50 protein-coding genes and 1 tRNA gene (2 of these 51 only partly in view) are annotated in these 57,671 nt (G+C 57.4%); 12 read left to right on the top strand and 39 right to left on the bottom strand.

All coding sequences use genetic code 11. The annotated features are described in order from the left end of the window. The 3 genes in view from D9N14_RS05885 to D9N14_RS05895 are tightly spaced (at most 59 nt apart) and all read right to left on the bottom strand, a layout consistent with a single transcriptional unit that may run on beyond the window. Nucleotides 1-582 carry the 5' portion of a hypothetical protein gene (locus tag D9N14_RS05885; RefSeq protein WP_290577944.1) on the bottom strand. Its footprint begins 108 nt before the window's first position, so the window shows 582 of its 690 coding nt (coding positions 1-582); the start codon lies at nucleotides 580-582; the stop codon falls past the left edge of the window. 59 nt (nucleotides 583-641) lie between these two features. Next, nucleotides 642-1,841: an acyl-CoA dehydrogenase family protein gene (locus D9N14_RS05890; protein WP_290577945.1), complete on the bottom strand. Its 1,200-nt coding sequence runs from the start codon at nucleotides 1,839-1,841 to the stop codon at nucleotides 642-644. Between the two features lie 39 nt (nucleotides 1,842-1,880). Further along, a complete protein-coding gene (locus D9N14_RS05895; RefSeq protein ID WP_290577947.1) occupies nucleotides 1,881-2,651 on the bottom strand; it encodes an SDR family NAD(P)-dependent oxidoreductase in 771 nt (256 codons plus the stop codon). Nucleotides 2,652-2,833: 182 nt separating this feature from the next. On the opposite strand from D9N14_RS05895, the gene rep reads away from it, so the two are divergent. Next, on the top strand, nucleotides 2,834-4,840 hold the full coding sequence (gene rep / locus D9N14_RS05900; protein ID WP_290577949.1) for a DNA helicase Rep: 2,007 nt from the start codon (nucleotides 2,834-2,836) through the stop codon (nucleotides 4,838-4,840). 84 nt (nucleotides 4,841-4,924) lie between these two features. On the opposite strand, the gene D9N14_RS05905 is transcribed toward rep, so the two are convergent. Both D9N14_RS05905 and D9N14_RS05910 read right to left on the bottom strand, forming a co-directional pair. Continuing rightward, entirely contained in the window at nucleotides 4,925-5,599 is a 675-nt protein-coding gene (locus D9N14_RS05905) for a TorF family putative porin (protein WP_290577951.1), read from the bottom strand. A 217-nt stretch (nucleotides 5,600-5,816) separates the two neighbouring features. Then, complete coding sequence (locus D9N14_RS05910; RefSeq protein WP_290577953.1) at nucleotides 5,817-7,001, bottom strand: hypothetical protein; 1,185 nt, start codon at nucleotides 6,999-7,001, stop codon at nucleotides 5,817-5,819. 116 nt (nucleotides 7,002-7,117) lie between these two features. Between D9N14_RS05910 and egtB the strand changes: the two genes are divergently transcribed. Continuing rightward, complete coding sequence (gene egtB, locus D9N14_RS05915; RefSeq protein ID WP_290577955.1) at nucleotides 7,118-8,368, top strand: ergothioneine biosynthesis protein EgtB; 1,251 nt, start codon at nucleotides 7,118-7,120, stop codon at nucleotides 8,366-8,368. Next, entirely contained in the window at nucleotides 8,361-9,347 is a 987-nt protein-coding gene (egtD, locus tag D9N14_RS05920) for an L-histidine N(alpha)-methyltransferase (RefSeq protein ID WP_290577957.1), read from the top strand. The genes egtB and egtD overlap by 8 nt, the downstream gene beginning before the upstream one ends. Nucleotides 9,348-9,483: 136 nt before the next feature. Here egtD and urtE read toward each other — a convergent pair whose 3' ends face one another. The 7 genes from urtE to D9N14_RS05955 form a co-directional block, all read right to left on the bottom strand. Continuing rightward, nucleotides 9,484-10,179: an urea ABC transporter ATP-binding subunit UrtE gene (gene urtE / locus D9N14_RS05925; RefSeq protein ID WP_290577959.1), complete on the bottom strand. Its 696-nt coding sequence runs from the start codon at nucleotides 10,177-10,179 to the stop codon at nucleotides 9,484-9,486. A gap of 15 nt (nucleotides 10,180-10,194) precedes the next feature. Beyond that, complete coding sequence (gene urtD, locus D9N14_RS05930) at nucleotides 10,195-10,956, bottom strand: urea ABC transporter ATP-binding protein UrtD (protein ID WP_290577961.1); 762 nt, start codon at nucleotides 10,954-10,956, stop codon at nucleotides 10,195-10,197. Further along, complete coding sequence (gene urtC, locus D9N14_RS05935) at nucleotides 10,953-12,041, bottom strand: urea ABC transporter permease subunit UrtC (RefSeq protein WP_411267921.1); 1,089 nt, start codon at nucleotides 12,039-12,041, stop codon at nucleotides 10,953-10,955. Before urtC ends, urtD begins: the two co-directional genes overlap by 4 nt. A gap of 60 nt (nucleotides 12,042-12,101) precedes the next feature. Beyond that, a complete protein-coding gene (gene urtB / locus D9N14_RS05940; protein WP_290577965.1) occupies nucleotides 12,102-13,751 on the bottom strand; it encodes an urea ABC transporter permease subunit UrtB in 1,650 nt (549 codons plus the stop codon). 106 nt (nucleotides 13,752-13,857) lie between these two features. Continuing rightward, a complete protein-coding gene (gene urtA, locus D9N14_RS05945) occupies nucleotides 13,858-15,129 on the bottom strand; it encodes an urea ABC transporter substrate-binding protein (RefSeq protein ID WP_290577967.1) in 1,272 nt (423 codons plus the stop codon). Between the two features lie 376 nt (nucleotides 15,130-15,505). Beyond that, nucleotides 15,506-16,114, bottom strand: a complete 609-nt coding sequence (gene ureG / locus D9N14_RS05950) for an urease accessory protein UreG (RefSeq protein WP_290577969.1) — start codon at nucleotides 16,112-16,114, stop codon at nucleotides 15,506-15,508. A gap of 42 nt (nucleotides 16,115-16,156) precedes the next feature. Continuing rightward, a complete protein-coding gene (locus tag D9N14_RS05955; RefSeq protein ID WP_290577971.1) occupies nucleotides 16,157-16,657 on the bottom strand; it encodes a DUF2244 domain-containing protein in 501 nt (166 codons plus the stop codon). Nucleotides 16,658-16,745: 88 nt separating this feature from the next. Here D9N14_RS05955 and D9N14_RS05960 point away from each other — a divergent pair, with 88 nt between their 5' ends. The 3 genes from D9N14_RS05960 to D9N14_RS05970 all read left to right on the top strand — a co-directional run bounded on the left by D9N14_RS05960 (nucleotide 16,746) and on the right by D9N14_RS05970 (nucleotide 21,541). Then, the gene (locus D9N14_RS05960) at nucleotides 16,746-17,459 is read left to right on the top strand and encodes a phospholipase D-like domain-containing protein (protein ID WP_290577973.1); all 714 of its coding nucleotides are present in this window, start codon (nucleotides 16,746-16,748) and stop codon (nucleotides 17,457-17,459) included. A 215-nt stretch (nucleotides 17,460-17,674) separates the two neighbouring features. Further along, nucleotides 17,675-20,143 (top strand): EAL domain-containing protein, encoded by a 2,469-nt coding sequence (locus D9N14_RS05965; protein WP_290577976.1) that lies wholly within the window; start codon nucleotides 17,675-17,677, stop codon nucleotides 20,141-20,143. Nucleotides 20,144-20,191: 48 nt separating this feature from the next. Then, nucleotides 20,192-21,541, top strand: a complete 1,350-nt coding sequence (locus D9N14_RS05970) for a sensor histidine kinase (RefSeq protein WP_290577978.1) — start codon at nucleotides 20,192-20,194, stop codon at nucleotides 21,539-21,541. Here D9N14_RS05970 and D9N14_RS05975 read toward each other — a convergent pair. Both D9N14_RS05975 and D9N14_RS05980 read right to left on the bottom strand, forming a co-directional pair. Continuing rightward, nucleotides 21,490-22,599, bottom strand: coding sequence for a lipase secretion chaperone (locus D9N14_RS05975; protein WP_290577980.1), 1,110 nt, complete (start codon nucleotides 22,597-22,599; stop codon nucleotides 21,490-21,492). The genes D9N14_RS05970 and D9N14_RS05975 overlap by 52 nt on opposite strands. A 9-nt stretch (nucleotides 22,600-22,608) precedes the next feature. Beyond that, the gene (locus tag D9N14_RS05980) at nucleotides 22,609-23,550 is read right to left on the bottom strand and encodes a lipase family alpha/beta hydrolase (RefSeq protein ID WP_290577982.1); all 942 of its coding nucleotides are present in this window, start codon (nucleotides 23,548-23,550) and stop codon (nucleotides 22,609-22,611) included. A gap of 241 nt (nucleotides 23,551-23,791) precedes the next feature. On the opposite strand from D9N14_RS05980, the gene stpA reads away from it, so the two are divergent. After that, nucleotides 23,792-25,048 carry a glucosylglycerol 3-phosphatase gene (gene stpA, locus D9N14_RS05985; RefSeq protein WP_290577984.1) on the top strand — a complete coding sequence of 419 codons (1,257 nt, stop codon included), beginning with the start codon at nucleotides 23,792-23,794 and terminating at the stop codon, nucleotides 25,046-25,048. A 3-nt stretch (nucleotides 25,049-25,051) separates the two neighbouring features. Here the strand turns inward: stpA and D9N14_RS05990 are convergent, their stop codons facing one another. Both D9N14_RS05990 and D9N14_RS05995 read right to left on the bottom strand, forming a co-directional pair. Continuing rightward, on the bottom strand, nucleotides 25,052-25,531 hold the full coding sequence (locus tag D9N14_RS05990) for a nuclear transport factor 2 family protein (protein WP_290577986.1): 480 nt from the start codon (nucleotides 25,529-25,531) through the stop codon (nucleotides 25,052-25,054). 39 nt (nucleotides 25,532-25,570) lie between these two features. Then, the gene (locus tag D9N14_RS05995) at nucleotides 25,571-26,563 is read right to left on the bottom strand and encodes an NADP-dependent oxidoreductase (RefSeq protein WP_290577988.1); all 993 of its coding nucleotides are present in this window, start codon (nucleotides 26,561-26,563) and stop codon (nucleotides 25,571-25,573) included. Nucleotides 26,564-26,788: 225 nt separating this feature from the next. Between D9N14_RS05995 and D9N14_RS06000 the strand changes: the two genes are divergently transcribed. From D9N14_RS06000 to D9N14_RS06010, 3 genes are all read left to right on the top strand, one after another. After that, entirely contained in the window at nucleotides 26,789-27,466 is a 678-nt protein-coding gene (locus tag D9N14_RS06000) for an ankyrin repeat domain-containing protein (protein WP_290577990.1), read from the top strand. Between the two features lie 47 nt (nucleotides 27,467-27,513). After that, nucleotides 27,514-28,104 (top strand): flavodoxin, encoded by a 591-nt coding sequence (locus tag D9N14_RS06005; RefSeq protein ID WP_290577992.1) that lies wholly within the window; start codon nucleotides 27,514-27,516, stop codon nucleotides 28,102-28,104. A 130-nt stretch (nucleotides 28,105-28,234) separates the two neighbouring features. Continuing rightward, nucleotides 28,235-29,065 carry an HDOD domain-containing protein gene (locus tag D9N14_RS06010; RefSeq protein WP_290577994.1) on the top strand — a complete coding sequence of 277 codons (831 nt, stop codon included), beginning with the start codon at nucleotides 28,235-28,237 and terminating at the stop codon, nucleotides 29,063-29,065. Between the two features lie 85 nt (nucleotides 29,066-29,150). On the opposite strand, the gene D9N14_RS06015 is transcribed toward D9N14_RS06010, so the two are convergent. From D9N14_RS06015 to D9N14_RS06065, 11 genes are all read right to left on the bottom strand, one after another. Further along, nucleotides 29,151-30,704 carry a cytochrome-c peroxidase gene (locus D9N14_RS06015; protein ID WP_290577996.1) on the bottom strand — a complete coding sequence of 518 codons (1,554 nt, stop codon included), beginning with the start codon at nucleotides 30,702-30,704 and terminating at the stop codon, nucleotides 29,151-29,153. Between the two features lie 284 nt (nucleotides 30,705-30,988). Then, nucleotides 30,989-31,732 (bottom strand): urease accessory protein UreF, encoded by a 744-nt coding sequence (locus tag D9N14_RS06020; protein ID WP_290577998.1) that lies wholly within the window; start codon nucleotides 31,730-31,732, stop codon nucleotides 30,989-30,991. Further along, the gene (ureE, locus tag D9N14_RS06025) at nucleotides 31,653-32,171 is read right to left on the bottom strand and encodes an urease accessory protein UreE (RefSeq protein ID WP_290578000.1); all 519 of its coding nucleotides are present in this window, start codon (nucleotides 32,169-32,171) and stop codon (nucleotides 31,653-31,655) included. Before ureE ends, D9N14_RS06020 begins: the two co-directional genes overlap by 80 nt. 165 nt (nucleotides 32,172-32,336) lie before the next feature. Further along, nucleotides 32,337-34,040 (bottom strand): urease subunit alpha, encoded by a 1,704-nt coding sequence (ureC, locus tag D9N14_RS06030; protein WP_290578002.1) that lies wholly within the window; start codon nucleotides 34,038-34,040, stop codon nucleotides 32,337-32,339. After that, nucleotides 34,040-34,345 (bottom strand): urease subunit beta, encoded by a 306-nt coding sequence (locus D9N14_RS06035; RefSeq protein ID WP_290578004.1) that lies wholly within the window; start codon nucleotides 34,343-34,345, stop codon nucleotides 34,040-34,042. Before D9N14_RS06035 ends, ureC begins: the two co-directional genes overlap by 1 nt. 42 nt (nucleotides 34,346-34,387) lie before the next feature. Continuing rightward, nucleotides 34,388-34,690, bottom strand: a complete 303-nt coding sequence (gene ureA, locus D9N14_RS06040) for an urease subunit gamma (RefSeq protein ID WP_290578006.1) — start codon at nucleotides 34,688-34,690, stop codon at nucleotides 34,388-34,390. Nucleotides 34,691-34,713: 23 nt separating this feature from the next. Further along, nucleotides 34,714-35,568, bottom strand: coding sequence for an urease accessory protein UreD (locus tag D9N14_RS06045; RefSeq protein ID WP_290578008.1), 855 nt, complete (start codon nucleotides 35,566-35,568; stop codon nucleotides 34,714-34,716). A gap of 219 nt (nucleotides 35,569-35,787) precedes the next feature. Next, nucleotides 35,788-37,104, bottom strand: coding sequence for a DUF1329 domain-containing protein (locus D9N14_RS06050; protein ID WP_290578010.1), 1,317 nt, complete (start codon nucleotides 37,102-37,104; stop codon nucleotides 35,788-35,790). Between the two features lie 17 nt (nucleotides 37,105-37,121). Continuing rightward, the gene (locus D9N14_RS06055; RefSeq protein WP_290578012.1) at nucleotides 37,122-39,356 is read right to left on the bottom strand and encodes an ATP-binding protein; all 2,235 of its coding nucleotides are present in this window, start codon (nucleotides 39,354-39,356) and stop codon (nucleotides 37,122-37,124) included. Between the two features lie 140 nt (nucleotides 39,357-39,496). Then, nucleotides 39,497-39,967: a c-type cytochrome gene (locus D9N14_RS06060; RefSeq protein WP_290578014.1), complete on the bottom strand. Its 471-nt coding sequence runs from the start codon at nucleotides 39,965-39,967 to the stop codon at nucleotides 39,497-39,499. A gap of 156 nt (nucleotides 39,968-40,123) precedes the next feature. Continuing rightward, nucleotides 40,124-40,654, bottom strand: a complete 531-nt coding sequence (locus D9N14_RS06065) for a DUF4136 domain-containing protein (protein WP_290578016.1) — start codon at nucleotides 40,652-40,654, stop codon at nucleotides 40,124-40,126. Nucleotides 40,655-40,885: 231 nt separating this feature from the next. Here D9N14_RS06065 and D9N14_RS06070 point away from each other — a divergent pair. Further along, nucleotides 40,886-40,962, top strand: a tRNA-Arg gene (locus D9N14_RS06070). 76 nt (nucleotides 40,963-41,038) lie between these two features. Here D9N14_RS06070 and D9N14_RS06075 read toward each other — a convergent pair. From D9N14_RS06075 to D9N14_RS06085, 3 genes are read right to left on the bottom strand one after another with little or no spacing between them, the layout of a single operon-like run. Next, nucleotides 41,039-41,335: a hypothetical protein gene (locus tag D9N14_RS06075; RefSeq protein ID WP_290578018.1), complete on the bottom strand. Its 297-nt coding sequence runs from the start codon at nucleotides 41,333-41,335 to the stop codon at nucleotides 41,039-41,041. Then, nucleotides 41,332-42,336 carry a hypothetical protein gene (locus D9N14_RS06080; protein WP_290578020.1) on the bottom strand — a complete coding sequence of 335 codons (1,005 nt, stop codon included), beginning with the start codon at nucleotides 42,334-42,336 and terminating at the stop codon, nucleotides 41,332-41,334. The genes D9N14_RS06075 and D9N14_RS06080 overlap by 4 nt, the downstream gene beginning before the upstream one ends. Before the next feature lie 17 nt (nucleotides 42,337-42,353). Next, nucleotides 42,354-43,049 carry a DUF6345 domain-containing protein gene (locus D9N14_RS06085; protein WP_290578022.1) on the bottom strand — a complete coding sequence of 232 codons (696 nt, stop codon included), beginning with the start codon at nucleotides 43,047-43,049 and terminating at the stop codon, nucleotides 42,354-42,356. A gap of 329 nt (nucleotides 43,050-43,378) precedes the next feature. On the opposite strand from D9N14_RS06085, the gene D9N14_RS06090 reads away from it, so the two are divergent. After that, a complete protein-coding gene (locus D9N14_RS06090; RefSeq protein WP_290578024.1) occupies nucleotides 43,379-45,070 on the top strand; it encodes an HAD family hydrolase in 1,692 nt (563 codons plus the stop codon). A 28-nt stretch (nucleotides 45,071-45,098) separates the two neighbouring features. On the opposite strand, the gene D9N14_RS06095 is transcribed toward D9N14_RS06090, so the two are convergent. From D9N14_RS06095 to D9N14_RS06135, 9 genes are all read right to left on the bottom strand, one after another. Next, nucleotides 45,099-46,031, bottom strand: coding sequence for a GGDEF domain-containing protein (locus D9N14_RS06095; RefSeq protein ID WP_290578026.1), 933 nt, complete (start codon nucleotides 46,029-46,031; stop codon nucleotides 45,099-45,101). Between the two features lie 185 nt (nucleotides 46,032-46,216). After that, entirely contained in the window at nucleotides 46,217-46,801 is a 585-nt protein-coding gene (locus D9N14_RS06100; RefSeq protein WP_290578028.1) for a response regulator transcription factor, read from the bottom strand. 39 nt (nucleotides 46,802-46,840) lie between these two features. Then, nucleotides 46,841-48,148 carry a sensor histidine kinase gene (locus D9N14_RS06105; RefSeq protein ID WP_290578031.1) on the bottom strand — a complete coding sequence of 436 codons (1,308 nt, stop codon included), beginning with the start codon at nucleotides 48,146-48,148 and terminating at the stop codon, nucleotides 46,841-46,843. Nucleotides 48,149-48,218: 70 nt separating this feature from the next. Then, complete coding sequence (locus tag D9N14_RS06110; RefSeq protein ID WP_290578033.1) at nucleotides 48,219-49,775, bottom strand: SulP family inorganic anion transporter; 1,557 nt, start codon at nucleotides 49,773-49,775, stop codon at nucleotides 48,219-48,221. A gap of 225 nt (nucleotides 49,776-50,000) precedes the next feature. Further along, nucleotides 50,001-51,515, bottom strand: a complete 1,515-nt coding sequence (locus D9N14_RS06115; RefSeq protein ID WP_290578035.1) for a carboxylesterase/lipase family protein — start codon at nucleotides 51,513-51,515, stop codon at nucleotides 50,001-50,003. Between the two features lie 187 nt (nucleotides 51,516-51,702). Beyond that, the gene (locus D9N14_RS06120) at nucleotides 51,703-52,626 is read right to left on the bottom strand and encodes a DNA-binding response regulator (RefSeq protein WP_290578037.1); all 924 of its coding nucleotides are present in this window, start codon (nucleotides 52,624-52,626) and stop codon (nucleotides 51,703-51,705) included. Beyond that, a complete protein-coding gene (locus D9N14_RS06125; protein ID WP_290578039.1) occupies nucleotides 52,623-55,991 on the bottom strand; it encodes an ATP-binding protein in 3,369 nt (1,122 codons plus the stop codon). Before D9N14_RS06125 ends, D9N14_RS06120 begins: the two co-directional genes overlap by 4 nt. 183 nt (nucleotides 55,992-56,174) lie before the next feature. Continuing rightward, nucleotides 56,175-57,275 (bottom strand): AAA family ATPase, encoded by a 1,101-nt coding sequence (locus D9N14_RS06130; protein WP_290578041.1) that lies wholly within the window; start codon nucleotides 57,273-57,275, stop codon nucleotides 56,175-56,177. 16 nt (nucleotides 57,276-57,291) lie between these two features. Next, nucleotides 57,292-57,671 carry the final stretch of an aliphatic amidase gene (locus D9N14_RS06135; RefSeq protein ID WP_290578043.1) on the bottom strand. 661 nt of this gene lie beyond the right edge of the window, so the window shows 380 of its 1,041 coding nt (coding positions 662-1,041); its start codon lies off the right edge, out of view; its stop codon occupies nucleotides 57,292-57,294.

The following is a 57,671-nucleotide window of genomic DNA, read 5'->3' on the forward strand; positions in this document are numbered from 1 at the left end:
CTGGCAGGTGGAGATGGCGCCGTCGGCAATCTTGCGTACCACAAACCCGTGCTTGAGCTTGTTGATGGCTTCCTTCATCAGGCCTTCCAGCAGAATATCCACGGTCATTGACATCAGCGCCATCAATTCACCCCGGTTTTCCTCAATCTGACCTGCCCGCACTGCGGCCACCACATTCTTCATGCGGGTAAAGGTGGCTTCATCCATTTCACAACCGGTGCAGGCCTTGCCGTTGGAGGACTGGTGATCCCGTACATAGATCTCGTCCACGAACTCGATCATGGGGGTCAGCTCCTCATTGCTGCGTTTTTTCAGCAACTGGGGCACCAGCATCTTCGCGGTTTTACCGATGATGTCCGCCGTGGAGTGGATGATCTTGGTGGCCATTTTGCTCAGCCCCAATGCATCCACGGTGTCCACCAGGAAGGCGCTCAGCATTTCCGGGATGAAGTAATCCATGGTGGATTCCATCAGCGGAATGTGGCTGTCCTTGGCGCCGTTGGCATGGCGTTCCAACAGTTCGATGGCCGCGCCTTCCAAATCCTTGGAAGAGGCGAAGGCCAGATAGTACTTGGTTGGCATGTTGTAGGTTCCTGTTTCTTGTTTTCTGCCCTGTGTGCGACGATCGGCTCAGGCCGCCGTTACACCCCCCATTTGAAGAAGTCGTGTTTTTCCGACAGATAGTATTTCGACAATACCATCTTGTGGATTTCTGAAGCACCGTCCACCAGGCGGGCCTGACGGGCATAGCGGTAGATCCACTCGATGATGGTGTCCTTAGAATAGCCGCGGGCGCCACAGAGTTGAATGGCAGTATCGGCGGCCTTGTGCAGCGTGTCAGCCACCTGGATCTTGGCGATGGAGATTTCCTTGCGGGCAAAATCCCCCTGATCCAGCTTCCAGGCCGCATTCATGGTAAGCAGGCGGCCGATGTGGATCTCTTTGGCCACGTCACCCATCATCCACTGCACGCCTTCATGGCCAGACAGGGTGGTGCCGAAGCTCATGCGGTTTTCCACGTAGCCACCGGCGATCTCCATACAGCGCTTGGCCAGACCCAACCAGCGCATGCAGTGGGTCAGGCGGGCGGTGCCCAGGCGGATCTGGGTGACTTTGAGGCCGTCGCCAATGTTCAGCAGGCGGTTCTCATCGGGGATTTCCAGGCCGTCGAATTTCAGTTCGCAGTGGCCGCCGTGCTCTTCCGGGCCCATGATGGGGATGCGGCGCACGATTTCCCAGCCGGGCTGATCCTTATCGAACAAAAAGGCGGTCAATCCCTTCCGTTCATCGTCGGAGGTCTTGGCGATCAGGATGAAAGTTTGCGCACCTTCAGCCCCGGTGATGAACCACTTACGGCCGTTGATGATCCATTTGTCGCCCACTTTTTCTGCGCGGGTGTAGGTGAGGCTGGGGTCGGAGCCACAACCGCCGTCCGGCTCGGTCATGGCGAAGGCGGAACGCACCTTGCCATCAATGATGGGCTGCAACCACTTATCCTTCTGCTCGTCGCTCAGGATCTTGTTGAGCACGATCATGTTGCCGTCGTCGGGGGGTGCACAGTTGAAGGCCACCGGGCCAAAGGGGGAACGGGCCGCTTCTTCGTACAGGGCCGCCATGCCCACCACGCCCAGCTCCCGGCCACCGCGTTCCTTGGGCAGTTGGAAACCCCACAGGCCCTGGGCCTTGGCTTTCTCCCGCAGTGTGGCCACCACGCTTTCCTTCAGGTTCTCATGCTCATCGAAGTTAGCCTGGTCGGATTCCAGGGGAATCACTTCTTTGGCGACAAAATCACGGACCTGCAGGCGCGTGCTTTCAATCTCATCTGATAATGTAAAGTCCATACAACCCTCTGCAAACAAAACTAAAAATAAAAACCAACACTAAATTTTGGTGACGGCATGACCACCGTCTATGGAAATAACCGATCCGGTCATGTAACGGGAAGCATCCGAAGCCAACAGCAGCAAGGGTCCCAACAGATCTTCGATCTTACCCAGCTGCTTCTGCGGAATGCGCTGAATCATACGCTTACCGCCCTCGGTCTCAAAGTAGTCCCGGTTGATGTCGGTGAGGATATAACCGGGTGCCAGGGCGTTAACCCGTATACCGTAGTCCGCCAGTTCCAGGGCCATGGCCTTGGTCAACTGGATCAGGCCCGCCTTGGAGGCGCTGTAATGGGACAGGTAACTGGTAACCCGCAGACCCAGCACCGACGCCACGTTGATGATGGAGCCGTGCTTGCCCTGGGCATTCATGCGGCGAGCCCCTTCCTGGGCCACCAGAAAAGCGCCTTTTAGGTTGGTATCCAGGACTTTGTCCCAGTCCTCTTCGGTGATCTTGAGGAACGGGGCGGACAGGCCGATGCCGGCGTTGTTCACCACCACATCCACGCAGCCGAAGGCGGCTTCCGCCTGGTCATAGGCTTCGACGATGGAGGCCCGATCCGCCACATCCATGGTCACCGCCAGACAGCGCCCGCCTTCATTCTCGATCTGCTCTTCCAGTGCCAGCAACGGGTCGCGACGGCGCGCCGCCACCACCAGTTTGGCCCCCTGGCGGGCCAGGAACGGCGCAAACATCTGGCCGAATCCGCTGGATGCACCGGTCACCAAAACCACTTTGCCTGCAAGGCTGAAATTCACATCAGTCATGAAAAATCCTTAATTTGTCTAGCCGGAAAGGCCCCCGAGCATACGTGAAAGGCGGTTTCAATCCAATTGACCCAGCAGACAGAATAGTAGCCGCAGGTGACAAACTGGCCTTGCCAGTATTCAGCCCTTGGGGTGAAGGTGTAAAATAACCGACCCGGTGATTTTCCAATCGAGTGCAGTCCGTGAGCCAGTTAAACCCCCGCCAATCCGAAGCCGTCCACCACATTGACGGCCCCCTGCTGGTACTGGCGGGGGCCGGTTCCGGCAAGACCAGCGTGATCACCCGCAAGATCGCCCACCTGATCCAGAAGTGCGAGATCCCCGCCCACCGCATCGTGGCGGTCACCTTCACCAACAAGGCCGCCCGGGAAATGAAAGAGCGGGTCAGCCAGCTGGTGAAAGGCAAACAGGCCCGGGGGCTTACCGTGTCCACCTTCCACAACCTGGGGCTGAACATCATCCGCAAGGAGCAGCAGCACCTGGGCCTGAAAAACGGCTTCTCCATCTTTGACGATCAGGACAGCCGCACCCTGCTGACCGAATTGCTGCACCGGGAAACGGAAGTGGGGGCCGATGACATCGACTACATCCGCCACACCATCAGCAACTGGAAGAACGATCTGGTGACGCCTTCCCAGGCCCTCTCCCGCGCCAACGACGAAGACGAGATGCGGGCCGCGCAGACCTACGCCCAGTACGACCGCATGCTGCGGGCCTATAACGCCGTGGATTTTGACGACCTGATCCTGCTGCCCACCTTGCTGTTCCGGGATAACGAAGAGATTCTGGAGCGCTGGCGCAACCGCATCTATTACATGCTGGTGGACGAATACCAGGACACCAACACCTCGCAATATTTGCTGGTGCGCCTGCTGGTGGGCAAACGCGCCCGCTTCACGGTGGTGGGGGATGACGACCAGTCCATTTACGCCTGGCGCGGTGCCCGTCCGGAAAACCTGGCCCAGCTGGCCCAGGATTACCCGTCGTTGAAGGTGATCAAGCTGGAGCAAAACTACCGTTCCTCCGGTCGTATCCTGAAATGCGCCAACCAGGTCATCGCCAACAATCCCCACGTGTTTGAAAAGAAATTGTGGAGCGAACACGGTTACGGCGACCCTATTCGGGTGATGCGCTGCCGTACGGAAGACCACGAAGCCGAAAAGATTGCCAGCGAGATTCTCAATCAGCACCTGCAGAAAAAACGCCCGTTCAAGGACTTCGCCGTGCTGTACCGGGGCAATCACCAGTCCCGCATCATCGAGCTGAAACTGCAGCAGTTCCAGGTGCCCTATAAAGTCAGCGGTGGCAGCTCCTTTTTTTCCAAGGCGGAAATCAAGGACATCATGGCCTACCTGCGCCTGATCATGAACAGCGACGACGACAACGCCTTCCTGCGCATTGTGAATACACCACGGCGGGAACTGGGGCCCAGCACCCTGGAGAAACTGGGGGAATACGCCCAGGGGCGGGAGCGCAGCCTGTTTTCTGTGAGCTGTGAAATGGGACTGGCGGAAACCCTCAAAGCCAAACAGTATTCCATGCTTAAACGCTTCCACGACTGGATTGAGGAAACCCGGGACAATATCCAGCGCGGCAATGCGGTGGCGGCCATCAAGCAGATGATCCGTGACATTGATTACGAAAACTGGTTAACGGAGCAGTCCTCCAGCCCCAAGATGGCCGAAAAGCGCATGGAGAACGTCTGGCAACTGGTGAGCTCCATCGAGCGCATGCTGGAAAAAGCCGACGACGAAAACGACGTACAAAGCGTGATCGGCAAGTTGATTTTGCTGGATATTCTGGAACAGCAGAAAGAGGAGGATGACTCCGACCGGGTGCAACTGATGACCCTGCACGCCTCCAAGGGACTGGAGTTCCCCTATGTGTTTTTAATGGGCATGGAAGAGGAACTGCTGCCCCATCGTTCCAGCATCGAGGAGGACAACATCGAGGAGGAGCGCCGCCTGATGTATGTGGGCATCACCCGGGCCAAGCGGGAGCTGACCATGAGCTATACTGCCAAGCGCAAACAGTACGGTGAGGAATTCGAGCCCACCCCCAGTCGTTTTCTGGATGAAATGCCGCAGGACGACCTGGCCTGGGAGGGGCGCGGCTTTGAGAAGTCGAAAGAGGAAAAGCAGGAAATCGGCAACGCCCATCTGGCGAACCTGAAGAATCTGTTTGATTGAGCCGGTGGGGTCAAACGAATGCCATAAAAAAGGGCCGGTGCAAGACCGGCCCAATTCGGAGAGAAAACTTTTTCGGTGGTGCGATCAGTCGCCCAGAGGCAGACTGTAAGAAACGACCACTTTGGGCTTGCCGTTATCCTGCTCTTGATCAACCTGCTGGCTCACAGTGAAAGACAGGTTGTCGTTGTATGCATAGGACAGATCCACGTGGGTCATATCGTCATCAGCGATATCATCGCTCCAGCCGAAGTCCCCACGAATGTCATGGTGACCCACCAAAATGGAGAACGCATCGTAACCGTAGCTGATGGTGTAGTAGGCGTTGCCGGAACCGCCAGCGATGTTGTCATAGCCAGTTACAGAGAAGCCAGCGAAGCCCAGAGACAGCACGGCGTCAGACAGTTCGCCTGGATCGTTAAAGGTTTCATAGTTGGCATAGGTGTAGGTCCAAACGCTCAGATCGACGGAAACGCCACCGAACTCTGCACCATAACCGGCATACAGGTCGTACTCTGAACCCCAGGCGCCATCACCTGAAGCAGCCCATACGCCCGTGTAGAATCCACTGCTGGAGTAGCTCAGATCACCGGATACTTGCGCATCACCAGTACCCAGATCGAAACCGCGCCACAAATACATGTTGGCAATGCCAACAGCAGCAGATACTTCCGCGTTAGCAGCAGGCGCAACGGTCATGGCTCCGGCAACGGCCAGAGAAAGAGCACTCAAACGAAGCATTTTGGATTGTTTATTCAACATAAAAAGTAACCCCCAGAGGTTAGACGATATAAGGTTTTAAAACCTTGGTTTACGAACTCCCGACAACAAAAGCAACGAGCGTGCCAACAAAATGCATGGGGCTCAGACAAGGCAATACTGGGATTTTCAAGCGGGGATCATGTCATAAAACTGCAATGCGCGCACTTTAAAAGTGCGCGCACCAAAAGCGGGCGCACCAAAATCGCCCAAGCCGCCGCTATTGCGCAGACGGAGAAGCGGACAAACTGTCTACCTGTTTATCCAGTGAGCTAACTTGCTTGTTCAATTGATCCAACTGGGATTGCATGGCCTTCAGGGATTGCTCCAACTTGGCGCCCAGCTCATCAATGCGGGACGCCTGTTGCTCCATGGCCTGCTGGATACTGGCTATGGATTGATCAACCGAACTCTGATTGGCGGTGCTGTTCAAATTGGCCTGCAGGGCAACCACCTGGGCTTCTACGGCAGCCACCGCCTGCTTGGCTGCGGCCTCGACCTGTTGCTTCTCCTGTGCCAGTTTCTGCACCATTTGATCCCGCAGGGCAGCCACCTGAGCCGACTGGGACTGGATCATGGTATCCATACGGTCCCGCAGGTCCTGCTGAATCAGAACCTGGCCTTTTACACCATCCCGGCCCGGCTTGCCGGGAACCCCCGGTTCTCCGGCCTCTCCTCCGGCCATCCATTTACGGTTACCGGTGAGGGTGCGCATGTTGATGTACTTGCCTTCAGTGCCAGCGCCACCGTCTCCACCGGCACCCGCTTCGCCTCCCTGACCACCACCGTTCTGCACACTGATCAGGGTTGCGACATCCCCTACTGCGCCTTTCTCACCCAGCACGCGGTAGGTCAGGGTGACCTGGCCACCATTGCCGCCGTCACCACCATCACCGCCAGCTCCCCCGGCACCTCCGGCGGGCGCGTTGCATTTATCAAACGGCCCGGCCGCCTGGCCCTGCCCTCCGGTACCACCCTGTCCCCCGGCACCACCACGGCTGTTGATGGTCAGGGAGCCCAGCCGGGCAATGCCCATCATCATTACCAGGGACACCCCTTTGCCCCCCTGGGTACCATGACCGGCATCGCCACCGCGCCTACCGGCTTTACACTCTTCCGCCTGCCCCGACCGGTCCTCGCCAGCGTTGCCGGGTTTGCCATCCGCACCCCGGGCCAGGATTTTCACATCCTTGCCGATTTCCGCCCAGGCCGCGTCCAGTTGCAGCTGCTCCAATGCGCCGGGCACCTGTAACACCGCACCGTCTTCCAGAATCAGCTTGTCGAAGAACACTGCAGACTGTTGTGGGGACAGCGTGTGGGTTTGCCCCGCCTTAACATGCAAGACATTTTCTGCGTGTACCATGGCGCTCATCAGCACCAAAAGGCCCATCAAAACTCGGCTCATTGGAATTCCTGTAAGTTACGATTAAAGACACTGCGTGGGCAGCCTGAAGCATTCATGTTAGAGTGACAGGCACCCGCTGTAACCATGATAACAACACCTGTGACGGGAGTTCATCCATGGAAATGGATAACCGGACCACTCAGTTACTGACCCGCTATCAGTCTACCCGAAAAATGTCCCGGGATATCGCCGAGCCGCTGCAACCGGAAGATCAGATGATCCAGTCCATGCCGGATGCCAGCCCCACCAAATGGCATCTGGCGCATACCAGCTGGTTCTTTGAGACCTTCGTGCTCAACCGCTATCTGCCCGGCTATCAACCTTATGCCCCCGAATTCGCCTATCTGTTCAATTCCTATTACAACCAGGTGGGGCCCCAATACCGGCGCCCGCAGCGGGGCCTGATTTCACGACCGACGGTGGCCGAGGTACACGCCTATCGCCAATACGTGGATGATCACCTGCAAGCACTGCTGAGGACCGGGTGGGCCGACCCGGCGGGCCTGCAGCTGATTGAGCTGGGTGTGCAGCACGAGCAACAGCACCAGGAGCTGATGCTGACCGACATCAAACACGGATTCTCATTCAACCCCCTGTACCCGGCCCTGGTGACCCGGGAGCCTGAGCGCGGTTCCGCCAGCACACAACACTGGTTAACTTATGCGGGTGGCCAATACAACCTGGGGTATGACGGCCCCGATTTCCACTTTGACAATGAAGGCCCCCGCCATCAGGTGTTGGTGCCGCCCTTCAAGCTGGCCCAGCGCCTGGTCACCAACGGGGAATACCTGGACTTTATGGCCGATGGTGGTTACCACAACCCCTTGTTGTGGCTATCGGATGGCTGGGCCTGGCGCCAGCAACAGCAGGTGGAGCAGCCGCTGTACTGGCAGCAGGCCGATGGTCAATGGCAGCACTACACACTGGCAGGCCTGCAGCCCATAGCGCTGACGGAACCGGTGTGCCACATCAGCTATTACGAAGCGGACGCCTTCGCACAATGGAGTGGGAAACGACTGCCCACAGAAGCGGAATGGGAAACCGCAGCCGGTTCCCTTCCCGTGGCCGGTGATTTTCTGGATCTGACCCGCCTGCACCCGGCCCCGGCACCCGCCGGAGACGGCCTGCAGCAACTTTACGGCACCTGCTGGCAATGGACCCGCAGCGCCTACAGCCCCTACCCCGGTTTCAAACCGGCCGCCGGTGCCGTGGGGGAATACAACGGCAAGTTCATGTGCAATCAGCTGGTGTTGAAAGGTGGCTCCTGTGTCACACCCCGGGGGCATGTCCGACCCAGCTACCGCAATTTTTTCCCCGCCCACGCCCAGTGGCAATTCACCGGCATAAGGATGGCCGACGATGCCTAACCAAGACACCAACACCGCCCTGGCGCTGATTGATGAAAGCCTGCCCCAGGACCAGGAATTTCTGCAGGACGTGTTGCACGGCCTGAGCCAACCCCGCAAGAGCCTGCCGTGCAAATACTTCTATGATGAGCAGGGCTCGCAGCTGTTCGAAGCCATCTGCGACACGCCAGAGTACTACATCACCCGCACAGAGCTGGGCATTCTCACCACCAACATGCAATCCATCGCCGCCCAGGTGGGGGCGGGCTGCGACATCCTGGAGTTCGGCTCCGGGGCCGGTATCAAAATACGGCTGTTGCTGGCGGGTCTGCAGCAACCCCGCAGCTACATTCCCATCGACATATCCATGGAAATCCTGGCGCAATCCGCCCGCCAGCTGTCGGCCGAGTTCCCCCAGGTTCATGTGCATCCTATTGTGGGCGACTATCACAAAGACATCGAACTGCCCGCTGCCTTTCGCCAGCCCGGCCAGCAGCGCAAGCTGGTGTTCTTTCCCGGTTCCACCATCAGCAATTTTACGCCACAGGAAGCCGGAGCGTTCTTGCAGCGCATCCGCGCCCTGCTGGCACCGGGGGATGGCCTGCTGATCGGGGTGGATTGCGTCAAGCCCACCCCCATCCTGAACGCCGCCTATAACGACGCAGCCGGTTACACCGCCGCCTTTAACCTGAATCTGCTGCAGCGCATTCAAGACACCTTTGCCACCAACCTGCGACCCCAGCACTTTTTTCACCATGCGTTTTTCAATGCTGAAGAGTCCCGCATTGAAATGCATCTGGTGAGCAAACGGGATCAGTTGATCGACATTGAGGGCAGGTGTTTCAGGTTCAGGAAGGGAGAAACCATCCACACGGAGAATTCCTACAAATACAGCGTGCCCGGGTTTGTCGCCATGGCCAGACAGGCCGGCTTCCACCCGACAGACCTGTGGCAGGACCCGCAACAACACTTCAGCCTGCATTACCTGACCGCCGGCTGATGCCATGTACAGCGCCACAACATAAGCCACAACGACAGGCCACAAAAAGGAAAGCCCGCTTACCAGACCGGATTAACATCCGGAATGATAAGCGGGCTCCCGCCTCCCAAGCTCTTATACTATAGACAAATCCGGCTCAGACTGCGATATAGCGTCGCACCACATCTTCTTCCATATCCTTGCCCAGACCGGACAGCACCACTTCACCCCGGTCCATTACCGCGTAATTGTCGGCCAGCTCACGGGCGAAGTCGAAGTACTGTTCCACCAACAGGATGGCCATCTCACCCCGGTCCCGCAGCAGGGAGATCACCTTTTGGATATCCTTGATGATGGAGGGTTGAATGCCTTCGGTGGGTTCATCCAGAATCAGCAGTTTGGGTTTGGTCACCAGCGCCCGGGCAATGGCCAGTTGTTGCTGCTGACCGCCGGACAGGTCACCACCGCGGCGCTTCAGCATCTGGTACAGCACCGGAAACAGCTCGTAAATTTCATCGGAAATTTTGCGCTGGTTACGGGGCAGCACCGAGAAGCCCGTTTTCAGGTTCTCCAGCACCGTCAGCTGGGAAAACACATCACGCCCCTGGGGGACATAGGCAATGCCATTCTTGGCCCGCTCAAACGGCGCCTGCTTGCTGATGTCCTGGCCATCCCACAGGATCTGGCCGCTTTTGATGGGGTGCTGCCCGGCCACCGCGCGCATGAGGGAGGTTTTGCCCACCCCGTTGCGCCCCATGACACAGGCCACCTGCCCTTTGTCTGCTTCGAAACTGACTTTTTTCAGCGCCTGGCTGGCGCCGTAATACAGATCGATGTTCTCTATTCTTAGCATATTGAATCTCTCTGCTCAGCGCCCCAGATACACTTCGATCACCTGCTCGTTGGCCTGCACCTGTTCCAGGGTGCCCTCCGCCAGCACATGACCTTCGTGCAAAACCGTCACCGGGCACGCCAGCGCCTTGATGAATTCCATATCGTGTTCCACCACCACCACCGAGCGTTCGCCGGCGATTTCCTTCAGCAGCTTGGCGGTCAACTCGGTTTCGTGGTCGGTCATGCCCGCGGCAGGTTCGTCCACCAACAGCAGGTCCGGCTCCTGGTTCAACAGCATGCCGATTTCCAGCCACTGCTTTTGACCGTGGGACAGATTGCCGCCGAGCCAATCCCGCTTCTCCGCCAGGCCCACCCGCTTGATCACCTCATCGATGCGCCGATACTGCTCGGCATCCAGTTTATGGAACAAGGCTTTGAACACACCCCGGTTACCGGTCAGGGCCAGCTCCAGGTTTTCAAATACGGTGAGACTCTCGATCACGGTGGGCTTCTGGAACTTGCGACCGATGCCCATGTTGGCAATGTCTGCTTCATCGTGCTTGGTGAGATCCACCATGTCACGAAAGAAAACATCCCCCACATCCGGTTTCAATTTACCGGTGATGATGTCCATCATGGTGGTCTTGCCGGCGCCATTGGGCCCGATGATGGCCCTCAGTTCGCCGGGTTTTACCGTGAACGACAAATCGTTGATTGCCTTGAAGCCGTCAAAGGTTTTGCTGACGCCGTTCAAATACAGGATGTGCTGGGGTATATGTTTGGTCATCAGCTTCATGATGCCACCTCCCCACTTGCACCCGCCTGCAGGGCTTTTTTCTCCGCCCGCTTATCCTTCCATTGCTGCACGATGCCCACCACACCCTGGGGCAGGAACAAGGTGGACACCACGAATAATCCCCCCAGCATGAACAGCCAGATTTCGGGGAACGCTCCGGTGAAGAAAGTTTTGCCGTAGTTCACCAGCACCGCGCCGATGATGGCACCGTAGAGGAAGCCACGGCCACCCACCGCCACCCAGATGATGATCTCGATGGAGTTGATGGGCGAGAACTCACCGGGGTTGATGATGCCCACCTGTGGCACATACAGCGCCCCGGCGACACCGGCCAACATGGCACTGAGTACAAACACGAACAACTTGTAGTGTTCCACCCGGTAACCGATAAAGCGGGTGCGGCTTTCCGCATCGCGAATGGACACCAGCACCCGCCCCAACTTGGAGGACACCACGTAACGACACAACAGATAACCCAGAATCAACGCCACCCCGGAACACACAAACAGTGCCACCTTGGTGGTGTCTTTCTGCAGGCTGAAGCCCAGCAGGTCTTTGAAATCCGTCAGCCCGTTATTGCCGCCAAATCCCATATCGTTGCGGAAGAAGGCCAGCATCAGTGCATAGGTCATGGCCTGGGTGATGATGGAGAGGTACACCCCGGTGACCCGGGAGCGAAACGCCAGCCAGCCGAAGACAAAGGCCAGGATGCCCGGCGCCAGCGCCACCATCACCATGGCAAAGAAAAAGTTGTCAAACCCGTACCAGTACCAGGGCAGTTCCTGCCAGTTGAGAAACACCATGAAGTCCGGCAGCAACGGGTTGCCATAAACACCCCGGTCACCGATCTGGCGCATCATGTACATGCCCATGGCGTAGCCCCCCAGGGCAAAAAAAGCGCCATGCCCCAGGCTGAGAATCCCGCAGTACCCCCAGATCAGGTCCACCGCCAACGCCAGCAGGGCGTAGCACAGGTACTTGCCCAGCAAGCCGATGGTGTAGGAGGAAACATGGAAGAAGGAGTCCTTCGGCACCCACAGGTTCAACACGGGCAGAATGATGATCACCGCCAGGATCAACGCCATCAGGCGCCGTCCGGCCACGTCGTTCATGAGCCAGGCCAATCTGGATTGCGATGTCATGGCTTAACCCTCCACAAAGCGACCCTTGATGGCAAACAGCCCTCGTGGTCGTCGTTGAATGAACAGGATGATGAACACCAGAATCAGGATTTTGGCGAGCACGGCGCCGGCCATGGGTTCCACAAATTTGTTGGCGATGCCCAGGCCCATGGCGGCCACAAAGGTGCCCCACAGATTGCCCACGCCGCCGAACACCACCACCAGGAACGAGTCGATGATGTAGGACTGGCCCAGGTTCGGCCCCACGTTGGTAAGCTGGCTCAATGCCACCCCGGCAATGCCGGCAATGCCGGAGCCCAGGCCGAAGGTCATGGCGTCCACCCAGCCGGTGCGGATGCCCATGGAACTGGCCATGGAGCGGTTCTGAGTCACTGCCCGCATCTGCAAGCCAAAGAAACTTTTCTTCAACAGCAGCATCAGGCCGAACAACACCATCAAGGCGAAGATAATGATGTAGAGCCGGTTGTAGGTCAGTGACAGAAAGCCATTCAGTTCCCAGGAACCACTCATCCAGTCCGGGGTAATCACCGAACGGTTAAGGGGCGAAAACACAGAGCGTACCAGTTGCTGCAGAATCAGGCTGATGCCGAAGGTGGCCAGCAGGGTTTCCAGGGGGCGGCCATATAAATGTCGAATGACGGTGCGCTCAATGATGACCCCCATCAAGCCGGACACCAGGAAAGCCGCCGGCACCGCCACAATCAGGGAAGCACCGATCTGGTTGGGCATGATCAACTGGATCACATAGGTGGTGTAGGCCCCCAGCATGATCATTTCACCGTGGGCCATATTGATGACCCCCATCACGCCAAAGGTAATGGCCAACCCCACGGCCGCCAGCAACAGCACCGACCCCAGGCTGAAGCCAAAGAACAGGTCTTCAACGAATTTGTACCAGGTTTCCATAGCCTTGAGGCCTTTCAAAACCGATGTGGCCTCTTCCCGCACCAGCTCACTGGATTCCACATAACTGCCGTCTTCATTCTGCTGCACCAGTGCGGTCAACATGGCCATGGTGTGCTTGTTGGCGAAACCGTCCATGTCTTTCACCGCCTGGATGCGGTCCACTTCGTTGTCGCTCTGCAGCAGAATCACGGCACGGGCCACTTTCAAGGCCTTCAGTACCGAGTTATCTTTTTCCTTTTTGATGGCCCCCTGCAGCACCTCAAGAAATTCCGGGCTGGGGGTCTTGATCAGGTCGTCTGCGGCTGCCAGCCGGATCTCGGCTTTCTTGCTCAGCAGCTTGTAGCCGGCAATCTGGGTACGCAACTGTTTGCGCAGCCGATTGTTGGTGGAGATTTTTTTCACCTCGCGCTTGCCCACTGCGCCCAGGTCTTCTGCCGTCAGTGCATCCGTAATTTGGTAGCCGGATTCTGCACTGGCGGTAAACACGATTTTGTCATCGGATTTTCGGTAGAACAGATCGCCCGCCAGCATGGCTTCCAGAACCGGCAACACCCGTTCATCGTCCAGTGCCGCAATGGCCTCTACCGCTTTGGCCTTTTTGTTAAAGCTGGATGAGGTCAACTCACTCAGCAGCGATTCCAGGCTGGCACCTGCTTCTGCATCTTCAGCCCACGCCGGCGACGCGTAAAGGCCGCTTAAAAGGCAGCTGAACAGTACCAGCAATACTCCCCAGTATTGTTTTATCATAGTGATTTGCTTCTTTAAAAAAGCCCCGCCAAGTATTGCTGTGCTCAACCGGGCGAGGCTTTTGGTGAATGTGTCTAGATCGTATTAGCGATTAGCGATTAGCGAATCAGTAATTCTGACCTGAACACTTCTTGGTTTCGGTGTTGTAGTTACCGCACATGATCTTGGGATCTTGCCAATCCGCTTCGATCTTGGCGCTTTCCGGCAGGAAGTCAGTCCAGGCGTCTCCGGGCACTTCACCTTCGGTTTGCCATACGGTTTCAAACTGGCCGTCTTCCTGGATCTCACCGATCAGAACCGGCTTGGTCAGGTGATGGTTCGGCAGCATCTTGGCGGTACCACCGGTCAGGTTGGGGGTTTCCAGGCCAATGATGTTTTTCAGCACGTCATCCACTTTGGTGGACTTGCCTTTCTCAACCGCTTTCACCCACAGATTGAAACCGATGTAAGTGGCTTCCATAGGATCGTTGGTGACACGCTTCTTGTCTTTGATGAAGGCATGCCATTTCTTGATGAACTCTTCGTTGACTTCGGAATCCGCACTCATGAAATAGTTCCAGGCAGCCAGGTGGCCCACCAACGGCTTGGTATCAAAGCCGGACAGTTCCTCTTCACCCACCGAGAAGGCAACCACCGGAATGTCTTCGGCGGATACGCCCTGGTTCGCCAATTCCTTGTAGAAAGGCACGTTGGCATCCCCGTTGATGGTGGACACAACTGCGGTTTTCTTGCCAGCGGAACCGAACTTTTTGATGTCGGAGACAATGGTCTGCCAGTCGGAATGACCGAACGGGGTGTAGTTGATCATGATGTCTTTTTCAGCCACGCCTTTCTGCTTCAGGTAAGACTCCAGGATCTTGTTGGTGGTACGGGGATAAACGTAGTCGGTACCGGCCAATACCCAACGCTTTACGCCCACTTCGTTCATCAGGTAATCCACCGCGGGGATCGCCTGCTGGTTCGGCGCAGCACCGGTATAGAATACGTTCTTGGAGGATTCTTCGCCTTCGTACTGAACCGGATAGAACAGGATGCCGTTCAGTTCTTCAATGACGGGCAGTACGGATTTACGGGATACGGAAGTCCAGCAGCCGAAAATAACGTCAACCTTTTCCTTTTCCAGCAGCTCTTTGGCCTTTTCTGCAAACAACGGCCAGTTGGAAGCCGGGTCTACCACAACGGCTTCCAGCTTCTTGCCCAGCAGGCCGCCTTTTTTGTTCTGCTCTTCCACCATCATCAACACGGTGTCTTTGAGCGTGGTTTCACTGATGGCCATGGTGCCGGACAGTGAATGCAATACCCCAACTTTAATGGTGTCTGCAGCCATGGCCACAGAGGACACCAGGGACATGGATGCAGCAACCGCCGCTCCAGTCATTGTTTTTATCCATTTGGACTTGGTTTTCTTCATGGGAACTCCCCCAGTGAGTTTATTGGTTTTTGTGAACGCACACCGGGAAAAGCATTTTCCATGCCACTGGCTCCCCACACCCGAAAGAGGTCACTATTTAACCTGTATTAATGGTTGAGCAACGCAGTCTGAATTCGCAACGGCACCATTATGGATCACCAACAACACGCAGGAACCATAATTGGGCACCAAATGTCGTATCGCACTCAAAAGATCCATTGAAGTGCATTTATGACGACGGACTGATCAGTTACTCCCAATTGCTTTCCACTTTCAAATCCTGAATAAAAAAGGGCGCCGACTGAGGCGCCCCGTTTTAATGCATATCGGCGGGATTTTTGAATTACTTCAGCATGCCGTGCTCACAAATAAACTGCATAATCTCGGGTAATCCCCGCTTTTCTTTCATATTGGCGAATATAAACGGCTTGTCTCCCCGCATTTTTCGGGCATCCCGATCCATCACGTCCAGGGACGCGCCCACCAACGGCGCCAGGTCGATTTTGTTGATCACCAGCAGATCCGATTTGGTGATGCCAGGCCCGCCTTTGCGGGGAATTTTGTCCCCCGCCGATACGTCAATCACATAAATGGTGAGATCCGACAGTTCCGGACTGAAAGTGGCGGCCAGGTTGTCACCCCCGCTTTCGATGATCACCAGATCCAGGTCCGCGTGGCGCTGATTGAGCTCCGCCACCGCCGCCAGGTTCATGGAGGCGTCCTCCCGAATGGCGGTGTGGGGACACCCTCCGGTTTCCACCCCCATGATGCGATCCGGCGACAACGCCTCATTGCGGGTGAGGAATTCGGCGTCCTCCCGGGTGTATATATCATTGGTCACCACGGCAATATTGAAATCATCCCGCATGGCTTCACACAGACGCAGAGTCAATGCGGTCTTGCCGGAGCCCACCGGCCCCCCTATTCCTACTCGAAGGGTTTGTTTGCTCATGTTGTCCTCTATGGTTTTTAAGTAATAGGTTGTCGGCGTGCGCTATCGGCTGTGCCACCAGCGTTCGTTGCACAGCATCAAACCGGAGGCCTGCAGGGCGTCCCGCGCTTTCAGCCGATCCCCCTGGTTGAGAAAGCTCCCCACTTCCAGGGATTGACGGCCATCCTGCAGCTGCAAGCCGATGGCATCCATGGGCGTAGCGGCCGCCAGCACATTAACGTGGGTATCCGGTCGGGGGAACCGCCATTTGCGCACCGGGTAGAACTCCCCTTCTTCCACTTCCACCGCCTCGGCGCCCACCCGAATGACCTGCATGCGATAGGTGGAGCGCGACACCCGCAGCGCCACATAGGTTAACACTGCAATTTCCAGTCCGGCAAAGGGCAACACCATCCAGGCCCCGAAAAATGTCCAGAACAGGGCCACCGACAAGGTCACTCCGGACACCAGCAGCAGGAACAACAGGGTCTGCCGCCGGGTGGCGGAGCGATTGGGCTCCAGGGTAATCAGGGTCTCCGCACCCTGCCGTTGACAGGTCACCACATTGCTCACCTCATTTGTTCTGTGTCATTTGTTCTGTGCAAGGGCTCATGGTTTAATGCGGGCCTGGCCACCCAACCCGTTCGAGAACATGCCTAACGATACCTTAGCACTGGAGCAGTCCTTACTGCAGTATTTGCAGGATGATCACCTGAGCAAGGCGGAATCCCGCGACCTGCGGGCGGCGCTGCAGGCTCACTCCCGGGAGGACCTGAATTTCCTGCGCAACCGGCTGTTTGAACTGGCACGGGACCGTCTTTCTGCATCTTCGGCCCAGGCGTCATCGCAGGGGCAGGACACCAGCCTCGCCATCATCGGCTGGCTGGACCGCTGCAGCAAGGCCATCCAACTGGAGTTGGGTGAGCGCCTGAACGAACATCGGGCCTACTTCTCCCCCGGGGAACAGTGCCTGGAGCAGATTCAGCAGCAACTGGGCAACGCCCGTTCCCGTATTGATATCTGCGTGTTCACCATTTCCGACAACCGCATATCCGATGCCATCCTGGCCGCGCACCAACGCCAGGTTCAGGTTCGCATCATCACCGACAATCACAAGCAACAGGATGCCGGCAGTGACGTGGAATGGTTGCTGCGCGCGGGCATTACCATCCGCTTTGACCGGACCCCGGATCACATGCACCACAAATTCTGCATCGTAGACGGACTCAACCTGATCAACGGCAGTTTTAACTGGACCCGCAGTGCCAGCGAGCGCAACCAGGAAAACATTGTCATCAGCCAGGATGCTGCGCTGGTCCGCCAGTTCCAGAACGAATTTGATGCCCTGTGGGACGCCTTTGCCTAAGTATTCTCATCTGGAATGCCGGGGCACCATGCCTTTTGGTAAGCACCGGACGGCTGCCCGTTGACCAAACGTTCTAACGAAAAAAGTGAGAACTTGGTCTAAAATTCACCTTATCCGCTTATACCGTTTTTTCGCGATCGCGCTGGACGCATAAAAACAAACCTAATTCTTTTCCGGTTGCGTATAACACTCGAACTTCAGGAAGAAGGCTACGCATGCACGAACAGAAAGTTCTAATCGTCGAAGACGAGAATATCGTCGCCATGGATCTCTCCCGCCGGCTGGCCAAACTGGGCTACACGGTCGTGGGCATGGCCTCCTCAGGCAATCGCGCCCTGGAACTGGTGGACACCCGGTCCCCGGACATCATTCTTATGGACATTCATATCCGGGGCACGGCAGACGGCATTGAAGTTGCCGACCAGATCAACGCCCAACACCAGATCCCGGTGATCTTTCTGACCGCCTATTCAGAAGACACCACCCTGGCCCGAGCCAAACAGACCCGCCCCTATGGCTATCTGTTAAAACCCTTTTCCGAACGGGAGCTGCACGTGGCCATCCAGGTTGCCCTGGAGCGACACCGGGAGGACCAGCAGCGCATTCAAAAACAAACCCATCTGCAACGGGCCCTGGATGCCGCCCACATGGGAACCTGGGAAATGACCGCCACAGCGGAGCCGGAGGCTGACACTGGCGCAGGCGCAGGGGCCACCATTTTGAGTTATTCCCCCACCGGCCACCTGACCCGGTTTGACGATTGGCGCCAGTTCATCGGCCATGTGGTAGTCCGGGACCGAAGCCAGGTGAGCCACACCCTGGAACAACTGCAGCAAAACACCAATGCGGAACTGAGCATCGAATTTGAAGCGAACCTGCCGCGCCAGGGCCATCGCTGGTTCAAACTCTGTGGCAAATCGTTCAGCTCCGGGGATCAGCAACGGGTCGTCGGGATACTGCAGGATGTCACCGAACATCATCACTCCGAGACCGCCCTCAAACAGGCCGCCACGGCTTTCACCTGCAGCGCCGACGGTATCGTTGTGCTGGACCAGGACCTGCGCATCCTCAGCGTCAACCAGTCCTTTTGCCGCATCGTTGGCCAACCTTCGGAACAATGCCTGGGGCAGGAGCTGGCGCTCCTGAGCCCGGAAGCCCTCGGCCCGGAGCACAGCGACTCACTGTGGAAAACCTTGCATCAGACCGGCAGCTGGCAGGGTGAAGCCAGCTTCCACCGCCACGACAACCGGCTGCTGCATGTGTTGTTGAACATCGGCAGTGTGCCGGAGCGGCTGAATCAGGAAGCCCAGTACGTGGTCGTGGTCAGTGATGTGACGCCCATGCACCATGAACAGCAGAAGCTGTCCCACATTGCCTATTACGACAGCCTGACCGGATTACCCAATCGCAACCTGTTCCTTGATAGGCTGGAACAATGCATGGCCAAAGCCCGGCGTCAGACCAGCCGCTTTGGGGTGTTGTTTCTCGACCTGGATCATTTCAAGCAGGTCAATGACAGCCTGGGCCATGCCATGGGCGACCGCTTGCTGAAAGCCGTCGCCCAACGGCTCAAGTCCCAGCTGCGTTCCTCCGACACCCTCTGCCGCATCGGCGGTGATGAGTTCATTGTCATTGCAGAAGCCGTGCAGGCAACCGAGGATCTGGAGTTACTGGCCAAAAAAATTCTCAGTCTGTTGAATCATCCTATCCGCCTGGGCAATACGGAAGTGCAAACCGGGGTCAGCATCGGCATCGGTCTGTATCCCGATCACTCCCGCGACCGGGATGAGCTGATCAAAATGGCCGACACCGCCATGTACTCCGCCAAGACCCGGGGCCGTCAGGGTTACGCACTCTATCATTCGGCCATGCACAAGCATGTGGCCCAGCATCTGCATCGTGAGCAGGAACTGCGGCACGCCCTGAACCAGGGTCACCTGACCCTGCACTACCAACCCCAATACCATAGCCGCAACGGTCAGCTGACGGGACTGGAAGCCTTGTTGCGTTGGCAGCACCCAAGCCAGGGACTGCTGTGTGCCAGCGACATCATTCCGCTGGCGGAGAGCAGCAGCCTGATGCAGGAGATCGGCAACTGGGTGATTGAAGAAAGCTGCCGCCAACTGCGGGAGTGGTCTGACCAGGGCTTCCAGCCGCCCCGATTGTCCCTCAATGTGTCAGCCCGCCAGTTGCAGGATCGCAACTTCGCCCACTTGCTCAACCACCATGCTGACCTGCACCAGGTTCCCCTGCAGCGTTTGGCAGTGCAAGTGACAGAGTCCTGCCTGCAGAAATCCGACAGCGGACTGCACAACCTGCGGCGCTTGCACAAACTGGGCTTGAGTATCGCCATTGACGGCTTCGGTTCCGGTTATTTCAGCCTGAGTTCGTTGCATTCATTACCGGTGACACAACTTAACATTGACCGCTGCTTCATTCAGAATCTGGATGCAAGCCCGCGGGATCGAGCCGTGACCAACGCGATCATCGCCATGGCCACACAGTTGGAATTGAACACCGTGGCCGTTGGCATTGAAAATCAGGGCCAGGCCCAGCTCATCACCTGCGCAGGTTGCAGCGAGGTACAGGGCAACTTTTTCTGCCCGCCGCTACCGGCCCGACAGATCATGCAGCGATTAAATACCGCCCCCACGGACACCCACTACAGCGAATGGACCGCGTGACCTGCCATGACACCCGACTTTGACGTAACAGCCAATAAAGATGAAGTGATGCGGTTGGCAGTTGAGGCCTCTCCCAACGGCATGGTGCTGATTGATGTAGAGGGCCGCATTGCGCTGGTGAATACCAGTGTGGAAACCATGTTCGGCTATCACCGCGACGAACTGATCGGTGAACTCATCGAGAAGTTGGTACCCCATCGCTTTCGCAGCCAGCATCCGGAATTGCGCAACCAGTATTTCCACGCACCCAAATCCCGCGCCATGGGACAGGGGCGCGAGCTCTATGCCCTGCATAAAGACGGTACCGAGTTTCCGGTGGAAATCGGCCTGAATCCCATGACCACCAAACGCGGTGTGTTGGTGTTGGCAGCCATCGTGGACATCACCGAACGACTCCGTGCCCAGGAAATGATGCGGCTGGCGGTGGAAGCCGCGCCCAATGGCATGCTGCTGACCGACCAGGAGGGCACTATCATCATGGCCAACTCCATGGCGGAGCTGCAATTCGGTTATACCCGCTCAGAATTGGTGGGGCAGAAAATCACGCTGCTGGTGCCTCACCGGTTCCGACAACGCCACCCGGACCTGCAGCATTCGTACTTTCACAATCCCACGTCACGGGCCATGGGCGAGGGCCGCGACCTTTACGCCCTGCACAAAGACGGTCGGGAATTTCCTGTGGAGATCGGCCTGAACCCCATTAACACCGCCCAGGGCCTGATGATTCTGGCGTCGGTACTGGACATCACGGAACGCAAACGGCAGGAAGAGCAACTGAAATCCGCGCTCAAGGAAAAAGAAGTGATGCTGGCGGAGATTCACCATCGGGTTAAAAACAATCTGCAGATCATTGATAGCCTGATCGCCATGCAGTTGGATAATGTCAGCGATGAGAAAGCCCGCTTTTTGTTGACCGACAGCCAGAACCGCATCAAATCCATGGCGGTGATCCATCAAACCCTGTATCAGTCCCAGGACTTTTCGAAAGTGGATATTTCTCTGGTGATCTCCGGCCTGATCAACAACCTGGCGCACTCCTATGGCATTCCCGGCAATCCCAATGTGCAGGTGCAGGTGGAAACCGATGACATCACCCTGCCCATTGAAAGCAGTATCCCCTTGGGCTTAATCATCAATGAACTGGTTTCCAACGCCTTTAAGCACGCCTTCCCCGATCATCGGGCAGGCGAGATCAGCATCACGTTAAAACGGCTGCCGGAGCACAAAGCCCGACTGGATATCAGCGACAACGGCGTCGGCCTGGAGAGCAACACCGCGAAGGAGGAATCCCTGGGATTGCGGCTGGTGGAAGCCCTCAGCGATCAGTTGGAAGCGGATCTTTCGATTCAGTCCGCCAATCCCACGCGCTTCACGGTGGTGATGCCATTGCCCGATTGATCGTGTACGCGTTCCAGGGCTTGCACTCGAATCCACTCTTCCGGCAGAAACACTTGCTCGCGCCGGGAATCCAGTTGCTGCGTTCTGGTGACCGGGTCCAGGCTATCCATCTGTAACAACTCGTCCCGCTCCTCCAACCAGGCTTGCAGTTTTTCCTGCCACTGCCGGCGTGAATCATCCAGTTGTTGCAAACGCTCTGCCGCCGCCACGCCCACCTGCTCCGAACGCAAGGAGAATACCGCATCCGCATCACCGCCCTGGGCCCTTAACTCCCGGGTGAGTGCAGCCAGAGTCGAAGGCTGTTGCGCACGTTGCAATGCATCCTGCACTTGCGGCGTTAACTGGTATTCCAGATCCGCTAACAGCGCTGCGCGCTCCTGCGGCGAAAGCCGTTCATTCTGCATCACGGCCAGCTGATCCAGGGTATATTGATCATAGGCATCATCCTCACCGAAGAAGGCGTCTATAGCCTGCGGAGACAGGAAACGACCGCGCAATGCCCGTATCTCACTCATCCTGTTGTGCCAGGCGGATGCGTCTGTCCATTCCCATTCGGACTCCGCGCCGGACAACTGACTGAGTGCCTCACCCAGCGTCACATAACGTTCCAGCATCGCGATGGCTTCACTGGCCGCCGGCTCCGGTAATTGTGATCGCAGATACGCCTGTAACCGCAACAACAGTTGCGGCAGTTCTTCTTCACCCAGCGCTGCAAGAAAATAATCAAAGCAATCCCGCAGCCCCCGGTTCACCACCAGATGTCCCTCGTCATCCCAGCGCAATGCCCCATCCGTTTCGGTTCCCTGCAATGAACGGGGCAAGGTATCCTGCACCTGTCTTGGCGCTTTCGCCGGTAGCCTGTCCGGCGCTGCGGCAGAGCCTGCGACAGGCAGGGAGGCTGGCGTTGGCAAAGCGCGCCATTGCGGTGGTGTACCGATACCGCGCACGGAGGTTGCAGGCAGGCTGAAGCCTATAACAATCGCAGCTATCCCAAGTAGCGCAACCGCCACGAGCACCGCAACGCCCACCCGTGCGGGCTGCATCCAAACGTTCGACATGATTGGATGCTATAACCCAAGATTGCGCAGCCGGTTGGCGTGTTGCCGATACACGGTTTTTGGATTGGTGGAAAATACGTAGGCGAGACCAAACAACTGATTGACTTCATCCAGATGATCCATGGGATAGTCATCCCGCAACACCTGACCAAAGTGGGAACTGCAACGGCCCACCAAACCATCGTTCTGCTCATTGAAGGCCAGTTTGGTCAACACCATGGCATAGGAGGAAGGGTCAAAAAAATGAGTCACTCCGGTGTTCACTCCGCTCCAGGAAAACTGCTTTACGCCATTGCTTTCGTAGGCCCCTTCACCGCAGCTCGTCACTGGAACCCCCTGGGGAAAGCGCAGGTTGAAATCCGTGGTGCCGGCAGAGGATAAGGAATTCAAACTGTCCAGCGCGTTTTGCGGCAACGGCTCGCCGGCAGCAAAACCGATCAGCCAGCCCAGTCCTTCCAGCACACTGGTCACCACCGGTTGCAGGGCATCCCCCACCACCGGCAGAGCCAATGCCATCAACCCCAGATCCGCTGCGGCTGAACCCTTCACCGGACTGCCCACGGTGGTCACCGAGGCCACCCGCTGCGGCATCACCGCTGCCACGTAACGCACACTCTGGCCGCCGTGACTGTGGCCGATCAGATTCACTTTTTCGGCACCGGTAATCGCCAGAATGTCCTCCACCTGGGCCAACAGTTGCTCCCCCCGCTGCTCCGACGAATTCAACGCAGAAACCTGGGTCACAAAAACCTGGGCGCCATCCCGCTGCAACGCACGGGGTATGCCATACCAGTAATTGATGCCGGCAATGCTGTCAAACCCGAACATGCCGTGCGCCAACACAATCGGGTAACGGGTCTGGGTATAACCGGCGGCCATGACTGCGGCCGAATAACCGCTCAGCTGGATAGCCAGGATCAGGGCAAGCAAGGACATTAACGCTTTGTTCATGGTGGGACCTGTCTACTGTGAGTAAGTGTGTTTTTTATTTTTCTACTTCTACAGCATGTACAGGCAAAATCTTAGGGGCCTAACCAGACAGCGTATAGACAAAACGCGCTGCGCAAAAGGTCCATGAAAAGTTCAATATGTTATATGAATATGCCTGATTTTAAATTTGATGGCGATGCAGGTATCATTCACAAACAGGATTAGTCGATTCACCACTCATCAAACCCAGCGCAGTAGAGACATGCTTTCTCAATTACGATTCGCGACGGAACTCAACACACTCCTGCACACCCTGAGTGACACATCGGACCTGTTGATCATTCAGGATCTGGACGGGGTATGCATGCCCCTGGTGCGGGACCCGTTAACCCGTGCCCTGCCCCGCCGCTACATCGAAGCCGCAGCCCTGATGCAGCCGGAGTTCTTCGTGCTGACCAACGGTGAACACATCGGCCGGCGCGGTGTGAACACTCTGGTGGATCAGGCACTGCAGGAGCGTCAGGCGCAGCATCAGGCCTATCTGCCCGGGCTGGCTGCCGGTGGGGTTCAGTGGCAGGATGCAGCTGGCAACGTCAGTCACCCCGGAGTCACCCCGGAGGAACTGGCGTTTCTGGCGGCGGTGCCCGAGGTAATGCGCAAAGCGTTGTCAGACTGGATGCGTCGGCCACCGTTGGCACTGAGTTCAGAGGCAATCGAGTCCGTGCTGGCGGTGGTGATCCTGGACAACCCGGTGTCCCCCACCATCAACATCAATGGATTTCACGCGCTGTTGCAGCAACACGCGCTGGGCGTGAGCGGGCTCATCGAATTGCAACGCACGGTTCAGAGTATTCTGCTTGAACTGTTAGAACAGGCAGAGAAGCAAGGCCTGGTGGATTCATTCTTCATTCACTACGCGCCCAACCTGGGCACCGGCCCACAAGGGGAACGCATTAAATGGGCAACCGATGCAGACTCCGGCACCACCGATTTTCAATTTATGCTGCAAGGGGCAGTGAAAGAAGTGGGCGTCCTGGTGATCCTCAATCGTTACTACCAGCAGCGCACCGGCACCTATCCCCTGGGTGAATGTTTTAACGCCCGGCAGGCACCCCGCGACCCGCAGGCGTTGTTACAACTGGCCCAGGACCATTTCGATCCGGATCAGATGCCCCGCATCATCGGTGTGGGCGATACCGTCACCTCGCAACCGGACCCACAACACAACGGGCACTGGTTGCGGGGTGGCAGTGATCGCGGCTTCTTAAGTCTGGTGCAGGCGCTGGGAACCCGTTTTCACAGGGACAACGCTGTGCTCTTTGTGGACAGCAGTGGTGGCGAGTTGAAGCGCCCCAGCATTCAGGTGCCCCTGTTGCAACAACAGCCTTGGCAGGCGATGGCCGGCATCAGCGACCAGGACGACCCCTTGCACCTGAATGTGGTGTTTCCCGACGGGCACCAACAGTACGTGGACTTTTACTGCAGATTGGCGCAAGCCCGTCATGCCCGCCGCGGTTAGCGCTTAAAGCCCCAGCTCCGAAAGCCCGGGATGATCCTCCGGCCGGGGCCCATGCTCCCAGTGAAACAGTCGCTCTGTGGCCGCGATGGGCAGGTCATTGATGCTGGCGTGACGCACCTGCATCAACCCTTCGGCACTGAACTCCCAGTTCTCATTGCCGTAACTGCGATACCATTGTCCTTTCTCGTCATGCCATTCGTAGGCGAAACGCACAGCGATGCGATTCTCCGTGAAAGCCCAGAGTTCCTTGATCAGACGATACTCCAGCTCCCGCGCCCATTTACGTTTGAGAAAGGCCGCGATCTGCTCGCGACCGACGGGAAACTCACTGCGATTGCGCCAGCGGCTGTCCGGCGTGTAGGCCAGGGCGACCTTGTCCGGGTCACGACCGTTCCAGGCGTTCTCCGCCATGCGCACCTTCTGGCGGGCGGTTTCTTCCGTGAAAGGGGGAAACGGTGGACGGGGTTGTACTGCATGACTCATGATACGACCTCACTCATGACGGCTTGTGAATGACGGCATTTATAACTTCACCATCAGTTTACCCATATTGCCCCCGGTAAAGAGCAAATTGATGCCTTCAATGGCGCTTTCCAGACCTTCGATGGTGTGGGCTTTGTACTTGATCTGCCCTTTCATCAGATAGGCGGAAACTGCTTGCACCAGCTCTTCCATTTTGTCCCAATGATCCGGCATGGTGAAGCCCTGGATGGTCAATCGCTTTTTGATGACCCGCAGCCAACTGGGCCCCGGTGCCGGCTGCAGACTGCTGTAATCGGCAATCAGGCCACAGACCACCACCCGGCCAAAGGTATTCATCCGTTCGAATGCCAGCAACTGTACCGGGCCACCGGTATTTTCAAAGAACACATCGATGCCGTTGGGCGTGGCCTGCGCCAGCGCCTGGGCCAGGTTGGCGCTGTGGTAGTTGATGGCATGATCGAACCCCAACTCCTGCTGCAGCCACTGGCACTTTTCATCGCTGCCGGCACAGCCCACCACCCGCAGCCCTTCGGCTTTGGCGATCTGACCCACCATCACCCCCACCGACCCGGCCGCTCCGGTCACAAACAGGGTTTCGCCGGCTTTGGGTCTGCCCACCTTCATCAATCCCTGATAAGCCGTCATGCCCGGCAGCGACAACACACACAACACCGCCTCATCGCTGACGCTGTCGGGCACCAACTGCATGCCGCGACCGTCACTGACTATGTACTCCGCCCAGCCGGTCAATCCCATCACCCGTGCGCCCACCGGGAACCGCTCATTGAGGGAGCCCACCACTTCCCCCACGCCACTGGAGCGCATGGTCTCACCCAGCTCCACCGGGGGGATATAGCTGTCCCGGTCTTCGGACATCCAGCCTTTCATGGCCGGGTCCAGGGACATGGCGGTTTGTTTGATGAGGATCTCACCGTCGTTCAGTTCCGGGGTTTCCTCAGTCACTACCTGAAAGACATCCGGGGTGATCTGTAAACCAGGCCGTTTCACCAGTTTTACGGCTTTATAGTGCATCGGTTTTCCCTCCCATGCTGACGTTTGGTGACCACCATCATACCCTGATCTGGCGTCGCCGCCTGTAGCAAAACAGACAATCACCCCGGGCAGATGGCAAACACGCCACCCCGAGCCCTCGAACTCGGATCGTTTAGCGCAATAAATTCAGCTGTTTACGACATGGCCCTGCTTGGATCAATTCCTGCAATCACATGGGTTCTACTGCCAGAAGGAAACATCAGCATGTCGTATTTCAGCGAGATCAGCCCGCTCCAGGCCCAGTCACTCATCATGACCGACAACCCGCTTATCATCGATGTCAGGGACCCCCATTCCTACAAGGAACAGCACATTGATGGTGCCATGCGCGGGCACGAGCAGCTCACCGAGCACCTGATCAACAGCGGGCAGTTCGAACGGCCGGTGCTGGTGTACTGCTACCATGGCAACAGCAGCAAGGATATGGCCGCGATTCTCGGTCGGGCCGGTTTTAAGCGCTGTTACAGCCTGCAGGGTGGATTCACTGCCTGGAAAAAACTCAGCGGCAGCGGTGACGCGTCGCTGATTCAGGCGGCACGCAGTGGCGATCTGACGATGGTACGCCAGTTACTGCAATCCGGCACCAACCTGGAAGCCTGTGACGGCTCCGGCAATACCGCCTTGTGGGCTGCCTGTTACGGTGACCACCTGACCCTCATGCACGAATTGCTGGAAGCCGGCGCCAATATCGACCATCAGAATCCGGACGGTGTCAGCGTGCTGATGTACGCCGCGTCAGCGGGAAAAACCGACGCAGTGGAATTGCTGGTGGAAGCCGGTGCCGCGCTGGACCTCACCAATCATGACGACTACAGCGCACTGGATCTGGCGTCCAACCTTGAGATTCTGCGCTACCTGAAAAGCCAGTCCGCCACCGCATGATGCCCACAGACGCAGAATCCGCAGAAGAGGAAAGAGGAGACCCGCCCATGAGTAACGGCAAAATCGGCATTTTCTTTGGAACAGAAACCGGAACCACCCGCCTGATCGCCAAGAAAATCCACAAATTGCTGGGGGCGGATCTGGCGGACAAACCTGTCAACGTTAACCGTATACAGGCCGCAGACCTGTTGCAGTATGACGCGTTGATCCTGGGCACTCCCAGTTATGGCGTCGGGGATATTCCCGGTCTCAGTGCCGGTTGCCTGGAACGCAACTGGGAAGAGTTTCTCGCGCAATTCGGCCAACCGGATCTGACGGGAAAACGGATCGCTTTTTTCGGGCTGGGCGCCCAGGAACGTTATGCTGACCGCTTTGCCAGCTCCCTCATGGCACTGTACACCCTCTTCAAAAATCTGGGTGCCGATATGGTGGGTGACTGGAGTACCGACGGCTACACGTTTGAGCACTCGGCCTCAGTGGTAGAGGGTCGCTTCGTCGGCCTGGTGATTGATCAACGCACCCAGGGGATGCACACGGAAGAACGCCTGCGGACCTGGGTGGAACAGGTCAAGCCGTTGCTGCTGGAAACACTCACCTCGTCACAGGCAGCGGACAACCTGCAGGGCGCAACGGCCTGAAGGCATAACCGGAATACCCCTTATCAGAATTTGTGATCAGCAGCGGTAAAACAAAGGGGTGGCCCGGCTGGATCGGCAACTATACTTCTCCCACTGACCCTGTACCGGGATCCACGTTAAGGAGAACAGCATGCCGGTGGAAGATGTAATCAAACGGATTTATGAGCTGCCCAGCATTCCCCATGTTGTGCAGGAGCTGATCGCCAATTTCAGCAGCCACACCGCCAACGCCGAGAGCATATCCCGCAGCATCCAGAGTGATCCGGCCATTGCCGCCAAGGTGTTGCGGCTTGCCAATTCAGTGCGTTATGGCGCCGGGCGCAAGGTGGCTTCCCTGGATTCAGCGGTGATTATGCTGGGGAGCGATGCCTTGCGTACACTGGTCATCGCCTCTGGCGTTACCAGCGCGGTGAAAAACATTCCCGGGCTGGACATGCGCGGATTCTGGCACGACAGTTTCATGGTGGCCAATCTGAGCAAACTGATCGCCCGCAATGCCAGCGGTTGCGACCCCGAGATTGCCTTCACCTGCGGCATGTTGCACAAGATCGGACTACCGTTGATGTATCTGGTGCAAACGGACACCATGAAAACCATTGAGTCCATGGTGGCAAACGGCAACAGCCAGATCAATGCGGAAAACGCCAAGCTGGGGTACAACCACAATCATGTAGGCGCGCGCCTGGCAGAATCCTGGAAATTTCCGGAAATCATCACCACTGCGCTGCGCCATCAGGAAGCCCCGCTGCAGGCATCCCCCTTTACGCCCTATGCTGCGATCATCGCCCTGGCGCACAACATCCTGCAGCGTCTGGACGACGACATTGATCCCAAAACCATCGTATCCGAGCTGCCGGACCAGCTCACCTCAGCATTGGCGCTGAACAGTTTCAAACTGTTTGAACAACTGGAACAGCTGGCTCAGACCGAAGACGATATTGATGAGATGCTGGCGGCCTGATCTTGAATCGTCAGGGCCCCACTCAGGGGCCCTGTTTAAACGTCACGGCGACCGCGTTCACGCCAACGCGGTCACCACAGCCACCCTATTTTTGGCTCTTATAGGGTTTGGGAGGTGTAGCTGTCTCCTGGTCGGTGAGTGTCTTCAGGTAAGCGACGAGGGCAGCCTCCTGATCCGGGGACATGCCCAGTGCGCCCACCAGCAACGGGGTGGCAACCGTCTGGGGCCACTCCGGTTCCGGCCAGCAGTCAAACGCCAAAGCATCCTTTTCTGAAAAAGGTCCGGGATAGGGTATGACCGACTCGCAGAACGGCTTGGATTTACCCGTATTGTAAAAGTGCACAATACTCTCCAGGCTTTTGAACCAGCCATTGTGGCCATAGGCTTTGGTAAACCCCTTGCCCTTGCGTTTATCCACGTTGCGCAATGTGGGCGTTCTGAAGCCGCCCACATCCACCAACGGACTTTGTTCAGCGTGGCCGGCGATGCCGGGGTCGGGGTCTGCGGGCAGCAACGGATTCACAGGAATTCCGATATTGTGGTAGGCATCGTCAGTGTAACGCTCAAAGACACCGGTCCCATCCGGACTGCTGGATTCGCTCAGGTGGCAGAAAGAGCAGTTGGTGGTGGGCAGATCAGTACGCGGAGGCTGTCGACCGGGAATGGGCGGGAAATTGGTATTGTAGAACAGATCATGCCCAAGGTTTTCCTGATCAGTGAGGCCAACCAGCGGGAAACGCCCCGGTGACGTCAGGTAGTCTGCATGCTTGCACACAGCGGCATCGTAATACTCTGCATACTCGGCATCAAAACAGGCCAATTCCTGACGCAACGCCACATCCCGCCTGGAACTGAACGAGTTCAGGTCAGCAGAGCTCTGCCAGGCCCCAATCGCCAGCATCATCCGCTTGAAGCTGATGTCGAATTTGGTTTCAGAGCTCACATCCGCCCCTACAATCGAAACTTCGTCCTCGCTGCAGTCAATGGTTTCCCCCCAGGCAATTTCATACAGCTCCGCATATTTGGCATTGGCCACATGCTCACAGACCGCCTGACGCTCAATGTTCTGCTCAACGGGATTCGGCATCGGGTTTAGCGCCTGGTCTGAGGTGCCACCGAAGTAGATCGCATAGTTCCAAATAGGATTACCCGGGTCCGCTCCCTGAAACACCTCCACTCCGATGTGCTTGGTTGCACCGGGCAGTACCGGACTGTCAGCACCCTCTGCACGGCCATTCCAGAAATTGCCGCCACAATATCCCGCGCCGGTTGGAAAACCTCCTATGCGAACACCCCCCAAACCACACTCATGAAAAGGCGGCACCAGGCTGGCGTATGCATTGGTTGGCGGCTTTAATGCACCGGTAGTGTGCGGGTCGGCACCGGTAATCGCAACCTGATGCAGGTTTACCCCCGAAATGCTGCCGGTACCACCGGTATCGGGATCATGACAGGTCGCACAGGCCATCCGGCTGGGCCTGGAGATCTTGTCGAAGAAAATGTACTTCCCCAGCAGCTTCAATTCGAAGTCCACTTCGGAAGAACTGAGTTCAGAGTAGGTTGTGGTGGAAGTAAGTGATGCGATAAGTAAAAAATTCAAGACAGAAATGGTGCGACGTAACGAGTGTTTTCTCAACATCTCGATTACTCCTCTATGATATATCCCCATTTGGGCAGAATTACCCACGCAACACTTAGCAGATGCTGTACCAAAAACTAAATTTGTTGTTTTTTCAGAAGCCTATTCCGCGCAGAAAAAAATTTCAGCGCACGGTTGTCAAAAGATTCGACGCCAGCACAGAAAAACCTGAACGAACCTTAATCAAAATATTGGTCGTGCATCGCCTGGTTCACACGCGCGGGCAATTACGCACGCCATAGACAAGATGGGATATCAAAAGCAAAGGAATATCATTTACGTTATTACGAACGAAACAGCCGACTGTACTGCCGCTCGTGTTGCATGCTCGCCAGGACCACACCCGGCAGTGAGCACCCAATATCCTCGTCTTGCACCGTCATGGATTGTTGCAGCAAATCCGGAAGGAGCGGTGCAATGTGATGGAAAATTCTTTGCCCGGCGGTCTGCCCCATGGGGAAGGTTTTCAGCGCGGCGGCAATCTGATTCTCCAACCAGCTCCAGGCCAAACCAATGGCGGCCGCGTCCAGTGGGATCTTTTTCTCCGTGGCCGCCATGGCAAAGGCCGTCAGGTAGCTGGTGCCTGGTTCCGACCAGAGTGCCGCGCGTGCATAATCCAGGTCGCGCATCAGGCGCAGCAACGCAGCCCCCATCTGGGTGTCTTCCAGGTGCAGCTCTTTGGTTTCCCGCAGCGCCAGCGCGTATTGATTCCAGTACCGGACCTGCTCCAGATCCTGCATCTGCCAGGCTTGCTGCAACTTACGCAGCAACGGCCACTCCTGATTCACAAAGGCCGAACCAATGATGCCTTCCAGCCACCGGGCATAGTCGGCTTCCCCTTGCAACCAACCCTGCTCGATGGCGGTTTCGGTGCCCTGGGACCAGGAAAAGCCGCCGATGGGAAGGGAAGGACTGGTGAGCTGCAACAGCTGCAGCAATTGCAGCTGATCAATGTTCATGGTGGTGATGGCCAGGTTCGTGATCATGGCCGTGAGCATGGCCATCACCATGGGAATGGGAATGGCCACCGGCGTAGGCGCCGTCTTCCGGCTCGAACGGTGCATCCTCCACGGTCACCGTCAGACCCAGGCCAATCACCATGGCATCCAACACATGATCGTGCTGGTACCGCAACCAGCCGTCGCCAATCTGCAGGGGCACATGACGGTTACCCAGATGGTACGCCGCCCGCATCACCAAGTGGGCATTGTCGCTGGACACGGTGCTGACGGTTTCATCTGCCGCTTTCACTTCTATCACCCGGCCGCTCTCATCCAGGAGTCTGGTGCCGTCCCGCAGGATATGGCCGCGGGGCAGCATAAAGCCCAGTGGCTCACCGTTTTCTGCCGCGGTCTTCAGGCGGCTTTTCTTACGCTCATCAAACGGCAGGCGCACGGTTAATTGGGCTGGTGTAGAGGTTGGTGTAGAGGCCGCTGCATCGGCGGCAAATTCACATACTTTAATCATGTTGTCGTTTTACTCTGGTGTAAGGGAAGCGGGGTGGAGAACCGGGAATCGCTACAAGCACATCCCTGTGCGCTCGACAGCGGCCGTCCATGGCCGCTGACGTTCCCGATTCTCCACCCCGCTTCCCCTGATCTATCGTGCCACTTTCTTTACAACAAAGCGTCACTAAAACAAAAAATACCGCTGCGCCAACGGCAATTCCTTAGCCGGCTCACAGGTCAGCAGCACACCGTCAGCGCGCACTTCATAGGTCTGCGCATCCACCGTGATATTGGGTTGGTAATCGTTCAGAATCAGACTGCTCTTCTGCACCGAGCGACAACCCTGCACTGCCACCAGTTTGCGCTGCAACCCCAGACGGGTACCGATATCATTATCCAGCGCAGCCTGTGATACAAAGGTCAAATTCGTATCCAGCACCGAACGGCCAAAGGCACCGAACATCATACGATAGTGCACCGGTTGAGGCGTGGGAATTGAGGCATTGGGGTCCCCCATGGGTGCCGCCGCAATGGCACCGCCCTTGATGATCAGGGACGGTTTCACCCCGAAAAATGCGGGTTTCCACAACACCAGATCCGCCCATTTGCCCACTTCCACTGATCCCACCTCATGGGCAATACCATGGGTGATGGCCGGGTTGATGGTGTACTTGGCGATGTAACGTTTGGCACGGAAGTTATCGTGGCGATCACTGTCCGGGTCCAAAGGCCCCCGCTGTACTTTCATCTTGTGCGCGGTCTGCCAGGTGCGACACACCACTTCCCCCACCCGCCCCATGGCCTGGGAGTCGGAGGAAATCATGGCGAAGGCGCCCAAGTCATGGAGGATGTCTTCGGCCGCGATGGTTTCGCGGCGAATGCGGGAATCCGCAAAGGCCACGTCTTCAGGTATGCCGGAATCCAAATGATGACACACCATCAACATGTCCAGGTGTTCGTCGATGGTATTCACCGTGTAGGGACGGGTGGGGTTGGTGGAGGACGGCAACACGTTGTCCTCACCACACACCTTGATGATATCCGGCGCGTGACCACCGCCAGCGCCTTCCGTGTGATAGGTGTGAATGGTGCGGCCTTTGAACGCCGCGACGGTGTCTTCCACAAAACCGGATTCGTTCAGGGTATCCGTGTGAATGGCCACCTGCACATCGTACTTTTCCGCCACGTCCAGGCAGTTGTCGATGGCCGCAGGCGTGGTACCCCAGTCTTCGTGCAACTTCAAACCCAGGGCACCGGCCACCACCTGCTCTTCCAATGGACCCGGCAACGACGCATTGCCCTTGCCCAGGAACCCCAGGTTCATGGGCAGGCCTTCTGCGGCTTTCAGCATTTGTTCAATGTGCCAGGCGCCTGGAGTACAGGTGGTGGCATTGGTGCCGGTGGCAGGGCCGGTGCCACCACCAATCATGGTGGTGACGCCGGACATCAGCGCTTCTTCGATTTGTTGCGGACAGATGAAGTGAATGTGGGCGTCGATACCTCCGGCCGTGAGAATCTGGCCCTCACCGGCGATCACTTCCGTGCCCGGTCCCACCACGATGGTGACACCCTGCTGCACATCCGGGTTACCGGCCTTGCCGATGGCCACGATGCGCCCATCCTTGATGCCCACATCCGCTTTGACAATCCCCCAGTAATCCAGGATCACCGCGTTGGTGATCACGGTGTCCACCGACTCACTGCGCAGGCGCTGGGATTGCCCCATACCATCACGAATGACTTTGCCACCGCCGAATTTCACTTCATCGCCATAAATGGCGTAATCCTTTTCCACTTCAATAAAGAGTTCGGTGTCGCCCAGGCGCAACCGATCCCCCACCGTGGGGCCAAACATTTCGCCATAGGCACGTCGATCAATCTTCGCCATTACAGTTTCCCCATCACCATGCCACGGAAGCCATACACGGTTTTATCACCGGCGTATTGCACCAACGTCACCTCCCGGCTTTGCCCCGGTTCAAAGCGCACGGCTGTGCCGGCGGCAATGTCCAGGCGATAGCCCCGGGTTTTTTCCCGGTCGAAATCCAGCGCGCCATTGGTTTCATAAAAATGGTAGTGGGAACCCACCTGGATGGGACGGTCGCCGGTGTTGGCAACGGTCACCGTAACAGTGGGCAGCCCGGCGTTCAGCTCCAGCTCGCCCGGCTCGGTAATCAGTTCACCTGGAATCATGGATCGGCTCCTTAAACTCTGGCTCGTTATACTCTGGTGTCTTCAGACAATCGGGTCGTGTACGGTGACCAGTTTGGTTCCGTCGGGAAAAGTGGCTTCCACCTGCACGTCATGTATCATCTCGGCCACCCCTTCCATCACATCGTCGCGGGTGAGCAGGGTGCGGCCGTAATCCATCAGCTCCGCCACGGTTTTACCGTCCCGCGCCCCTTCAATGATTTCAAAGGAAATCAGCGCCACTGCTTCCGGATAATTGAGTTTCAGGCCGCGGGCTTTACGCCGCTCCGCCAGTTGCGCCGCACTGAACAGCAGCAGCTTGTCTTTTTCCCGTGGTGTCAGTTCCATGTTCTATTCCCGTGTCAGTTCGATCAGGTAAACCAGATACGAGGCGCCACCGCCTCGGCCTGTAACATTGTGCGACGCAGCAGGTGCCAGGCCGCAAAAAACGCTTTCTTGATCGGCTCCGCCTGCCCGGCCTGGGCCCGCAGAATCAGCAGCTGGGGCAGCTGCGTCACCTCGATCTCAAATCTATCATTGCGGTGTTGCTCACACAGATCCCGCAACGCCTGCTCGGCGGCCTGGTCCTGCAAGGTACACACCATGGTGGCCAGGGCCGGCCGGCCGTTCAAACCCCAGCGCTCCGCCAGCAGGGCGCAGCCACCGTCAAAGCGGCTCTTCTCCAACAGTATGGGGCGGTTTTCCAGGGTCACCTCAAAATGCTGCTGCAGCGAACCGGCCACAAACAGCTCAGCAGAGGCGGGCCGGCCCAGGCAGGTGATCTCCCAGCCGATAAAGCGGGCGCCTGGTTGCAAATGGATGCGGGTGCGATTGATGGCCCGGGCATCATTGAAGACGATGTTCTCCTGGGGCAGCCACTCCCCAAACCCGCCACTGGCCACGGTCATCGTCACCTGCTGGGTTTGCAGCAGGCGCTGGCGGTTGGAACAGTAGACCCTTCCGGCGGAAGGTGTCGTCACCAGAGCGTGGGCAGCGGTGCCAACAGCAGTATCAATGGTCAGGCTGTCGCCGGCCACAATGCCACCCGGCGGATGCAGGATATAAGCGTGGGCCTGGCCCTGGGGTTCGGGATAAAAGGGGCGCTGCACCCGCAGGGGCCCATCGTGCCGGTTGCGGACCAGGGCGGTACGGGGCCCCCGCCGCTCAAATTCCAGGGAAAGGGTTGCTGACCACCCGGCCTGAACCGGGGTCGCAATGGCATTCATGCAATAGGCCTCTGCTGACTGGATTGTGCTTCTGCACTGGATTAGCGTTCAAGATAACGTTCTGTATTGTGTTGCTTTATATATAGGAGTGGGCTTTGAAAAGCAAAATCCATTCCCCCTGATGCAGCCGCTCCGGCTTGGTTCCCCTCTGATTATCCACCAACCAGATCCTTCATATGGTGCACCACGCACCATCATGCATCAAGCACCGCTCTGCCCCTAGCGCTTCATGCGTTTGCGAATGCTGGCCGGGCTGAAGTAACCGTCCGGCGGCGGCTCGCTGTAAAACCGGGTGCCCTCTCCGGCACTGCACTGCATGAAATAGGCCCCTTCCTTCAGGTCATGATAGGCATCCAGGGAGGAAAACATCCCCGGCATCTCTTCGTAATATGCAGAAAAGCGCATGGTGAACCGCCACAGCTCATCATGCTTGTCGTAGATGTCCACCAGCACGATGCTCCAGGTGTCCTCATCAATATAAAACGTGCGCCGCGGGTAAATGTGACGGGCATCGGCCTTGAGCCTGGCCTCCACCACCCAGACCCGGTGCTTCTCAAAACGCATGGCATGGGGTGATAGGTGGTAAGGCGTCAGCGCCTGGGGATCGTCACAGCGGTTGTAACGCATTTTCTGGTTGTTATAGGGAATCAGCATTTCCCGCTTGCCCAACAGGGTCCACTCATAGCGATCCAGGGGCCCGTTGAAGATATCGATTTCATCCGCCACCCGCAGGCCTTCAGAGTTGAACAGGGGGGAGTCATAGCCCAGAGCCGGCGACCGGCGCATCCGGCGCTCGCCAGTAATGTAGATCCACGACTGGCGCGGTCGCTGAATCGGTTGCAGGGTGTCGTGAATCAATAAGCCGCCACCGGCCAACCGGGCGGGCCCCAGGATGTGGGAAAAATAAAACAGGTTGCGCTTGTTCAGCAGGGAGCTTTGCCGATGGGGATTGTAATAGGCCGCATAGGTTTCGATGGTGGTTTCGAGGGAATCCACCAGGGAATTGGGATAAACCGTGTTTTCGAACAAATGCAGTGAGATGAACACCCCTTTCCAGCGGGTCTGGTGATTCCAGATGATTTCATGGGGCGACTTGGGGATCGGGAACGGCGTGCCCGGCCAGGCCACGAGCAACTCGTCGCCGCTGTCGCTGATGCGGGCATCCGCAAGGTTGCGCTCAATATTAGGGTAAGTCCATCGTGGCTGGCGTGCCGTTCGGTGGGTGCTGTACACCGGCATATTGAACGTCTCCGGATGCAGTTCAAACAGTTTTTGCAGACCCGGTGCCAGCCACTCCCGATACGGTTCCATGGTCTCAGCGGTAATGGTGTAGAGCGGTGCCTCTGCGGTGATCCGCTGCATCCATTGCAGGTGCTCCTGGTCACTCAGCTCATCCGCATTCCAGGGGGGAATGGAACCATCCTGATTGCCCGCCCGCTCCGCCCCCACCGGCGTTAGATCCTGACCCAGGGTGGCGGCCTGCACCGGCCAGCTGAGCAGCACACAGAGTATCGCGCCGCAAGAAAACCGCATCATAGAGGTAGTCCTTATTGCTACTGTCCTTGTTGTTCTTTCAATAACACAATCAGGTTTGCGAACAGGGCTTCCCGTTCGATGGGCTTTTTCAGAAACCCTTTCATGCCCACCTCGGTGGCCTGGGCCTCGTAGTCTGACAAGACATGGGCGGTGAGTGCAACGATCAGGGATTCCGGCCGCCCCTTGCGTCGCTCCCAGCTGAGAATACGGCGCGCGGCGGTGATGCCATCCCACTCCGGCATTTCCCAATCCATCAGAATACAATCGTAGCGCTGGCCTTCTTCCACCACCTTCTGATAAGCCTGCAGCCCGTTCTCCACCACATCCACGGTCACCCCGGCTTTTTTCAGCATGCCCTGGATCACCATCTGGTTGACCTTGTTGTCCTCTGCCACCAGCATACGACGGCCCTTCAGCTCGCTGCGAAAATGTTCATCCCGCGCAGAGGGCTCCGCCGCCTCAAAACCGGATAGCCGTGCCTCATCAATACTCTGCAGTTCCACCGTAAACCAAAAGCTGGTGCCACTGCCCTGCTTGCTGCTGACGCCGATTTCACCCCCCATCAGACGACACAAACGCTGGCAGATGGCCAAGCCCAGGCCGGTACCACCATAACGCCGGGAGATGGAACGGTTGGCTTGGGAAAACTGCTTGAACAGCTCGGTCTGCTGATGACTGTCCATGCCGATACCCGTATCCCGCACCACGCCGTACAGAAAACATTTTTCGCCGGTGTTCTTTACCGACAGCCGCACATTCACCGAGCCCTGCTCAGTAAACTTGAGGCCGTTGCCCACCAGATTCATCAGTATCTGGCGCAGACGCTGGGGATCACAGTTCACCAGGGTGGGCACAGACTTTTCAAACGAGATATTGAGCTCCAGGCCTTTCTGCCGGAACAGGGGCTTGAACAGGGTCAGGGCTTCGTTCACCGATTGGCGCAGATCAAACACCGTATTGTCGATCTGCAATTTGCCGGCTTCGATCTTGGAATAATCCAGCACATCATTGATCACCGCCAACAGGGTCTGCCCGGAACTGCGCAGCGCCATCAGGTAATTCTTCTGCTCTTCGTTCAGCGGCGTGTCCGAGAGCAGCTCCACCATGCCCAGCACCCCGTTGATGGGGGTCCGGATCTCATGGCTCATGGTGGCCAGGAACTGGCTCTTGGCACGGTCCGCCGCCTCGGCCGCCTCTTTCTCCTGGCGTTCTTTTTGCCGCGCCGAGGCCTCCCGCAAATCCATCACATAGATGAACGCATAGACCAGCACCAGTAACCCCATCCCGCCCAGGGTCCACTTCTGTTGCGCGGTCGCTTCCCTGCGCTCCAGCTGATACTGCTCCTGCAGCAGGGACAGGATCTGGTCACGATAGATGGAGGCGGTCACCACATAGGCACTGACATTCTGGTAAAACTGGCGCCAGGGTGTGTCCAGGTCCGCCGACTGGATCACCTTGTCATCCAGGGTCTGGGCGGCATCCTGCAACAGGTTCCAGGGCACACTATTGAACGGTGGCTTCTCCGCCAGCGCGGCGTGGTTCTTGAGCAATTGATTGACCCGGATATTGAGGCGGTCGTGCTGCAGCACCAGGCGCTCATAGATCCGCTCCAGGCTGTCCACCCCGTCGGAGGGCACATGGCCAATGCGCAGGTACAGGCTGCCATAGGAGCGGGCCCGCCCCAGGTCCGTGGTCAGGTCGCTGAATTCGTCCAGGGCCAGATAGGTGAGGTTGAGGGAGGCGTCATTGCGGTCACTGAACAACCCGCCCTGGTCCGCCAGCCGGAACTGGATCTGCTGCAGGGTTTCCACCAGGGGCTGGTGTTCACGGAAAGCCACATCCGGGGTGTACAGCTCCGCCCCCAGCACCGGGCGCACCCGGCGAATCTGTTTGATAATGCGGGGATAGGTCAGCTCCATGATGGGATTGTCCTGGCTGAACACCACGTCCTTTTCCAGCAGCATCACCGAATTGAGCAACTCCAGGCGCTGGCGCTCATACTCGGATTCCAACTCCTCGGAGCGGTCATACACCACGATGACGCTCAGGTCCCGCAGCCGCTCCGCCAGGTCCACCATGCCCTGCAACACCCGGATATCGTTAACGCCCTTCAATTTGCGGTCGATGGCAGCAATGCGCTCCTCACCGCCGTAAATCAATTGAATCAACAGCAACAGCAGCGGCACGACCAGAAACAGTGACAACAGGCCAATTCGGGTGGGCAATAAGACTCGGCCGTCCAGACGATACAAATAGAGCATCCTGTAGCTAATTGATTTTAGGGTAATATCTCTTCAAATATAGCGGCTTTACTAACAAATTTCTGCTTTTTTACAGGACAAAAAAAAGCCCCGCCGAGGCACTCGGCAGGGCTTTCCGCGGGGCAGGCCCCTTATTGGGATTTGCTTACCATGTAGTCCACGATGGCCTTGATGTCATCGTCGGAGCAGGCCGCACAGGTGCCGCGGGGGGGCATCATGTTGAGACCATTGATCGCATGGTTGTACAGCGTCTCGTTACCCTGGGCGATTCGAGCAGTCCAGGCTGCGGCGTCTCCGGTCTTGGGGGCACCGGCCGCACCCGTACCATGACAGGCGGCACAGGTGGTGTTGTACAGGTCTTCCGGGGTTTTCTTGGCTTCTGCACCGGCATCGGCCACCACCGCAGCGGAACCGCAGTCTTCACCCTGCAGGCAGACTTTGGCGGCCGGCTGGGTGCGGGCATCAATCTTGGCAGGGCTTAAAATGGAACGGGTTCCGATGGGTTCATCGCTGCCGGATTGGTCCACCAATTTCGAGGCCAAGGCCTGGCCAGACATCCCCAAACTCAAAAATACTGCCAAAGAAACAATGGCTTGCTTCATTTTGCCCATCTTATCGTGTCCTCTCTACAGAATGCTTCGCGACGCTTCAGCCCCGCTCGAAACGGTTACAAATCATGGAAGGCCGCAAGTATACCGTTAGTTACCCCTAAAACGGAATCATTGTAAGGGCATTGTCCAGGAATCGGCGCACGGGCCCTACTTGGGCGGGAAGTTGGCCAGCATTTCCTGCACCACGTCGTTCACCAGATAGTCCCGCTGGGTGGGGTTCATGCTGTCCTTCAGGTTGCGGGTGCCCTTGGCCACCCACACCATTTGCTGGCTGGCGCTATCCACCGCTTCCAATACCAACTGGCCCTCGGTTTTCTGCTTGGCCGGCGGGCTGGTGCTCACACCCACCCCCACATTGCTGGCCACCCCGACCCCGAACCCAAAACTGACCCCGGACTGGTCCACCTTGTGTTCCGCCTGCAGGTAATAATGCATTACAAAATCCGCCTGGGCCGGCTCCACCAGCTGATAGCGGCCGCTCAACTGTTGTTTGATGGCCGCCTCGATGCGGCTGCTGTCCAGGGATTGATAGGTCTGCTTGTCGCTCTGCTGCAGAGCGTAGCGCTGGTAACCGGTGAAGTTGAACTTCGGATCATAATCATAATTGGCTAATTTTTGTGCGCAGCCAGTCAACAACGTGACCGCCACCGCGATCCCAACCCATATCAGTCTGAACATGGTGTCTTTCCTTTCTTTCAGAGGATGAATACTCACCAGCATACTGAATTGATAATCCACTGAAAACACGAATACCGAGCCCGCTGACGAATTTTGCCGGGGTGCATTGAGTTTCGGGGGAATTGCCCTGTATAATGGCGGTCTTGATCAGGCTGAAAGATCAATTTTCTGAACAAAATCAGGGAATTAGCGTCTAAAGCCGGTTCTTTCATCAGATTCTGATGTCGATACGCGCCCGTAGCTCAGCTGGATAGAGTAGGTGGCTTCGAACCACTTGGTCGGGAGTTCGAATCTCTCCGGGCGCGCCATTTTACTGCAACGTTCATTGCAGGCTGCTTTCAAGCTCAGCTTTGATGGGATCTAGGGCGCTTCCTGGAACCGCGTTCACGATAACACGATAAATAGTTCCACTGGCCCTTCTGAACACTCTTCTGCCAACGCCTTGTTTACGGTGATGACCTTAATGCGGCTGCCATTCGCTTTCTCAAGCGGCTGTACCGCACAAGCATAACAATCAAACGCATTCCTTAATGGCAGCAGTGAGAGGTACAGCGTGGTTTGAAGTGATGGCTGAAAGACGGGCAACAAAAGCAGACAGGTCAAAGCAAAAAAAAGGGGTGCATCGACCACCCCTTTTACGCCTTCCCTGGTGTGACTTACGCTGGAGTTACTGACAATCACTCATCGCCGTTATTTTTGATGGCCCGCTCGTCGCGACCGTCCTTGGGTGCCAGCTCCGCTACTTCCATGTAGGGATAAAAGGCCTGCGGTTCAATGGTGGTGGGCACATAAAAGTCGAAGGGGATCATCACCGGCTCTTTGTCACCGTAATCGAAATAACGCTCCACCACCACATGATAGGCCGGTTCCATAACCCCCAGACCATCATCATACAGCACCAGGTCCACGGCCTTCAGTTGGGCGCTGAGCGCTTTCTTTGCGGCGGCTTCGACTTTATCGCGGGCCTGGGACTGCAGCTTTTCGGCGGGCATCAGTTCACGGCTGCTGAGCTTCTGCACGGCGCCGATGGCGGGCCATTGGTAGACCATACCAGCCGGCTTGCCACTTTCCCCCAGGTGCATGATGATGCGGGCATCACCGTCCACCGGCAGTCCACCCAGCACCCGGCTGAAGCGTACGGTTTTCAATTTCTCATAGATCACTGAACCGGTTTTGCCGTCGGAGGCGGACATGTTGAGGCCACCCACATGGGCAATCTGCAACGCCTCGCCCTTCGGTGCCAAACCCATTTCCTGCAGCCAGCGCTGGGACAACTCCACTGCTTCGCCCTCCGATGGCAGATCCGGAGTGGACGCGTCCTCCCGATACTTTTTCAGGCCACCGTTGAACATAAAGTTTCCGGTGAGGCTATCCACTTCGAAGGAGGCAGAAGGATCCGCATCGCTGCTGTAGCCGATGCGATTGGCGCCCAGTTTGAAGGCGTTCTCCTGATTCAGGCGAATCTCATTCAGCTCGGACAGGTGGGCAGCGGTTTTGCTGACCTGGGCCAGATGGGCACGACTGGGTTTGGCCGCATGATAGGTGGCCAGAGGCACCTGGTATTCGCCCATACGTTCCAGCTTGTCCAAGCCTTCCACTTTAGCTGCAGACACCAGGCCGGAGGCTACCATACACAGGGCCGCCGCCAACATTGACAGTTTACGATTGTGTTGATTGTTCATGATTGAAATTCCTTTTCTTAATACTGGTACCAAAGACGAAGACTGGAATGGGTTTCCACCGGATCGCTGACGAACGAGGCATAGGTATCGCCATCCGCGCTGGGATGCATCACTGCTGACCCATGCTCATCGCTACGACCTTTGGCGTTAATGGCATCAAACCAGGATTGCCATACAGCATAACCGTCACGAATACGGGGCCCAAAGTAGTTCGTTATTTTCTGGTCGGTGGATTGCCAGCTGACGGTGTGAAAACCCAACGCCTGATGCAGGCCATCAAACACATCATCACTTTCGCTGGTCCAGTTGGAGTACCAGTCGCTGACTTCAATGGGGCTCGGCACCACGTAGCAGGATTCGAAGGCAACAAACTCCGCATCCAGATCGCCATAACCGCGATGACTGGAGGAACCCGCCGAGCTCAAGTCGACGGAACCATCCAGCCCCGCGATCAACCAGCGATTACCATGTCCGGCGAAGATCGCGAAGTCCATGGCATCCACCCGATTGTTATTATTCCAGCTCCACTGATGTTGATAAGAATAGTAGTACTGCTGATAGTTGAAGTGCTTCAAGAAGTTGTAGACCACAGTGTCATGGCCTTCGTCCGTTGTTCCAGCGTAACCGCCTTCCTCGCGATCCACTGCCAATGCTGCACCAGAAGACAGGGTGGCTATTGCTGCGAGTACAACAGCCTTGTTCAGTTTATTCATTGAGTTCTCCTTTAGATAAATTCCATGTAACGCAAGCACCCTTAACCTAAATCACAATCTGCATTTCGTTACGCAGCCAATGGTAGAGAACCCGGTTGCTTCCCTCAGTGACTTTTTCACTCCCAATAAGCCGTTTGTTTTACACAAAATTTGTAAAATCACGCATCCCATGCGAACGCGCACAGTTATCGAATAAACTCAAGTGACCTTTGCAGACGGCAAAGCGGAAGCACTGCCAATCCAAGGCAGCCACTATTACTTTCAATACCAAACTATCCTATACTCATGAACCTATACGCATAAGAGGCCGATTGCCTGCAGGAGCCGGTGTGACCACCTTGCCCAACCTACCCGTACCCAAGCACATCCTGTTCGACTGGCATGGCACCCTGGTGGACACCCAGGACGCCATGATCGCGGCGCTGGAAGAAATGCTGCCGCAGATGGAAGACCTGCATTTAATCGAACGTCTGCAGCCGGAAGAAAAGTGCCACACCCAGGACGACGTGAAGCTGGTGCGATACATGCGCCTGTTCCGCCGCCTGCACCCCAAAATTTTGGCGGAGCGGCGGGTGTCGAGAACAGAAATATTCAATGCCATTTTTGGTGCTGACACCGAAGCCAAACACCTGGCACACCGGGCCTATAATCGCTGCTATCGCAACCACTTCGGCAAAGTAAAGCCCTTTCAGAAAGGCGTGCGGGAATATCTTTCGTCATTAAAGCGCCTGGGCATTACAGTAGGCGTGGCCACCAATCGCAGCCGTGAGTTTTTTCAACACGAACTGCGCACGGTGGATGACGGGGCCTGGCCCCGACTGGTGGATCTTTCCATCTGCGCCGATGACGTCACCTATTACAAACCCGATCCCCAGGTGATTCGTTATGCCCTGGCCCAGATCGACACCTATCCACGACCAGAAACCTGGTACATCGGCGACAGTTACCTGGACGTGGTGACCGCGCGGGAAGCCGGTGTCACTGCCCTGTTCTACAACGGCGGCTGCCGCAGCCCGGAGGAACTAGAGGCGCTGTTTGCCGATGACCCGCGCTATACACCGGATGCCATCATCAACAGCCTGGAAGAACTGATGGATCTGCTGGAGGAAGTCCAGCGCAATCATCCCGAGGCCTTTGAAAAAATCGTCAGCAAAGCGCGGCCTCCGGCTTTCCCACCACCGGAGCCACCGCCCCAGCACATCGAACCGGACTGGCACCCCTCGGTGGCACGGCTGACGCCTCCTGCGATCATCCTGTTCGACTGGCACGCCACCCTGGTGGACACCCTGGACGCCATGTATCGGGCGGTGGATGACATGTTGCCGGAGCTGGAGCAGCATGATCTGCTGCATCGCATCGTTGACCCGAAGCAAAGCAAGTCCCCGGACGATGCGAAACTGGTGGAATACGTAAGGGACTTTGCCCAGCTCCACCCCAAGATCAAGGCCGACCGCAAGATCTCCCGCACAGACATTTTCGAAGTGCTGTTCGGTGATGACCAGGAGGCAAAGAAGATTGCCCATAAAATTTTCAACCAGCACTACCGCAATCACTTCGGTACCGTGCTGCCATTTGAACCCAAGGTCCGCAGCGTTTTGTTAAGCCTGAGAGCCCTGGGCATCAGGCTGGGCGTCATTACCAACCGGGATCGGGAATTCTTTGAGCATGAGATTCAGGCGGTGGAGGAAGGCACCTGGGCAAACCTGTTTGACACCATGGTGTGCGGCGACGATACGGTGAACCGCAAACCCCATCCCGATCAGTTGATTGAGTCTGCGGCACAACTGGGGCGCACGCCCGCCACGGACATCTGGTACGTGGGGGACAGCACTACCGACATCATCGCCGCCAAAGTCGGCGGCTTCACCGGAGTGTTTTTCAACGGTGCCCAATGGGATCTGAACTGGCTGCACACCATTTTTCCGGGCAACGAACGTTACCCTTACAAACCGGATGTGGTGGTCAATGATTTCTCGGAGTTCTGGGCCTTGGTGCTGGCCTGTTTGCGCAGCCACACCTGAGTCTGCATCACTGTCTATTCCTACATCATTACGACAGACCGCTGTCACCGCAGGCCACCACCACCTGGTTGCGACCCAGGGCTTTGGCGGTGTACAGATTATTGTCGGCACTCAGCATCAGGGTATCCAGGGACTGACCCAACTCCGGTAACATGGCGCAACAGCCAATGCTCACGGTCACCACACCGGCTGCATGACCGGACGGGTGCGGTATGCCGGCGGATTCCACCCGCCGCCGGATCTGCTCGGCGAGCATGAACAGGTCTGCCTCATCCGCTTCCGGCAACAACACGGCAAACTCCTCACCGCCGATTCTTGCCACCAGATCCGTCGCCCGGTTCAAACCCTGGTCCAAGATGGCCGCCACTTGCTGCAGGCACGCGTCCCCCATCGGGTGACCATAGTGATCATTGAACTGTTTGAAGAAATCCACGTCCACCATCATTACAGAAATCGGACGACCGTGACGGGCACAGCGATACCATTCCTGCTCCAACGCCGATTCAAAACAGCGCCGATTGGGAATTCGCGTCAAGGCATCGGTTTGTGCCTGGGATTCCAACTGCCTGGTTTTCAGTTGCAATGCCAGATGGTTTCGAATCCGGGCCCGCAACGTTCCGAATTGAAAGGGCTTGGTGATGTAATCCAGCGCGCCGAGCTGCAGGCCCCTCTCCTCATCCGTGACATCATCCATACCGGTGAGAAACAACACGCCCACGTCCCGGGTGCGGGGCGACTGCTGCAGTTGGTGGCAGACTTCGTAGCCATTCATGCCCGGCAGCGTCACATCCAGCAGCACCAGATCCGGCACCCACTGTGCCAGGATGGCCAAGGCCTCCTCTCCATTATGGGCCGCCCGCACCGTCACGGTTTCGAAGCTTAGCAACTGCAGCAACAGTTCAACGCAGGCAGGGTCATCGTCCACCACCAGAATTCTGGGTTTTGTCTCCACTGAGTTCATCAGGCATCTCCCGGCTGTCATGCAGAGGCGGAACAGGTGTGTCAATGTCTCTGCTTGCTATTCGCTATTAAATATTCGTGCCAGCTTGTGGAACCCCGTAACAGGCGGGCCAGAGCCGCCTTTTTATTCCCCCCGGAGACATCCGCTTGTAGTTTGGAAAAGGATTTTGTAAATACGGGAAAGGATTATTTGGCAGCCGGACGTTTTTGCAGTTTACGTTGCAGGGTACGGCGATGCATATTCAGTGCGCGGGCGGTGGCCGAGATATTACCGTCATGATCCATGAGGACTTTTTGCAGGTGCTCCCACTCCAACCGCTCCACACTCAGCGGTGTGTCTTCCATGGTGACGGTGGCTGCGTCCCCATCGCTGTCAAACAGGGCCATCACCTCAGTGCTGTTCACCGGCTTGCACAGGTAATTGTCGGCACCCTGCTTGATGGCTTCCACGGCGGTGGCAATACTGGCATAAGCCGTCAGCATCACCACGCGCTGATCGCGCCACTGGCGTTTGATTTCCTGCAGCAATGCCAGACCGCTTTCCCCCGCCAGATTCAGGTCCAGCAACACCAGATCGTAATACTCACGCTGCAAGTGGTCGATTGCATCAACGCCGGTCTCAACCGCGTGCACCTGCAGGCCTTTACGCTGCAGGGAACGGCAGAGCGTCTGCAGGAATACCGGATCGTCATCCACCAACAGCACACTGTAGGCTTGTTGCGCTGCTTGTTGTGCTGCTTGTTGCGATCGTTGCTGCGACGTTGCTTCCAAAGCTCGACCTCAATCTTCGTTTGTTATTGTCGGTTAATCTCAACTGCCCAGCAGCGGCAGATGCACACGGATGATGGTACCCGGTTTCTGACTATCCTGTTCAGTGCTTTGCTCACGGGTGTGCAAACTCAATGTGCCACCCAGACGTTCCACCGTAGCGTGGGACAGAAACAACCCCAAGCCCATGCCATCCTTACGGCTGGACACCACCGGCTGCCCCAATTGTTGTTGGATGCGCTGGGGAATCCCCGGCCCGATGTCTTCGATTTCCAGCCGCAGCTGAGCGCCCTCCACCATCGCTCGCAACACAGGGCAATGATCACCGGCCCGTACCGCATTATCCAACAGGTTGAGCAATGCCTGCTCCAGGGTTCCATCGGCCATGACACTGCCGGCAATATCGGGATTCATCACCTTCAGCGCAAAGCGGGGATGCAGCAGATTGAATTGTTCCCGCACCTGCTGCAACAGCGCCTTCACGGCGATCGGTTGCGGCACATTGTGACGCAAATGCTCTGCCCGCTGCATCATTTCCTGAAGAATGGTCTTGCACAGCTGGATTTGCTGCGCCATCAATTCCCGATCCTGGGCCCACTCCGGCCGCCCCTGCACCAGTTCCCTGAAATCATCCACCAATACCGACAGGGTGGACAGGGGTGTGCCCATCTTGTGGGCGGAACTGGCGGCGAAGGTGGCCAGTGCCACCAGCTGCTCATCCTGCAGCATCTTTTCCCGCTGGCGGGCAATCAGGTGCTGCTGCTGGCGCACCGAACCCGCCAGGGGAATCACCAGCAGGCAGATCAACAGTGCCGAGATGGCAAAGGTCAACCACATACCCAGCAAGTGCAGCTGCATAAACCCCTGGTGATTATCGGCGGTGTGCCCGCCAGCATGATGAACAGGGCCCGGATCAGGCTGCGACAGGGGCTGGTAGTAGTGCGTCAGCAGGGTGTACAGCAAGACCACCACCAGTGCCAGCAGCAGCGTCTGCCAGGGCCGCAAACTCACCGCACTCAACGCCAGGGGCAGCAGCAGAAGGGAAATCACCGGATTGGTGTGACCGCCACTGGCAAACAGATACAGCGCCAGATTGAACATGGAAACCAGCAGGATCACCAGAAAGGCCATCCCGGTGGTGGACTGCAGCTGCGCTGAGAAAAGGGTACACAGCCCGGTCAGCAGCAGCTGCCCCGCCACGGCACTCCAGAGGATGGCAGCAGGCAATTGAAAGCCCTGCAGGCCCATCAGCCACGCCGCCAGGGTCATGATCAGTGTGAGGGCACCGTTATACCACAGCAGGTAACGGGCGCCGCTGCCCGGTAACGGGCTGGTTGGCAGCTGCATCATTTTTCGTTGCTTGCTCCACTAATGGCGCCGGGCTGGAATCCCGTGCTGTAGGGAGTATATCAAGCTGGGCTTAATCCACCACTGGGACCAGGTAGCGAGGATCTTCAATCACGTTGACTTCCACCAGGTTGCCGGCTTTTTTCAGCAATTGCTTGCAGTCAGCGCTCAGGTGCAACAGGTGCAGGGTCTTGCCGGACTTCAGGTAACGCTCCGCCAGGGTGTCGATGGCTTCCAGGCCGGAATGGTCACAGACTTTCGACGCCGCGAAATCAATGATGACGTCGTTCTTATCCTCCGCCACCGAGAACTGGGTAAGGAACGCGGTGGTGGAACCGAAGAACAACGGGCCACTGACCCGATAATACTGGGATGTACCGTGTTCCTCCCGCTGCACCCGGATTTGCTTGGCGTTGTTCCAGGCGAAGACCAGGGCCGACACGATGACCCCCACCACCACAGCCATCGCCAGGTCGGTGACCACGGTCACCGCCGACACCAGCACCAGCACAAAGGCATCGCTGCGGGGAATCTTGTTGATGATGCGGAAGCTGCTCCATTCAAAGGTGCCCAGCACCACCATGAACATCACGCCCACGAGCGCCGCCAGGGGAATTTTCTCGATCCAGGCAGATCCCACCAGAATGAACGCCAGCAGACTGAGGGCAGCCACAATGCCGGACAGGCGACCGCGCCCTCCGGAATTCACGTTAATCATGCTCTGGCCAATCATGGCGCAACCGCCCATGCCACCGAACAGGCCGGTTACGGTATTGGCCAGGCCCTGGCCCACACACTCCCGGTTGCCGTTGCCGTGGGTCTGGGTGATCTCATCCACCAGGCGCAGGGTAAGCAGGGATTCAATCAGGCCGATGGCCGCCAGAATAATGGAATAAGGCAGAATGATGCGCAGGGTTTCCAGGTTGAACGGCACCGTGGGAATATGGAACTGCGGCAGGCCTCCGGCGATACCGGCCACATCCCCCACCACCCGGGTGTCCAGGCCAAAGCCGATCACCAACCCGCTCACCACCAGAATGGCGGCCAGGGACGAGGGAATGGCCCGGGTCAATTTCGGCAGGAAGAAGATAATGCCCATGGTGAGGGCCACCAGCCCCAGCATGCGTGCCAGATCTCCGGTTTCCAGCCAGGCCACGTCCACCACACTGCCCTGCAGGGCCGTACCCTGCAGCCAGCCGGTTTCACCGGCCACCCCGAACTGGCTGAGCTGGGCCAGGAAAATCACAATGGCCAGGCCGTTGACGAACCCCAGCATCACCGGATGCGGCACCATGCGTATGAACTTGCCCAATTTCAGCACGCCGGCGGTCATTTGTAGCAAACCCATCAACACCACGGTGGCGAACAGGTATTCCACCCCGTGCTGCGCCACCAGGGCCACCATCACCACCGCCAGGGCGCCGGTGGCACCGGAAATCATCCCCGGCCGGCCGCCAAATACGGCCGTGATCAAGCCCACCATAAACGCCGCATACAGACCCACCAGCGGTTCCACACCGGCCACAAAGGCAAACGCCACGGCTTCCGGCACCAGCGCCAGGGCGACGGTAAACCCGGACAGCACATCATTTTTCACACTCTGGACAGTGTTTGCCTTCAATTCAAACATAGTGCTCTCTCAACTACAGCTCTCATACTTCGGGAGACAATGGGGCCACGCAATACCCTGTGTATTAACCTGTGCAATTACCAAGCCTACACATGAATTGTTGTTATTCTGGGAGGGTCCGGGTGGGGTGCTCCGGGTGAGGTGGTATGGTTACCACGCAAGGTCGCGCATGGTAACCGCAAGCGAAAATGAAATCAAATTGACAGCCTGGCCGGTTGCGAAACGCTAAAAACCGTAACCGACCTGAAACCAATAGTCACACGCCCCCTGCCGAAAATCGTCACGGTTTTCCGCATCGCCCTGGATCACCAGGTAGTTGTTGCGGGCCGGATCAAAGGGCTCCCAATAGGGCACCCCTTCCCCATTGGGGTTGCCGTTGCGGGCAAAGTTACCCCAGGCCTGCTGGAACAGATCCCTGACCCGGCGGTCGGAGTCGCTGACCAGCGCACTCAGCAGAGGAAATTCAAATAGATAGCCGATATCCGCCGTATGGAATACCCCCAGCTCCGGCGCATTGCGCTTGAAGCCCAGAGACACCACCTCCATCACCACGCTGAATACGTTCTGCTCCAGGGAATACAGCCAAACATTATTGTGGCTACTGTATACCCGGGCCATATTCAGGGTGGGGCACTTCATGATGAGGTCGCCCCGCACCTGGGCGTGGGCGGCGCCCGCGTTGGCGTAGTCCGTCAGGGGATAGCGCTCGGTAATGGCCTGCCCCTGCCCCGGATAACGTTGTTCCATCAGCTCGGCATAACCCTCTGCGTCGTCCGGGTGGGCCAGAAACCCGGCAAACAGGCTGCCTTCATCCAGGTTGGTGCCTAACAGAATGGGAATCTCCCCCTGGCGCTGGGCAACCAGCTCGATGGGGCTAGCGGGGAACAGATCGCCATCCACCACCAGTCCCGGCCGGTACGGCCACTCATCCAGGGTCCAAACGAAGGAGGTGAAGAGATCGTACTTTTTGGCCCGGCGGATGTCCTCGATGGGCAGGTCACGGGCGCACTGCAACGGCTCCGGCGACGCCAGGCAGCCCAACTCCTGCAACAGGTCCTGACCAATCTGCTGGGCCTGTTCCAGGCTCATAATGCCCAGGGTGTCGCAGGCTCCGCTTTGCATGATGGCCTTGTGCAACAGGGGTTCCGGGGATTGGGTCTTGGGTGTGGCCAACAGCGCGCAGGTGTTGGTGGAACCGGCGGACTCACCAAATACCGTCACATTGCCGGGATCACCCCCGAACTGACGGATCTCCGTGTGCACCCACTGCAGGGCCGCCACCAGATCCTTGATGGCCTGGTTGCCGGACAGCGCCTCGCCGCTGCCCAAGGCCGGCAATGCAAAAAAGCCGGAGATCAGCAAACGGTAATTGGCACTCACCACAATCACGTTCTGGGCCTGGGCCAATTTGCGGCCATCGTATTGCAGCTCGTTACTGGAACCCGCCGCCTGGGCACCACCGTGGACCCAGAACATCACCGGATGGGGGCCTTCCCCCTCCGGCACCCAGATGTTCAGGGTCAGACAATCCTCACTGGGGGAAAAGGCCGGAATACCAGTGGCCCACTGGGTACAGGCATGACCTTTGTACTTGGCGTCGCGCACCCCATCCCAGGCTGCTGGTGGTTGCGGATCGGCCCAGCGCAGCTCGCCCAGGGGCGGCGCGGCATAGGGAATCCCCAGGTATTCTTTGACGGTGCCATCCCATTTGCCCTCCACCACACCATAGGAGGTGGCCACCTTCGGATCAGCACCGCACCCGACCAACAGAATGACTGATAAACCCCACAACCAACAGAGTCTGAACTGCACAGGAACCCCCACCCGGTATATCACCGTTCATTATAATGAAGCGGATCATAGCGGGCGCGGGGTGGGGGATATTGTACGAAGGGGCCGAATGCGTTTTGGTTGCTCTTGGGGCCGGTCACCCCAAACGACCGGCCTCACTCAACAAGCGAATGGCGACCGACGCCGCCGCCGTGCGGTTCTCCACACCCAGCTTTTTGAACACCTGCTCCAGGTGTTTGTTTACCGTGCGTGGGCTCATGTCCAGGATCTGGGCAATCTCCCGATTGGTTTTACCGTGGGCAATCCACAGTAACACCTCGGCCTCCCGCTCCGTGAGGGCAAAGGTTTTCTTCAACACATCCTCATCGGAACCGCCGTCTTCTTCAAACAGACGGAACAGATGCTCGTTGGCACTGACCTCCCCCAGATATTTGCACTGCAGTTTTTTCAGCGGCGCATCCAGGGACAGTTTATGACCCTGTTCCGGCGTGCGATCCAGCCACGAGCGCAACAACGGCGCCAGCATGGTTTCCAGCCACTTGCTGTCCGCCAGGGCCGCTTCGAACAGGGCAAACACCTGGGGCGTGGCCCACAACATCTGCCCCACGGAGTCCGTGGTGAAAATATTCTGCCCGGCATTATCCAGCGCCACCCGCGCGCTTTGGGTCATGCGGGCATTGGCCAGGTGCACCCGCATGCGGGCCACCAGCTCCTGAGGATTAATGGGTTTGGAAATATAATCCACGCCGCCGGCTTCCAGCCCCATCACAATGTGCTCCGTATCGCTGAGCCCGGTCATGAAAATAATCGGCGTGTTTTTCAGGCCCGCATTCTGTTTCATGCGGCGGCAGGTTTCAAAGCCGTCGATGTTGGGCATGATGGCATCCAGCAGAATGATATCCGGCGTCATCTTGCTGGCAATGTTGATGGCCTGCTCGCCGTCCAGTGCAATCAGCACCGTCAGCCCTTCTTCATCCAATGCCTGGCTTAACATGCCCAATGTTTCTGCGGAATCATCCACCACCAACACCACATCGGATTTACGGTCTTCGGCCATCATGCTGATTTCACCTGGTCTAAATTCAGAATACTATCCATCCTTACCTGCTGGATGGCAGCTTCCAAATACTTCAGGAAAGCTGCACTGGTGGTTTTATCCTGTTTCAACTCATCCAGTTTTTTGCGCAAGCCCTGCAGATGGCCGATTTCCGCCATGATCTGCAATTGTGCAATCACGTCGGCGGCCGGCAAATCCTGCTGCTGCAACGGTTGCGGCATCATTGTCCTGGGCATCTTGATTTCATTCTCATAAATCCAATCCAGTTCCAGCAATCCCGCCAGGCGTTCCAGCAGGGAATGCACCCGCACCGGCTTGATCAGGTAATCGTTATGGGGCTTGGGTTCCCCATCTTCCTGCTGACCTTCGCGGGCATCGGCCGAGATCATCACAATGGGCACCCTCTCCCCCTGCTCCCGTAACCGGCAGGCCAGCTGCAGGCCGTTGATGCCCGGCATATTCATATCCAGCAGATAAATATCCGGCTTCCAGTGTTCCACCAGGGCCAGGCACTCTTCTGCATCCTGGGCCTCCGCCACAACGAAGCCAATGGGCTCCAGTATGGTGTTAATCAATGTACGATGGGTGGCATCGTCATCCACCACCAACACTTTTTTGCGCAGCCCCACATAGCCACGAATCCGTTGTTCCAGCGCCGGCGCCACCGTAGGCTTGGCAATGCTGGACAACATCAGGGCCACAGTAAAACGACTGCCCACTCCCGGTTCGCTTTGCAGTGAAATATCCCCCCCCATGATGTCCGTCAGCAGGCGGGTGATGGTGAGGCCCAGCCCGGTGCCAGGGGTGGGGGCCATGCCCGGCTCGCGAATCCGCTCAAAGGGCCTGAAAATCTTTTCCACATTATCAGGGCTGATGCCCACACCGGAATCCTGCACCGCAAATTCCGCTACCTGATTGCGGTAGCGTACTTCCAGGGTCACCTTGCCCACCTGGGTAAACTTGATGGCGTTGGACAATAGATTGATCAGGATCTGGCGCAGGCGTTTTTCATCGGTGGCCACGTATTCCGGCAGCCGCCCGCGACAAATATACTCAAACTCAATGCCTTTGGCCTGGGCCTGCAGCCGGAACATATTCACCAACTGATCCATCAGTTTGGCAAAGCGCACTTCATTGCGATGCAGATCCAGGCGCCCGGCTTCAATTTTGGAAATATCCAACAGGCCTTCAATCAGATCGGAAAGATGTTCACTGCTGCGCAGGATGACGCCGATGGCTTCGCGCCGGGATTCCGGAATGGAGCGGTCTTTTTCCAGCAATTGGGCATAACCCATGACGGAGTTCAGCGGCGAACGCAATTCATGACTGATGCCGGTGAGGTAACGACTCTTGGCTTTGTTGGCCGCTTCCGCCAGCTCCTTGGCCTTTTGCAATTGCAGGTCAGTCTGTTCGTGGGCCAGGATTTCCTGTTCCAGCAATTCGGTTTGGCGTTCCGTTTCCTCCTGCGCCACGAGGCGGCTTTCATGGGCCAATACAAACAGCCAGCAGGCTACCCCCACCACGATCAGCAGAATGAAAAATTCCTTCCATAACAGATTGCCAATGGCCTCGCGCAGTGCCTGTTCCGGTACCGGCACTTCGAAATACACCATGGTGAGCACCAGGGCGATGAACAGGGAACACAACGACATCAGTGCCATGAAATGGCCGAAGCGGGAGTTCATACGCAGCACAATGCGCTCCGGCAGAAACTTGGCCAGCAGGTGCAGCATCTGCTCTGACATACGGGCGTGGGGCTTGCAGCGATCCTGGCAGCGGGCATCCAGGGAACAGCACAGGGAGCAGATGTGCCCGCCATAGGCCGGGCACTGGGCGATGTCTTCCGCTTCAAACCGGTGCTCGCAGATGCAACAGGTCGCCATGCCATCATCGGTGGCGATGCGCGCCGGGTCACGGGCAATGTAGTAACGGCCGCCAGTGGCCCAGGCAATCAAGGGGGCAAACACCAACGACGACGCCAGGGTCAGAAACGGCGCCAGGGCCTGGCTCACCTCACCGTAGGTGCCCATGTGGGCGCTGATGCCCACCAGGGTCGCCAGTACCATGGAGCCTACCCCCACAGGATTGATATCGTATAAATAAGCGCGTTTGAACTCGATGGTTTTGGGGCTCAGCCCCAGGGGTTTGTTGATGATCAGATCGGCCACCAGAGATCCCACCCAGGCCACTGCCACGATGGCATAAACACCGAGGATTTCCTCCAGCGCTTTATAGATTCCCAACTCCATCAATAACAGCGCAATCACCACGTTGAAGATCAGCCACACCACCCGGCCGGGATGGTTGTGGGTCAAGCGCGAAAAGAAATTGGACCAGGCAATGGAGCCGGCGTAGGAATTGGTGACGTTGATCTTGAGCTGCGACAGAATCACAAAGATCCCCGCCACCGCCAACGCGATCTGCGGCGACTGGGTCAGGTAACCGAAGGCCACCCGGTACATGGTGGTGGGGTCCGAGGCATCCTCAATGCCCACGCCATGACTCAAGGCCAGCACCGCCAGAAATGATCCGGCGAAGATCTTCAACACACCGGCCCAGATCCAACCGGGCCCCGCCACCAGCATGGCGAACCACCAGCGGACCGGCGACACCTTTTCCCGTGGCGGCAGAAAGCGCAGAAAATCCACCTGTTCCCCAATCTGGGCAATCAGGGAAAATATCACCGACGCCGCGGCACCGAACAACAGAATATTGAAGCCTGCGTGGTCCTGCTGCTCTGTGCCCACGAACTGGGTCCAGTCTTCCACCGAGGCCACATCATTCCAGGCAATATAAATAAACGGCAACAACTGCAGACACACCCACACCGGTTGCGACCACAATTGAAAACGACTGATGAGGGTGATGCCGTGGGTCACCAGGGGGATCACGATGAGAGAGCTGACGAGATAACCAATGGATAACGGGATCTGAAACAACTGGTCCAACGCCATCGCCATGATGGCCGCTTCCAGGGCAAAAAAGATGAATGTAAAGGTAGCGTAGATTAAGGAGGTGATGGTGGAGCCGATGTAGCCGAATCCTGCACCACGAGTGAGCAAATCGATATCTATGCCATATTTTGAAGCATAGTAGCCGATGGGCAGACCGGTGATGAAGATGATTAACCCCACCGCCATGATGGCCATTGCGGCATTATTGAAACCGTAGCTGAGGGTAATGGCGCCGCCGATGGCTTCCAGCGCCAGAAAGGAGATCGCCCCTAGCGCGGTATTGCTGACCCGGGCCGCAGACCAGCGGCGGGCGCTTTTGGCGGTGAAGCGTAACGCGTAATCTTCCAGGGTTTCATTGGCTACCCACTGATTGTAGTTGCGTCGAACGCGAAAAATTCTTTGCCTTGCCGCCATAACCTCTTGCTCACACCGAATCCTCTGTCTGCCCACAGCGCACCAGACGATCCAAAGCCGGCGGATAACTGTGAGATGGGGCCCGTGTATCGGACTTCCCCCAGTCACATCCTGAATGACCTGGATTGGGTATCAGAGCAAGTTGCATACCAAACGAAACCATTATGTTTAACCCACGGCGCGTCAGCGCGCGCTGCACTGCACCCGGCCCGCCACCAGATTGGCCACGAACCACTGTGGCACTTGCGCCCCTGCGCCCTTCAGCTCCCCCGTCAGGGCACCGGAATCCAACAGCGCGGCGGATAACGGCACCAGCAACCGATCCCGCACACTGCGGCGCAAGGCCCGTGCGCCATAGTGTTCATCAAACCCTTCTGCGGCAATGTGCTCAATCACCGCGTCGGACACCTGCAGCTGAATCTGCTTTTTCATCAGCTGTTGATTGATGCGCTCCACCTCCAACAGCACAATGCGGGACACTTGGTTGGCACCAATCCCGTCGAACAGTTCGATGCAATCAATCCGGTTGAGAAATTCCGGGTCAAAGTGCGCCCGCAACGCGGCTTCAAAATGGGTGCTGCGGCGGCTGGCATGGGATCGTCTAAAACGTTTTAGATTAAAACGCCCATGCCACCATCGGCGGTGCTGGAGCCGACGCCAGGATTCCGCTCCCAGATTGCTGGTCATGAACACCAGGCAATTGGTGAAGGACAGCTCGCGGGTGCCGGAGGCCAGGCGCAGGTGCCCGCTGTCGAAGACATTCATCAGACTGCGCACTACGTCCTGGCTGGCCTTCTCCACCTCATCGAACAACACAATGCCGGGGCGGCTGGCGCTGCCCAGAATCGCCGCCTCGTCCAGCAGCGTGGTGTTCTCTTTGCTCCCCACATATCCCGGCGGGGCACCGGTGATGGCGGCACTGTAATGGCTTTGCGACAGCGTGTTCATGTCGATTCGACAGAACGCCCCGGCATCTCCGTGGATCGCTTCCGCCAGCAGGCGCACGGTTTCGGTTTTGCCGACACCGGTATCCCCCAGCAACAGCATCACCAGCAGCGGTCGGCGGGGCTCGGTCAGACCGGCCTTGATCACCTTCAACTGCTGGCAGAGGGATTCCAGTACATGATCCTGCCCCACGATGCGCGCCCGCAGGCGCTCTGCGATCCCGTCAGCATCAAACAGGTACCGGGAGCGCACCGTCCCCACCGGGCTGACCTGGTTTGCTGCGGCAGCCGCCCGGTTTTGCTGTTGATTGTGCGCCAGCACATCATTGATGAAGGGCATACTTCAGCAGCCTTGCCTAAGCGGTGTTTTCCTTTTCGGAACCGGGCAACTCATACACCGGGCAATCCGCCACCCCGACGGTGGAGCGAGTAATCGCTTCCACGTCCTGCTGCGCTTTCTCAGCATCCATGACCCAGGTGCGGTAAAACTCGAAGGGGCAGTCCGCCACCCCTTTATTGCCGTCCCCGGAGTTGTACACACCGGTGTATCCGCGATGCAGCAGTTTGAACAAGTGGTTTTGTGACTGATCGTTGGCGCGGGCGTCACGGATCTGCGACACCGACAGCTGCGCATACTGCACGCCCATGTCCTCCTCCCCGCATTCCCCCAGGGTGCGGCCGTCGAAACCGATAATGGCGGAATGGCCGAAATAGGAATACACCCCGTCGAACCCGG

The organism is Ketobacter sp. (genome assembly GCF_003671495.1).
Lineage (GTDB): Bacteria > Pseudomonadota > Gammaproteobacteria > Pseudomonadales > Ketobacteraceae > Ketobacter.

What these genes read in the sequence shown, in the direction of transcription:
- D9N14_RS05890 (WP_290577945.1), bottom strand. Translation starts at nt 1,841, where the DNA reads ATGGACTTTACATTATCAGATGAGATTGAAAGCACGCGCCTGCAGGTC.
- D9N14_RS05895 (WP_290577947.1), bottom strand. Translation starts at nt 2,651, where the DNA reads ATGACTGATGTGAATTTCAGCCTTGCAGGCAAAGTGGTTTTGGTGACC.
- D9N14_RS05905 (WP_290577951.1), bottom strand. Translation starts at nt 5,599, where the DNA reads ATGTTGAATAAACAATCCAAAATGCTTCGTTTGAGTGCTCTTTCTCTG.
- D9N14_RS05910 (WP_290577953.1), bottom strand. Translation starts at nt 7,001, where the DNA reads ATGAGCCGAGTTTTGATGGGCCTTTTGGTGCTGATGAGCGCCATGGTA.
- egtB (WP_290577955.1), top strand. Translation starts at nt 7,118, where the DNA reads ATGGAAATGGATAACCGGACCACTCAGTTACTGACCCGCTATCAGTCT.
- egtD (WP_290577957.1), top strand. Translation starts at nt 8,361, where the DNA reads ATGCCTAACCAAGACACCAACACCGCCCTGGCGCTGATTGATGAAAGC.
- urtE (WP_290577959.1), bottom strand. Translation starts at nt 10,179, where the DNA reads ATGCTAAGAATAGAGAACATCGATCTGTATTACGGCGCCAGCCAGGCG.
- urtD (WP_290577961.1), bottom strand. Translation starts at nt 10,956, where the DNA reads ATGAAGCTGATGACCAAACATATACCCCAGCACATCCTGTATTTGAAC.
- urtC (WP_411267921.1), bottom strand. Translation starts at nt 12,041, where the DNA reads ATGGCGTTGATCCTGGCGGTGATCATCATTCTGCCCGTGTTGAACCTG.
- urtB (WP_290577965.1), bottom strand. Translation starts at nt 13,751, where the DNA reads ATGATAAAACAATACTGGGGAGTATTGCTGGTACTGTTCAGCTGCCTT.
- urtA (WP_290577967.1), bottom strand. Translation starts at nt 15,129, where the DNA reads ATGACTGGAGCGGCGGTTGCTGCATCCATGTCCCTGGTGTCCTCTGTG.
- ureG (WP_290577969.1), bottom strand. Translation starts at nt 16,114, where the DNA reads ATGAGCAAACAAACCCTTCGAGTAGGAATAGGGGGGCCGGTGGGCTCC.
- D9N14_RS05960 (WP_290577973.1), top strand. Translation starts at nt 16,746, where the DNA reads ATGCCTAACGATACCTTAGCACTGGAGCAGTCCTTACTGCAGTATTTG.
- D9N14_RS05965 (WP_290577976.1), top strand. Translation starts at nt 17,675, where the DNA reads ATGCACGAACAGAAAGTTCTAATCGTCGAAGACGAGAATATCGTCGCC.
- D9N14_RS05970 (WP_290577978.1), top strand. Translation starts at nt 20,192, where the DNA reads ATGCGGTTGGCAGTTGAGGCCTCTCCCAACGGCATGGTGCTGATTGAT.
- D9N14_RS05975 (WP_290577980.1), bottom strand. Translation starts at nt 22,599, where the DNA reads ATGTCGAACGTTTGGATGCAGCCCGCACGGGTGGGCGTTGCGGTGCTC.
- D9N14_RS05980 (WP_290577982.1), bottom strand. Translation starts at nt 23,550, where the DNA reads ATGAACAAAGCGTTAATGTCCTTGCTTGCCCTGATCCTGGCTATCCAG.
- stpA (WP_290577984.1), top strand. Translation starts at nt 23,792, where the DNA reads ATGCTTTCTCAATTACGATTCGCGACGGAACTCAACACACTCCTGCAC.
- D9N14_RS05990 (WP_290577986.1), bottom strand. Translation starts at nt 25,531, where the DNA reads ATGAGTCATGCAGTACAACCCCGTCCACCGTTTCCCCCTTTCACGGAA.
- D9N14_RS05995 (WP_290577988.1), bottom strand. Translation starts at nt 26,563, where the DNA reads ATGCACTATAAAGCCGTAAAACTGGTGAAACGGCCTGGTTTACAGATC.
- D9N14_RS06000 (WP_290577990.1), top strand. Translation starts at nt 26,789, where the DNA reads ATGTCGTATTTCAGCGAGATCAGCCCGCTCCAGGCCCAGTCACTCATC.
- D9N14_RS06005 (WP_290577992.1), top strand. Translation starts at nt 27,514, where the DNA reads ATGAGTAACGGCAAAATCGGCATTTTCTTTGGAACAGAAACCGGAACC.
- D9N14_RS06010 (WP_290577994.1), top strand. Translation starts at nt 28,235, where the DNA reads ATGCCGGTGGAAGATGTAATCAAACGGATTTATGAGCTGCCCAGCATT.
- D9N14_RS06015 (WP_290577996.1), bottom strand. Translation starts at nt 30,704, where the DNA reads ATGTTGAGAAAACACTCGTTACGTCGCACCATTTCTGTCTTGAATTTT.
- ureE (WP_290578000.1), bottom strand. Translation starts at nt 32,171, where the DNA reads ATGATTAAAGTATGTGAATTTGCCGCCGATGCAGCGGCCTCTACACCA.
- ureC (WP_290578002.1), bottom strand. Translation starts at nt 34,040, where the DNA reads ATGGCGAAGATTGATCGACGTGCCTATGGCGAAATGTTTGGCCCCACG.
- D9N14_RS06035 (WP_290578004.1), bottom strand. Translation starts at nt 34,345, where the DNA reads ATGATTCCAGGTGAACTGATTACCGAGCCGGGCGAGCTGGAGCTGAAC.
- ureA (WP_290578006.1), bottom strand. Translation starts at nt 34,690, where the DNA reads ATGGAACTGACACCACGGGAAAAAGACAAGCTGCTGCTGTTCAGTGCG.
- D9N14_RS06045 (WP_290578008.1), bottom strand. Translation starts at nt 35,568, where the DNA reads ATGAATGCCATTGCGACCCCGGTTCAGGCCGGGTGGTCAGCAACCCTT.
- D9N14_RS06050 (WP_290578010.1), bottom strand. Translation starts at nt 37,104, where the DNA reads ATGATGCGGTTTTCTTGCGGCGCGATACTCTGTGTGCTGCTCAGCTGG.
- D9N14_RS06060 (WP_290578014.1), bottom strand. Translation starts at nt 39,967, where the DNA reads ATGAAGCAAGCCATTGTTTCTTTGGCAGTATTTTTGAGTTTGGGGATG.
- D9N14_RS06065 (WP_290578016.1), bottom strand. Translation starts at nt 40,654, where the DNA reads ATGTTCAGACTGATATGGGTTGGGATCGCGGTGGCGGTCACGTTGTTG.
- D9N14_RS06080 (WP_290578020.1), bottom strand. Translation starts at nt 42,336, where the DNA reads ATGAACAATCAACACAATCGTAAACTGTCAATGTTGGCGGCGGCCCTG.
- D9N14_RS06085 (WP_290578022.1), bottom strand. Translation starts at nt 43,049, where the DNA reads ATGAATAAACTGAACAAGGCTGTTGTACTCGCAGCAATAGCCACCCTG.
- D9N14_RS06095 (WP_290578026.1), bottom strand. Translation starts at nt 46,031, where the DNA reads ATGAACTCAGTGGAGACAAAACCCAGAATTCTGGTGGTGGACGATGAC.
- D9N14_RS06105 (WP_290578031.1), bottom strand. Translation starts at nt 48,148, where the DNA reads ATGATGCAGCTGCCAACCAGCCCGTTACCGGGCAGCGGCGCCCGTTAC.
- D9N14_RS06110 (WP_290578033.1), bottom strand. Translation starts at nt 49,775, where the DNA reads ATGTTTGAATTGAAGGCAAACACTGTCCAGAGTGTGAAAAATGATGTG.
- D9N14_RS06120 (WP_290578037.1), bottom strand. Translation starts at nt 52,626, where the DNA reads ATGATGGCCGAAGACCGTAAATCCGATGTGGTGTTGGTGGTGGATGAT.
- D9N14_RS06125 (WP_290578039.1), bottom strand. Translation starts at nt 55,991, where the DNA reads ATGGCGGCAAGGCAAAGAATTTTTCGCGTTCGACGCAACTACAATCAG.
- D9N14_RS06130 (WP_290578041.1), bottom strand. Translation starts at nt 57,275, where the DNA reads ATGCCCTTCATCAATGATGTGCTGGCGCACAATCAACAGCAAAACCGG.